This window comes from Peribacillus sp. NPDC101481 (genome assembly GCF_044767165.1).
In the GTDB taxonomy this organism is placed as follows: Bacteria; Bacillota; Bacilli; order Bacillales; family DSM-1321; genus Peribacillus.
Genome location: NZ_JBIWNJ010000001.1, coordinates 1,051,874 through 1,109,544 on the forward strand (window position 1 = coordinate 1,051,874; position 57,671 = coordinate 1,109,544).

The 57,671-nt window shown below is 42.2% G+C and carries 61 protein-coding genes and 1 other annotated feature (1 of these 62 cut by a window edge); of the genes, 8 read left to right on the plus strand and 53 right to left on the minus strand.

The window, feature by feature from the left end; translation table 11 throughout:
- The first annotated feature begins 501 nt into the window (after positions 1-501).
- Positions 502-1,188, plus strand: coding sequence for a VrrA/YqfQ family protein (gene vrrA / locus ACIROD_RS05060; protein ID WP_402938451.1), 687 nt, complete (start codon positions 502-504; stop codon positions 1,186-1,188).
- 126 nt (positions 1,189-1,314) lie between these two features.
- Positions 1,315-2,259: a 4-hydroxy-3-methylbut-2-enyl diphosphate reductase gene (locus ACIROD_RS05065; RefSeq protein WP_101222589.1), complete on the plus strand. Its 945-nt coding sequence runs from the start codon at positions 1,315-1,317 to the stop codon at positions 2,257-2,259.
- 48 nt (positions 2,260-2,307) lie between these two features.
- On the opposite strand, the gene ACIROD_RS05070 is transcribed toward ACIROD_RS05065, so the two are convergent.
- The 26 genes from ACIROD_RS05070 to rpsU all read right to left on the minus strand — a co-directional run bounded on the left by ACIROD_RS05070 (position 2,308) and on the right by rpsU (position 26,528).
- The gene (locus ACIROD_RS05070; RefSeq protein WP_260358098.1) at positions 2,308-3,426 is read right to left on the minus strand and encodes a Nif3-like dinuclear metal center hexameric protein; all 1,119 of its coding nucleotides are present in this window, start codon (positions 3,424-3,426) and stop codon (positions 2,308-2,310) included.
- Entirely contained in the window at positions 3,423-4,130 is a 708-nt protein-coding gene (locus tag ACIROD_RS05075; protein WP_402940114.1) for a tRNA (adenine(22)-N(1))-methyltransferase, read from the minus strand. The genes ACIROD_RS05070 and ACIROD_RS05075 overlap by 4 nt, the downstream gene beginning before the upstream one ends.
- Before the next feature lie 214 nt (positions 4,131-4,344).
- Positions 4,345-4,713: a cytochrome c550 gene (cccA, locus tag ACIROD_RS05080; RefSeq protein ID WP_101222591.1), complete on the minus strand. Its 369-nt coding sequence runs from the start codon at positions 4,711-4,713 to the stop codon at positions 4,345-4,347.
- A gap of 206 nt (positions 4,714-4,919) precedes the next feature.
- Positions 4,920-5,468: a hypothetical protein gene (locus tag ACIROD_RS05085; RefSeq protein WP_402938456.1), complete on the minus strand. Its 549-nt coding sequence runs from the start codon at positions 5,466-5,468 to the stop codon at positions 4,920-4,922.
- A 169-nt stretch (positions 5,469-5,637) separates the two neighbouring features.
- Positions 5,638-6,771 (minus strand): RNA polymerase sigma factor RpoD, encoded by a 1,134-nt coding sequence (rpoD, locus tag ACIROD_RS05090; protein ID WP_034308477.1) that lies wholly within the window; start codon positions 6,769-6,771, stop codon positions 5,638-5,640.
- Between the two features lie 35 nt (positions 6,772-6,806).
- Positions 6,807-8,612, minus strand: a complete 1,806-nt coding sequence (dnaG, locus tag ACIROD_RS05095; RefSeq protein ID WP_101223468.1) for a DNA primase — start codon at positions 8,610-8,612, stop codon at positions 6,807-6,809.
- 51 nt (positions 8,613-8,663) lie between these two features.
- A complete protein-coding gene (locus ACIROD_RS05100; protein WP_101223469.1) occupies positions 8,664-9,119 on the minus strand; it encodes a YaiI/YqxD family protein in 456 nt (151 codons plus the stop codon).
- 513 nt (positions 9,120-9,632) lie between these two features.
- Positions 9,633-10,442, minus strand: a complete 810-nt coding sequence (locus tag ACIROD_RS05105; RefSeq protein WP_101223470.1) for a pyruvate, water dikinase regulatory protein — start codon at positions 10,440-10,442, stop codon at positions 9,633-9,635.
- Between the two features lie 28 nt (positions 10,443-10,470).
- A complete protein-coding gene (gene ccpN / locus ACIROD_RS05110; protein WP_034308483.1) occupies positions 10,471-11,109 on the minus strand; it encodes a transcriptional regulator CcpN in 639 nt (212 codons plus the stop codon).
- A 160-nt stretch (positions 11,110-11,269) separates the two neighbouring features.
- Positions 11,270-13,339 (minus strand): glycine--tRNA ligase subunit beta, encoded by a 2,070-nt coding sequence (gene glyS, locus ACIROD_RS05115; RefSeq protein WP_402938459.1) that lies wholly within the window; start codon positions 13,337-13,339, stop codon positions 11,270-11,272.
- Positions 13,326-14,222, minus strand: a complete 897-nt coding sequence (gene glyQ, locus ACIROD_RS05120; RefSeq protein ID WP_402938461.1) for a glycine--tRNA ligase subunit alpha — start codon at positions 14,220-14,222, stop codon at positions 13,326-13,328. Before glyQ ends, glyS begins: the two co-directional genes overlap by 14 nt.
- Before the next feature lie 97 nt (positions 14,223-14,319).
- Positions 14,320-14,496 (minus strand) — a binding site (T-box leader).
- Between the two features lie 58 nt (positions 14,497-14,554).
- Positions 14,555-15,307 (minus strand): DNA repair protein RecO, encoded by a 753-nt coding sequence (recO, locus tag ACIROD_RS05125; protein WP_101222595.1) that lies wholly within the window; start codon positions 15,305-15,307, stop codon positions 14,555-14,557.
- Between the two features lie 33 nt (positions 15,308-15,340).
- Complete coding sequence (locus tag ACIROD_RS05130) at positions 15,341-15,484, minus strand: YqzL family protein (RefSeq protein ID WP_101222596.1); 144 nt, start codon at positions 15,482-15,484, stop codon at positions 15,341-15,343.
- A 99-nt stretch (positions 15,485-15,583) separates the two neighbouring features.
- The gene (era, locus tag ACIROD_RS05135) at positions 15,584-16,513 is read right to left on the minus strand and encodes a GTPase Era (protein WP_101222597.1); all 930 of its coding nucleotides are present in this window, start codon (positions 16,511-16,513) and stop codon (positions 15,584-15,586) included.
- A complete protein-coding gene (locus ACIROD_RS05140) occupies positions 16,506-16,904 on the minus strand; it encodes a cytidine deaminase (protein ID WP_101222598.1) in 399 nt (132 codons plus the stop codon). Before ACIROD_RS05140 ends, era begins: the two co-directional genes overlap by 8 nt.
- 39 nt (positions 16,905-16,943) lie before the next feature.
- Positions 16,944-17,321 carry a diacylglycerol kinase family protein gene (locus ACIROD_RS05145; RefSeq protein ID WP_137019114.1) on the minus strand — a complete coding sequence of 126 codons (378 nt, stop codon included), beginning with the start codon at positions 17,319-17,321 and terminating at the stop codon, positions 16,944-16,946.
- A complete protein-coding gene (gene ybeY / locus ACIROD_RS05150) occupies positions 17,299-17,775 on the minus strand; it encodes an rRNA maturation RNase YbeY (protein WP_101222600.1) in 477 nt (158 codons plus the stop codon). The genes ACIROD_RS05145 and ybeY overlap by 23 nt, the downstream gene beginning before the upstream one ends.
- Positions 17,772-19,946 carry an HD family phosphohydrolase gene (locus ACIROD_RS05155; RefSeq protein WP_402938468.1) on the minus strand — a complete coding sequence of 725 codons (2,175 nt, stop codon included), beginning with the start codon at positions 19,944-19,946 and terminating at the stop codon, positions 17,772-17,774. The genes ybeY and ACIROD_RS05155 overlap by 4 nt, the downstream gene beginning before the upstream one ends.
- Positions 19,947-20,136: 190 nt before the next feature.
- Positions 20,137-21,099, minus strand: coding sequence for a PhoH family protein (locus ACIROD_RS05160; protein WP_034308506.1), 963 nt, complete (start codon positions 21,097-21,099; stop codon positions 20,137-20,139).
- Between the two features lie 3 nt (positions 21,100-21,102).
- Positions 21,103-22,290: a sporulation protein YqfD gene (gene yqfD, locus ACIROD_RS05165; RefSeq protein ID WP_402938471.1), complete on the minus strand. Its 1,188-nt coding sequence runs from the start codon at positions 22,288-22,290 to the stop codon at positions 21,103-21,105.
- Positions 22,291-22,305: 15 nt separating this feature from the next.
- Positions 22,306-22,590: a sporulation protein YqfC gene (yqfC, locus tag ACIROD_RS05170; protein WP_034308511.1), complete on the minus strand. Its 285-nt coding sequence runs from the start codon at positions 22,588-22,590 to the stop codon at positions 22,306-22,308.
- A gap of 125 nt (positions 22,591-22,715) precedes the next feature.
- Positions 22,716-23,210, minus strand: coding sequence for a hypothetical protein (locus tag ACIROD_RS05175; RefSeq protein WP_260358109.1), 495 nt, complete (start codon positions 23,208-23,210; stop codon positions 22,716-22,718).
- Positions 23,211-23,232: 22 nt separating this feature from the next.
- A complete protein-coding gene (gene floA / locus ACIROD_RS05180) occupies positions 23,233-24,222 on the minus strand; it encodes a flotillin-like protein FloA (protein ID WP_402899859.1) in 990 nt (329 codons plus the stop codon).
- 50 nt (positions 24,223-24,272) lie between these two features.
- Positions 24,273-25,592 (minus strand): NfeD family protein, encoded by a 1,320-nt coding sequence (locus ACIROD_RS05185; RefSeq protein ID WP_397315433.1) that lies wholly within the window; start codon positions 25,590-25,592, stop codon positions 24,273-24,275.
- A 304-nt stretch (positions 25,593-25,896) separates the two neighbouring features.
- Complete coding sequence (locus ACIROD_RS05190; protein WP_101222605.1) at positions 25,897-26,340, minus strand: GatB/YqeY domain-containing protein; 444 nt, start codon at positions 26,338-26,340, stop codon at positions 25,897-25,899.
- A 14-nt stretch (positions 26,341-26,354) separates the two neighbouring features.
- Positions 26,355-26,528: a 30S ribosomal protein S21 gene (gene rpsU, locus ACIROD_RS05195; protein WP_028391853.1), complete on the minus strand. Its 174-nt coding sequence runs from the start codon at positions 26,526-26,528 to the stop codon at positions 26,355-26,357.
- 236 nt (positions 26,529-26,764) lie between these two features.
- Between rpsU and ACIROD_RS05200 the strand changes: the two genes are divergently transcribed.
- Complete coding sequence (locus ACIROD_RS05200) at positions 26,765-27,697, plus strand: Na/Pi symporter (RefSeq protein ID WP_402938476.1); 933 nt, start codon at positions 26,765-26,767, stop codon at positions 27,695-27,697.
- 570 nt (positions 27,698-28,267) lie between these two features.
- Here ACIROD_RS05200 and deoC read toward each other — a convergent pair.
- From deoC to gpr, 13 genes are all read right to left on the minus strand, one after another.
- On the minus strand, positions 28,268-28,939 hold the full coding sequence (gene deoC, locus ACIROD_RS05205; protein WP_230177031.1) for a deoxyribose-phosphate aldolase: 672 nt from the start codon (positions 28,937-28,939) through the stop codon (positions 28,268-28,270).
- Between the two features lie 162 nt (positions 28,940-29,101).
- Positions 29,102-30,439 (minus strand): tRNA (N(6)-L-threonylcarbamoyladenosine(37)-C(2))-methylthiotransferase MtaB, encoded by a 1,338-nt coding sequence (mtaB, locus tag ACIROD_RS05210; RefSeq protein ID WP_402938480.1) that lies wholly within the window; start codon positions 30,437-30,439, stop codon positions 29,102-29,104.
- A 6-nt stretch (positions 30,440-30,445) separates the two neighbouring features.
- Positions 30,446-31,198, minus strand: coding sequence for a 16S rRNA (uracil(1498)-N(3))-methyltransferase (locus ACIROD_RS05215; protein ID WP_402938483.1), 753 nt, complete (start codon positions 31,196-31,198; stop codon positions 30,446-30,448).
- A gap of 138 nt (positions 31,199-31,336) precedes the next feature.
- Positions 31,337-32,278, minus strand: a complete 942-nt coding sequence (gene prmA / locus ACIROD_RS05220; RefSeq protein WP_101222610.1) for a 50S ribosomal protein L11 methyltransferase — start codon at positions 32,276-32,278, stop codon at positions 31,337-31,339.
- A 36-nt stretch (positions 32,279-32,314) separates the two neighbouring features.
- Entirely contained in the window at positions 32,315-33,430 is a 1,116-nt protein-coding gene (gene dnaJ / locus ACIROD_RS05225) for a molecular chaperone DnaJ (RefSeq protein ID WP_101222611.1), read from the minus strand.
- A 302-nt stretch (positions 33,431-33,732) separates the two neighbouring features.
- The gene (gene dnaK / locus ACIROD_RS05230; protein ID WP_101222612.1) at positions 33,733-35,565 is read right to left on the minus strand and encodes a molecular chaperone DnaK; all 1,833 of its coding nucleotides are present in this window, start codon (positions 35,563-35,565) and stop codon (positions 33,733-33,735) included.
- A 36-nt stretch (positions 35,566-35,601) separates the two neighbouring features.
- On the minus strand, positions 35,602-36,192 hold the full coding sequence (grpE, locus tag ACIROD_RS05235) for a nucleotide exchange factor GrpE (protein WP_101222613.1): 591 nt from the start codon (positions 36,190-36,192) through the stop codon (positions 35,602-35,604).
- Between the two features lie 99 nt (positions 36,193-36,291).
- Entirely contained in the window at positions 36,292-37,320 is a 1,029-nt protein-coding gene (gene hrcA, locus ACIROD_RS05240; RefSeq protein ID WP_402938488.1) for a heat-inducible transcriptional repressor HrcA, read from the minus strand.
- A 124-nt stretch (positions 37,321-37,444) separates the two neighbouring features.
- Entirely contained in the window at positions 37,445-38,596 is a 1,152-nt protein-coding gene (gene hemW, locus ACIROD_RS05245) for a radical SAM family heme chaperone HemW (RefSeq protein WP_101222615.1), read from the minus strand.
- 89 nt (positions 38,597-38,685) lie between these two features.
- The gene (lepA, locus tag ACIROD_RS05250; RefSeq protein ID WP_095389815.1) at positions 38,686-40,521 is read right to left on the minus strand and encodes a translation elongation factor 4; all 1,836 of its coding nucleotides are present in this window, start codon (positions 40,519-40,521) and stop codon (positions 38,686-38,688) included.
- Between the two features lie 176 nt (positions 40,522-40,697).
- Positions 40,698-41,021 (minus strand): YqxA family protein, encoded by a 324-nt coding sequence (locus tag ACIROD_RS05255; RefSeq protein ID WP_053535740.1) that lies wholly within the window; start codon positions 41,019-41,021, stop codon positions 40,698-40,700.
- Between the two features lie 21 nt (positions 41,022-41,042).
- Positions 41,043-42,242, minus strand: coding sequence for a stage II sporulation protein P (gene spoIIP / locus ACIROD_RS05260; RefSeq protein ID WP_101222616.1), 1,200 nt, complete (start codon positions 42,240-42,242; stop codon positions 41,043-41,045).
- 86 nt (positions 42,243-42,328) lie between these two features.
- Complete coding sequence (gene gpr, locus ACIROD_RS05265; protein ID WP_230177034.1) at positions 42,329-43,447, minus strand: GPR endopeptidase; 1,119 nt, start codon at positions 43,445-43,447, stop codon at positions 42,329-42,331.
- A gap of 274 nt (positions 43,448-43,721) precedes the next feature.
- On the opposite strand from gpr, the gene rpsT reads away from it, so the two are divergent.
- On the plus strand, positions 43,722-43,988 hold the full coding sequence (rpsT, locus tag ACIROD_RS05270; RefSeq protein WP_034308554.1) for a 30S ribosomal protein S20: 267 nt from the start codon (positions 43,722-43,724) through the stop codon (positions 43,986-43,988).
- A gap of 88 nt (positions 43,989-44,076) precedes the next feature.
- Here rpsT and holA read toward each other — a convergent pair whose 3' ends face one another.
- On the minus strand, positions 44,077-45,090 hold the full coding sequence (holA, locus tag ACIROD_RS05275) for a DNA polymerase III subunit delta (RefSeq protein WP_230177035.1): 1,014 nt from the start codon (positions 45,088-45,090) through the stop codon (positions 44,077-44,079).
- A gap of 343 nt (positions 45,091-45,433) precedes the next feature.
- Between holA and ACIROD_RS05280 the strand changes: the two genes are divergently transcribed.
- Positions 45,434-45,568 (plus strand): YqzM family protein, encoded by a 135-nt coding sequence (locus tag ACIROD_RS05280; protein WP_081108861.1) that lies wholly within the window; start codon positions 45,434-45,436, stop codon positions 45,566-45,568.
- Between the two features lie 76 nt (positions 45,569-45,644).
- Here ACIROD_RS05280 and ACIROD_RS05285 read toward each other — a convergent pair whose 3' ends face one another.
- The 3 genes from ACIROD_RS05285 to ACIROD_RS05295 form a co-directional block, all read right to left on the minus strand.
- Entirely contained in the window at positions 45,645-47,951 is a 2,307-nt protein-coding gene (locus ACIROD_RS05285) for a DNA internalization-related competence protein ComEC/Rec2 (RefSeq protein WP_402938496.1), read from the minus strand.
- Positions 47,952-47,970: 19 nt separating this feature from the next.
- Positions 47,971-48,531: a ComE operon protein 2 gene (locus ACIROD_RS05290; RefSeq protein WP_402938498.1), complete on the minus strand. Its 561-nt coding sequence runs from the start codon at positions 48,529-48,531 to the stop codon at positions 47,971-47,973.
- 78 nt (positions 48,532-48,609) lie between these two features.
- Entirely contained in the window at positions 48,610-49,245 is a 636-nt protein-coding gene (locus tag ACIROD_RS05295; protein ID WP_402938501.1) for a helix-hairpin-helix domain-containing protein, read from the minus strand.
- 111 nt (positions 49,246-49,356) lie between these two features.
- Between ACIROD_RS05295 and comER the strand changes: the two genes are divergently transcribed.
- A complete protein-coding gene (comER, locus tag ACIROD_RS05300; RefSeq protein ID WP_402938504.1) occupies positions 49,357-50,187 on the plus strand; it encodes a late competence protein ComER in 831 nt (276 codons plus the stop codon).
- A 102-nt stretch (positions 50,188-50,289) separates the two neighbouring features.
- Here comER and ACIROD_RS05305 read toward each other — a convergent pair whose 3' ends face one another.
- Genes ACIROD_RS05305 through ACIROD_RS05340 form a run of 8 tightly spaced genes read right to left on the minus strand, consistent with a single transcriptional unit; the run spans position 50,290 to position 55,303 of the window.
- Positions 50,290-51,033, minus strand: a complete 744-nt coding sequence (locus ACIROD_RS05305) for a class I SAM-dependent DNA methyltransferase (protein WP_402938507.1) — start codon at positions 51,031-51,033, stop codon at positions 50,290-50,292.
- Positions 51,030-51,386, minus strand: a complete 357-nt coding sequence (gene rsfS, locus ACIROD_RS05310; RefSeq protein WP_101222622.1) for a ribosome silencing factor — start codon at positions 51,384-51,386, stop codon at positions 51,030-51,032. Before rsfS ends, ACIROD_RS05305 begins: the two co-directional genes overlap by 4 nt.
- A complete protein-coding gene (gene yqeK / locus ACIROD_RS05315) occupies positions 51,386-51,958 on the minus strand; it encodes a bis(5'-nucleosyl)-tetraphosphatase (symmetrical) YqeK (RefSeq protein WP_101222623.1) in 573 nt (190 codons plus the stop codon). Before yqeK ends, rsfS begins: the two co-directional genes overlap by 1 nt.
- A complete protein-coding gene (locus ACIROD_RS05320; RefSeq protein ID WP_101222624.1) occupies positions 51,948-52,517 on the minus strand; it encodes a nicotinate-nucleotide adenylyltransferase in 570 nt (189 codons plus the stop codon). The genes yqeK and ACIROD_RS05320 overlap by 11 nt, the downstream gene beginning before the upstream one ends.
- A gap of 11 nt (positions 52,518-52,528) precedes the next feature.
- The gene (gene yhbY, locus ACIROD_RS05325) at positions 52,529-52,819 is read right to left on the minus strand and encodes a ribosome assembly RNA-binding protein YhbY (RefSeq protein WP_230177040.1); all 291 of its coding nucleotides are present in this window, start codon (positions 52,817-52,819) and stop codon (positions 52,529-52,531) included.
- Positions 52,813-53,655, minus strand: coding sequence for a shikimate dehydrogenase (gene aroE / locus ACIROD_RS05330; protein WP_402938512.1), 843 nt, complete (start codon positions 53,653-53,655; stop codon positions 52,813-52,815). Before aroE ends, yhbY begins: the two co-directional genes overlap by 7 nt.
- A gap of 20 nt (positions 53,656-53,675) precedes the next feature.
- Positions 53,676-54,785, minus strand: coding sequence for a ribosome biogenesis GTPase YqeH (gene yqeH, locus ACIROD_RS05335; RefSeq protein ID WP_397315176.1), 1,110 nt, complete (start codon positions 54,783-54,785; stop codon positions 53,676-53,678).
- Positions 54,782-55,303 carry a YqeG family HAD IIIA-type phosphatase gene (locus ACIROD_RS05340; RefSeq protein WP_260358122.1) on the minus strand — a complete coding sequence of 174 codons (522 nt, stop codon included), beginning with the start codon at positions 55,301-55,303 and terminating at the stop codon, positions 54,782-54,784. The genes yqeH and ACIROD_RS05340 overlap by 4 nt, the downstream gene beginning before the upstream one ends.
- Positions 55,304-55,768: 465 nt before the next feature.
- Here ACIROD_RS05340 and ACIROD_RS05345 point away from each other — a divergent pair, with 465 nt between their 5' ends.
- On the plus strand, positions 55,769-55,909 hold the full coding sequence (locus tag ACIROD_RS05345; protein ID WP_034311351.1) for a sporulation histidine kinase inhibitor Sda: 141 nt from the start codon (positions 55,769-55,771) through the stop codon (positions 55,907-55,909).
- Between the two features lie 52 nt (positions 55,910-55,961).
- Here ACIROD_RS05345 and ACIROD_RS05350 read toward each other — a convergent pair whose 3' ends face one another.
- Positions 55,962-56,747, minus strand: coding sequence for a phosphatidylserine decarboxylase (locus ACIROD_RS05350; RefSeq protein ID WP_101222628.1), 786 nt, complete (start codon positions 56,745-56,747; stop codon positions 55,962-55,964).
- A gap of 136 nt (positions 56,748-56,883) precedes the next feature.
- Between ACIROD_RS05350 and pssA the strand changes: the two genes are divergently transcribed.
- Entirely contained in the window at positions 56,884-57,423 is a 540-nt protein-coding gene (gene pssA, locus ACIROD_RS05355) for a CDP-diacylglycerol--serine O-phosphatidyltransferase (RefSeq protein WP_101222629.1), read from the plus strand.
- Positions 57,424-57,490: 67 nt separating this feature from the next.
- On the opposite strand, the gene ACIROD_RS05360 is transcribed toward pssA, so the two are convergent.
- Positions 57,491-57,671, minus strand: the 3' portion of a protein-coding gene (locus ACIROD_RS05360; RefSeq protein ID WP_402938517.1) for a M3 family oligoendopeptidase. Its footprint extends 1,610 nt past the window's final position; only the last 181 of its 1,791 coding nucleotides appear in the window; its start codon lies beyond the right edge, outside the window; the stop codon is at positions 57,491-57,493.

A 57,671-nucleotide genomic window follows, 5' to 3' on the forward strand; every position in this document is an offset into this window, starting at 1 on the left:
CGATCATCTTTTTCACAACGAGCTAGGCGCTGAAGCTGGATTACACAAAAAGCGCAAGCGCCTGGGTTGCTCGTGAAGAAAATAGGGATTGACCCATAAGGCGCTTTTTGCCTTATGAGGGCAATCATCTTTTTCACAACGAGCTAGGCGCTGAAGCTGGATTACACAAAAAGCGCAAGCGCCTGGGTTGCTCGTGAAGAAAATAGGGATTGACCCATATTGGGGCAGGCCATCTACTTTTTTCAATGTGACCCATTTACTTAACAAAAGCGCAAGCGCTGAGGTTTTCTCTTAAAATGGACTCTTGCAAACGAAAAGCCCCTGTCCTGGTCATAGCGTATCCCCCGCAGACATGGAGCTAAAAGACTACCGTTACCATCTTACCTTCTTTCCGGTTACTTCACAACTGCCCAGTCACTCTTTCCTCAAACCTTTTTTGTCGAGTTGCATAATTTATATAGAAGATTACACCAGCATATAAAATCTGAGGAGGTGAAACCTATGTTCCCAAATAGAAATCGTCAACCCGGACCCGGTTTTCAGCCACCCAATGGCCGAAGGATGCAGCAGCACCCTGCTCCATTGAGACAGTCACCGCAAATCCCCCACCCTTATCAGCAGATGCAGCGGCCGATGGTACAAAACAGAGGGCAGATGCCACAGGGACCTCAAGGTTTCCGCGGTCCCTTCAACCAACCGCAGCGGCAGGAGATGCCGCCAGCAAAGAAAGAAGGGTTATTGTCAAAAATACTCGGTAAGTCAAAACAAAAAGCATCTGCGCCAAATTTGTTTGCGCCAGCCGGTACCTCTAATCAAAGTTCTTCAAGAAGCAGCGGAGGCGGTATACTAGAAACATTAAAAAACCCAGAGTCCCTTAATAACATGCTTTCCAACACGCAAAAAGTATTGCAAGCGGCGGAACAATTCACACCTATGGTGGAACAATACGGACCAGTGATTAAAAACCTGCCTTCCATGTGGAAAGTTTTCCGGAGCATTTCATCAGCCGGTGATAACGAGGATCAGGGAGTTTCCGTTGAAAGCGAGCCAAATGTTGAGGTACAAAAAAACAGTGTGGTACAAACGGATTCGAAGAAAAAAGAAAAAGCTAAAGAAGCTAACCCTATCGCCCAAGTCCATACCGAAACCAAAAGGGAGAGGTCATCCGGTCCAAAGCTTTATATCTAAAGGCTGCAAGAAATTTACCAATAACTGATTTTATGTAAATATGATGTTTTGTAATATCATCTATGGTCTTATATAATAGAAAGGTATAAAAAGTGAGAGTTTCTTGCCTTGAAGGAGGACACATAGATGAAAGTGATTAAAATTTCCCCGCGCGGCTATTGTTATGGCGTTGTCGATGCCATGGTCATCGCCCGTAATGCGGCTTTAGATAAAACCTTGCCACGTCCCATTTACATTTTAGGAATGATTGTGCATAACAAACATGTGACGGATGCGTTTGAAGAAGAAGGCATCATCACGCTGGACGGCAGCAACCGCAACGATATCATCGAACAGGTGGACAGCGGAACCGTCATCTTTACTGCTCACGGCGTTTCACCTGAGATCAGGAAGATCGCCGAGAAAAAAGGTCTTGTTACGCTTGATGCTACATGTCCCGATGTTACCGCAACACATGACTTAATTCGGGAAAAACAAGCGGAAGGCTATCAAATCATTTATATTGGCAAAAAAGGCCATCCGGAACCAGAGGGTGCTGTCGGAGTTGCTCCTGATGTAGTTCACCTGGTTCAAAAGGATGAAGATGTGGAAGCCTTGACTTTGAATAGTGATAAGATCATTGTTACCAATCAAACAACGATGAGCCAATGGGATGTATTGGATATCATGGATAAGGTCAAGGAAAAGTTTCCACATGCAGAAGTCCATAAGGAAATTTGTTTAGCGACACAGGTTCGCCAAGAAGCGGTTGCCGAGCAAGCTGGTGAAGCTGATGTTTTAATCGTAGTCGGAGACCCCAAGAGTAATAATTCAAACCGCCTTGCACAAGTTTCCCAAGAGATTGCCGGCACGAGCGCTTATCGGATCGCTGACATTTCCGAGCTGAATCTTGAATGGCTAAAAGATGCAGAAACGGTTGCCGTCACTTCAGGGGCTTCCACACCAACTCCGATCACGAAGGAAGTTATCGCATTTCTAGAGCAATATGAAGCAAGTGATGAATCGACTTGGAATACCGAAAAGAAAACGCCATTGCATAAAATTTTACCTAAAATTAAAGTGAAGAAATGATTTCACACAAAAAAAGGCAGCCACTAATGGCTGCCTTTTTCGTGTTATTTAAATGAATTGGAAAGGGTCTGTATTCAGCCGGGATGGAATGAATTCCACATCGTAGCTCTTTTCGCGGCACATTTTTTCAAGGATTCGTGCCACCCCTTTTTTCATCACCTTTTCAACATTGTGGCCTGGATCCACGATATTCAATCCAAGCATCATCGCGTCATGCGCTGTATGGTAATACATGTCACCCGTAACGTATACATCAGCTCCCTTGAACTTCGCTGTTGTAAAGTATTTATTGCCGTCTCCGCCCAACACTGCCACTTTTTTGATTGGGCTTTGCAAATCTCCAACGACACGCACCTTTTCAACATCAAGTGTCCGCTTCACATGTTCGGAAAATTGTTCAAGTGTCATTTCTTCAGGAAGTACACCGATCTTCCCTAAGCCAAGAGACTCCCCTTTATTCTCCAGTTTATATATATCATGAGCAACTTCCTCATATGGATGGGCTTTGATCATCGCAGATAGTACTTTCTTTTCGATATTTTCCGGGAATATCGTTTCGACTCGCATTTCAGCTACTTCTTCAAGCTTTCCTTGGGAGCCAATTACCGGCTCACTGCCATCACCTGGCAAGAAGCGTCCGGTACCTTCCCCGGAAAACGAACAATTGCTGTAATTCCCGATCGCTCCGGCCCCTGCCTTACCTAGGGCTTCCCTCACCTTTTGTGCATCGGTCTTTGGAACATATACGACCAATTTCTTTAGAGTTGTCTCGGTAGTTGGAATCAATACTTCTGTGTCCTGCAATTGCAGCGCTTCGGCAAGTAAATCATTTACTCCGCCCCTAGCGACATCCAAATTGGTATGCGCAGCATAAACAGCGATATCATGTTTGATCAGCTTTTCGATGATGCGGCCTCCAGCAGTGTTTGTATCGATCCTTTTCAATGGTCGGTAAATAAGCGGATGATGGGCGATGATCAATTCCGCGCCATGTTCTATCGCTTCGTCTACAACCTCTTCCAGCACATCAAGGGCAATCAGCACTTTAGTAACCGGCTTATTGAGCTGACCGACATGCAGCCCGATCGGATCTCCCTCCATCGCATAATGCTTTGGGGAGAATTGTTCAAACGTTTCAATGATTTTGTGACCATTCACTGTCTTCACCCTTTAAGCACCTCCTCAATTACGGAAATTTGGGATTTTAATTCATTGCGCTTCGTTTCCAGTCCGCTTCTTCCGCTTTCATCCAATTGTTCGATGATTCTCTCCAAATGTTTTTTCTCTAGCTGCCATTTTTTTATGAAAATGTCACTGAATTGCTCTCTTAAGTATGGACCGAACGTGAGGCCTGCTTGCTTGTTTATCAGATAAGGGCGGAGCGGGTCCCCTTTTCCGGCAATTAAGATTTCATAGATTTTCCCATCTTCTTCAAGGATTTCCTCTTCAATAAGTTCCCAGCCGTTTTCCATTAGCCAGCTGCGAACATTCGCTGCACCGACATTTGGCTGAAGGATAAGCCTTTCTGCCCTGCCCAGTTTCCCTTTTCCGCTTTCCAATATACTTGATATTAAAGTCCCTCCCATGCCTGCAATCGTAATGCAAGTCGCTTCATCAGGTTTCAATACTTCAAGCCCGTCTCCTTTACGGACCTCTATCTTGTCCCCAAGCCCCGTCATTGCAACTTGCTTGCGTGCTGACTGATATGGCCCTTCTACAACTTCGCCGGCTATTGCACTGTCACACAAGCCGTTAGTCACAGCATAGCACGGCAAATAAGCATGATCGGAACCTATATCTGCAAGGATGCTTCCTTTTGGTATATGTATGGCAACACGTTCTAATCTCATCGATAGTTTTTCATGATTCATATTTATCAACTCTCTTAATTCAAATAATTTCTTACTATAATTAGTTTCCCATTCGATTATACCAAGTTCAATCGAAAAATTACAGAAAGGAGAAAGGACTCTTTCTATCAGTGGGCAGAAGAAACTTTCCATCTGGAATCTTCCTTTTCTGAATAAATGAAAAACTGACTCAAAAAGTTCGCTTTCCAACGATTTCTTGAGTCAGTTTCATGAATTATTTCAGTCCATGAATATATTCGGCCATGGCGTCAATGTTCTGTTCTTCGACTAAACCTGGTGGCATTGCACCTCGTCCATTCGTGATCACTTCTTTGACCTCGTCCACCGATAGACGATCGCCAACACCTTTTAGGGCAGGCCCGACGCCGCCTTGATAGGCGTCACCATGACATGAGATACAGTTTTGCTTATAGATGTCCTCAGGTGATGCTGAGGCACTTTCTGTTTCTTCTGTCTTTTCGCCGCCCTCTTTTTCCTTAGCAAGATCTTTGGCATCACCCAAACCTTTAAACGAAAGTAAAAACATAAGTCCAATACCAAAAACCATGATAATAATAAAAGGCATTACTGGATTGCGATTCATAGTATTTCCTCCCCTATGTAGAACCTAAACTTACCATATTTAATATTATATACAAACAGCTATATATTATTTTACTTGAAAAGAGTTTCAAGTAAAAGCCCAAAAATAGAAGATATTATATAATTTCTTAAAATTGTCAAAAACTTATGTATATTTCCAAACAGTTTTACTTTTTCTTACATATATTTCATAATACCCTAAAATCACTAATTAAAACCGCTAGAATGTCCTAAAAAAAAGTAAAGAGTGACCATTGCTCCCAGGCCTCCCCCTATGGAAAAATGGAGCAGCTTCAGTTTTTTGCCCATTAGAATCCAAAGTCCGCAATTAATGAACAGGAAAATATAAAGGATACTCACTTGACCAGGTGCCATGAATTCGGCAAAACTGACTGTTAATAACAGCAAAGATAGCGCCATTCCCATCAAGGCCATTTGAAAAATGATTTTCCTGCCGGCAAAGTGGCGGGCCGCCAGCCCAAAGACAAGAATTGAAATTGTTGTCATAAGCATTTGCATTCTTATGGGTATTTCAGTAAAATAATTCAAAAATACAATAAATGCAAAAAGGGCCCCAATCAACAACCCGGAAAAGATGTCGTTTTTTACGCTCCCGGATTTAGCCGAATTGGGTGGCGGCAGTTCGCCTTGACAGTATAATGCAAGCAGATAATTACAATATTGCTCCGGAAGCATACGACTTTCCTTCCAGGAGTTTATTTCTTGAATGATGATTTTCTTTCTCATCTCATCCATGAATCTCACATCCTCATGATGATCATTTCTTTTTATGACTTAGCTTTCAAATTTTTTACAGTGTATTGGTAATTATTGTTTTTATAGGATATTTTTACATCAAAACTAAAAAAAAGAGCCGCTCCCGAACGCTGGGCATTCAAAGAGGGCTCTGTGAAGGGCATATATTCTATTCCAGGAAATCTTTCAAGCGTTTGCTGCGGCTTGGATGTCTCAGTTTACGAAGCGCCTTCGCTTCGATTTGACGGATACGCTCGCGGGTGACCCCAAATACTTTCCCTACCTCTTCAAGAGTGCGGGTGCGGCCGTCATCAAGTCCAAAGCGGAGTCTCAAGACGTTCTCTTCACGGTCAGTAAGAGTATCCAATACATCTTCAAGCTGTTCTTTCAATAGTTCATATGCTGCATGCTCAGATGGAGAAGTTGCATCCTGATCTTCAATGAAATCACCTAAATGTGAATCGTCTTCTTCTCCTATTGGCGTTTCCAATGAAACCGGTTCCTGAGCTATTTTCAAGATTTCACGAACTTTTTCAGGTGTTAAGTCCATATCCTCCGCAATTTCTTCCGGAGAAGGTTCACGTCCTAAATCCTGAAGAAGCTGTCTTTGGACACGGATCAATTTATTGATGGTTTCCACCATATGCACCGGTATCCGGATCGTCCTTGCTTGGTCGGCAATCGCACGGGTTATCGCTTGGCGAATCCACCATGTTGCATACGTACTGAATTTGAATCCCTTGCGGTAATCAAATTTCTCGACTGCTTTGATAAGTCCCATATTACCTTCCTGAATCAAATCAAGGAAAAGCATTCCGCGTCCGACATAGCGCTTGGCGATACTGACAACAAGACGAAGGTTAGCTTCTGCCAAACGGCGTTTCGCTTCTTCATCCCCATCTTCGATTCTCGTCGCCAGAGAGATTTCCTCTTCTGCCGATAAAAGGTCTACCCGACCAATTTCCTTTAAGTACATGCGTACTGGGTCATTGATTTTAACGCCAGGAGGAACACTTAAATCATTTAAGTCAAACTCTTCTTCTTTTGCAAGCTTCTTCTCATCCGGATCATCTTCATCCTCGTCCTCCTCACCATCAGTGAGTATTTCGACGCCGTTTTCTGCTAACACCTCATAGAACTCATCCATTTGATCGGAATCCAATTCAAAACCGCCAATCATTTCAGCGATTTTTTCTAAAGTCAAAGAGCCTCGTTTTTTACCTAGCTCTAGTAATTTTTCTTTCACCTGTTCAAGGCTAAATTCATTATCAACTTGTTTGGAACGTGCTGGTTTTTCAGCCATTAGTTCCCCTCCTTCCAGGACTTACACCTAAACGACTACAACATTTTACGCAATTTAATGATTTCCATGGCAATTTTTGCAGCAGTGACATAATCACTTCGCCTAACTGCATCTTTTTCTTCAACTTGTTTTTCTTTTATCTTTAACAATTTTTCATATTTCAACACTTGATTTATGCAATCGGTCAGTTCTTTATCGGTAACTTCCTCATTCACTGACATCATTTCTATTTCCGAAACGATCCTTCTCAAGTTTGGATCCGGTAAATAAGTAAGGAAAAAGCTTGTATCCGGTTCGTGTCCATCTTCATAGAACGCATATAAATAGGTGATGATTGCCTGATGTTCATCTACATGAAAAACCGTTTGTCCAAGCAATTGCTGAATTTTGAAGGTCATATCCCTGCTTTTTAGCATATGGGCGATCAACTTCATTTCAGCATTATGGTGAGCAGGCTTTAACTTATGCTCATATTGCAGGGACATTTGCTTTTGGGCTGCTGGCTGCGGCAGTGTCCCCTTCTTGCGTTCCGTAAAGAACACCTGACGCTGCTGCTGTTCCAGCGCATCCAATGATAGGGAAAATTCAGAGGATAGCTGCCGAAGATAATGATCCCTCTCCACTGCATTGGGCAATCGTGAAATTTCTTTAAGGACTTCTTCGATATATTGAATTCGATCTCCTTCATTATTTACATTTTTCCCTCGACGCAAATAATGCATTTTGAATGCCATGTAGGTTAAACTGGCCCCTATTACTTCAGAAACAAAGCTTTTTTCACCGAATTCCTTTATGTAGTCATCGGGGTCCAAGTTATCAGGCATGAGAGCGACTTTCACGGAAAACTCATGGTCCTGTAGCATATTAACTGCACGATTGGCAGCGTTTAATCCCGCTGAGTCCGAATCGTAGCATATAAGTATCTGGTCAGTATTTCTTTTTAAAAGCTGGATATGCTGGTCCGTCAGGGCAGTACCCATTGTAGCGACCGCATTCTCCACACCTGCGCCAACAGCTGAAATGCAATCGGCAAAGCCTTCAAAAATGACTGCTTGTTCTTTCTTTCGTATGTGTGGTCTTGCATGATGGAAATTATATAAAGTTTTACTTTTATTAAAGATTGGCGTTTCAGGACTATTCAAATATTTGGGCTCATCGTCCCCCATCGCTCTTCCTGAAAATGCAATCGTATTTCCTTGATGATCCATAATTGGAAACATGACTCTATTTCTGAAACGGTCAAAATATGACTCGTCTTTTTCCCTGTAAATAATAAGCCCTGCCTGCTCCATGTATTCCGCTGGAAACCCGCGTTTTAAAAGAAACTTAGACACGAAATCCCATGAATCCAAAGAGTAGCCAATTTGGAACTTTTCTATAGTCTCTTCAGTAAACCCGCGTTTAAGTAAATATTCGAGAGCATCCTGCCCCTCTTTCGTATTAACGAGGAGATGATGATAAAACTTCCTCAGCAGGTCATGTGCCTCGACCATTTGCTGCGAGCCTGCCGGCATGTTAGAACGCTTGGAATCCTTATTGATTTCAACATCCAAAGGAACATTTCCTTTTTCGGCTAAAACTTTTGCAGATTCCACAAAGCTGTAGCCTTCTATATCCATTAAGAAGGTAAAGATATTTCCCCCTGCCCCGCAACCAAAACAGTGAAAGATTTGTTTTTCCGTTGAAACGGAAAACGAGGGCGAGTTTTCACCATGAAAAGGACATAGGCCAAAGTAATTGCGCCCCTGCTTCTTTAACTGGACATACTCCCCAATTAAATCAACAATGTCAACAGCTTCGCGAATTTGATTAATTTTCTCATCTTCTATACGGCCATTTATCATTTTTCCACCTTGCAATATTGGTGATAGTTTTTAATTCGATACTGTTTTCTAATTCCCTGCAAAGTTCGACAATGTTTTCAAAAGTTTATTTGTGAAACATGCACGATCTTCCTTCGTGAATGCTTTCGGCCCTTTTGTATGCTTACCCTGCCTGCGGAGTTTCGCCGACTGATAGCGCATATCCAAGAGCATGAAAATATTCTCGTCAGTGTATTCTTTTCCCCTTGGCGAAAGGACATAAACGTTTTTAGGAAGCAGGGTCCCAGCTAAACCAATATCTGCAGTAACGACAATATCACCCTTTTTTACTGAGTTTACTATATAAAGATCTGCCGCTTCTTTGTCTGCATCGACATATACCCATTTACCTTCAGGGTTATTCATCATATTTTTATATGATGCAACAAAACAGACTTCAACATCGTGCAAACTTGCACAATGAAGGATTTCGTCTTTCACCGGGCATGCATCGGCATCGACGTGTATCGTGGGTTTATTATTCATACCTTCTAATTCTACATCTTTCTGCATAATCCTTTTTCTCCCCTAAACTTTATGAAGATATGGTGAATTTTCAGCATTGATCCAGAGGGTTTCCTCTAAAAGAGCACACATAATTCTTCAAGGAATACCTGTTCATTTAAGTGAAAGCGGATCTTTTTTCCTTGGAAAAGACCAGCCCCTCCTGAATTATACGGAACATGTCGAATTATTTTTATGATAAAAACCTTGACATCTCATTAACCTTTAGTTTATTCCTTATTAATTAAGTCTAAACCTTAAGATTACTTTTTTCTCACAATTTTTTATTATAGTCTATTTGATTAGAAGATGCCAACATTTAAATTCCGAATTTGTTTTCATGCAAATCAAAGGATTTACAGTTGGAAACAAGGAGAAATTTTATGTAATTATTTTGAACTTATTCTTTTTATTCCCTATTGAACCTTGGCATTAAAATGTGAGCTGACACATAAAGTGCCTAGCTCACATTTTGATTTGCCTTAATTATAAGGATTAACGGTTTTTGTTTTGAAGGATATTGATTATCAAATTGGCTGTTTCTTCAACAGCTTTATTGGTTACATCAATAATAGGACAGTTCAACCTTGATATGATTGTATCAAAGTATGTCAATTCTTCTTTTATACGCTCCACATTTGCATAAATCGCATGATCATTAAGCCCAAGCGACTTTAATCGTTCTTTACGAATATGGTTCAGCTTTTCCGGACTGATTTTTAATCCAATGCATTTTTCAGGAGGTACCAGGAACAGCTCTTCTGGAGGTTCCACTTCAGGCACTAAAGGTACGTTAGCCACCTTATAGCGTTTGTGGGCTAAATACTGTGATAACGGCGTTTTTGAAGTGCGTGAAACACCGACAAGGACGATATCAGCACGTAATATGCCCCGAGGGTCACGTCCATCATCATATTTTACAGCAAATTCAATGGCTTCCACACGCTTGAAATAGTCATCATCCAGCTTTCTTACAAGACCAGGTTCATTAAGCGGCCCTTTTGGCGCCCTTTCCTCAAGGATGTCCATGAGCGGCCCTAAAATGTCATAAGCAGACAGGTTTTCTTTCTCGACCTGTGCTTTCATATACGCTCTAATAGCTGGCTTCACAAGAGTATAAGCAATGATTGCCCCATCCAACTTAGCCAGTGATATCACTTCATCCACGTTTTGTTCATCTTCAATATACGGAATTCTCTTTATGGAAAATGCAGATCCCGAGAACTGGCTTGCAGCGGCTTTTGTAACCAATTCCGCTGTTTCCCCTACCGAATCCGATACAACATATATAATAGAACCGTTCATATTCTCCGTCATTCCTTTTGCAAGCCCCCTAATAGCCTTCATCAGCCAAAGCTACGAATGCTTTCGTAATATTGGTTTTTGTAATTCTTCCAATTACTTCATAGCCTTTTTCTGTGTCTTTGACGACCGGTAATGAGTCGATTTGTTTATCAATCAATTTCTTGGCCACATCAATCAAAAGGTCTTCTTTTGAACACATTGTAATATTGGGCATCCTAGTCATGATGATATTGACTGGAATGGAGTTAAGCTCTTGTTTCCCAATACTCGCACGCAACAAGTCTTTCCTTGATAAGACACCAACAAGCAATGCATGCTTATCGACCACGAACATTGTTCCGACATCTTCCAAAAACATCATGACGATTGCATCATATACGGAAATGCCCTCGTCAACAACAACGGGTATCGATTGGTAGTCTCGTACATAAAGATGGTTAAGGCTATCGGTCAAAAGCTGTGTACCTGACCTGCCTGTATAAAAATACCCCACTCGCGGCCTGGCATCAAGAAAACCTGCCATCGTTAAAATGGCTAAATCTGGACGAAGTGTCGCCCTGGTAAGGTTCAATCTATCCGCAATATGTTCTCCAGTAATCGGTCCGTTTTCTTTTACAATTTGTAAAATTTGCTCCTGACGCTTATTCAATTGGATTATAATCACCACCCCACTGCTTTCGCAGAGTAAAGTAACAAAAGTTATTCATTTAATAATTATATACTAAATTATTTAATAAGGGCATTTTTGTCCTATTTATTGACCATTATCTTTTTAAGAAATCGGAAACCCTATTTAAAGTGTTTCCGATTTCCATACATCCCTTCGATCATGTAAGGATGATTTTATTCATGGCAGCAAAACCAGCAACCAAATCACTGATTTCCTTCATTAAGGATAAACGGTTATTACGGATTGCTTCATCATCTGCCATGACCATTGTATTCTCGAAATACGACTCTATTTCCGATTGAAGCGAAACAAGCTGTTCAAACCGCTCATTCTCATCTCTAGATTCCATATAACGGATTGCCACTTTTTTATATTTTACATATAACGCATTTTCTTGATCATTTTCAAAGGCAGAAGGATCAACTGTCACCTTATTGTCACATTTAACGGCAATGTTCATGACCCGACTTAATGCTTCCAGGCTTTCTTTAAACCCTGCTTCGTCCTTTTTAGCATCCAAGACATGTGCACGTTCCACGATAGAGTGGATATAACCGATCTCATTGAACAGAACTGCATCAATCAAATCGTAACGGATTTGCTGTTCTTGAAGCAGGTGTTTGACACGCGCTTTAAAGAATGTGAACATATCCGCTTTAACTTCTTCAAGATCACGATTTAAGATGCCTTTTGATTCCAGTCCTTTAAGGCCTAAAACAATAAGCTCCTCTAGTGAAATATTCCATTTCTTCTCCGCTAGGATTTGGACGACACCGCTCGCCTGCCTTCTTAATGCGTAAGGATCCTGGGAACCGGTCGGAATGACGCCAATAGCGAAGAATGAAGACAAAGTATCAATTTTTTCAGCTAAACTCACAACCGCACCAATGACTGAAGGCGGTACATTGTCATCCGCATGTCTTGGCATATAATGTTCATTGATAGCCGCGGCCACTTCTTTGGCTTCACCTTTTAAGAGCGCATATTTTTCACCCATATACCCTTGCAATTCAGGGAATTCATAAACCATTTGACTCACCAAATCGAACTTGGCAATTGCCGCTGTCCGAAGCGCCATTTCTTTTTCCGCCTTTAAATTCAAAGCATCCGCAAGGTCACCCGTCAGGGCAGTTACCCGGGCAGTTTTCTCAGCTAATGTACCGATTTCTTCATGATAAACGATGCTGTCAAGCTTTTTCAAAGCATCCGAAATCTCTTTTTTCTGATCCTCTTTATAGAAGAATGCTGCATCAGATAAGCGGGCACGCAATACTTTTTCATTACCTTTAGAAACCTTATCCAAATGGCGGTCATCGCCGTTACGCACGGTTACAAAGTGAGCAAGCAGTTTCCCGTCCTGATCTTTAACAGGGAAATAACGTTGATGTTCCTTCATCGATGTGATAAGCACCTCAGCTGGGAGCTCAAGGAATTCTTCTTCAAAATTTCCAAATAACACCGTTGGATACTCCACCAAATTATTGACTTCTTCCAGCAAATCTTCATCGACTGGGATGATCCAGCCTTTCTCCTGCGCAAGCTCTTTAATCTGATCCAATATAACTTGCCGGCGTTTATCTGGATTCGCCATAACAAATTGTTCTTTTAGCGTATCTTCGTACAGTTCCGGCAGTTCGATGCTAGCGCTATCGCCCAAGAAACGGTGTCCTTTTGTTTCACGGCCCGTTTCCACATCAGCAATGCTGAATGGCACAATGTCATTGCCGAATAAGGCAATCAGCCATTTAATCGGACGGACGAAGCGGAGCTCCTGATTGGCCCAACGCATATTTTTCGGAAACGTCATGCCGCTGATGATTTCAGCAAGCTCAGATAAAAGCTGAACGGTCTGCTGTCCTTTTATGAATTTATTCACATGGACATATTCCACACCCTTGAGTTCTTTAAAATAAATGTCCTCTGAAGTCATTCCTTGACCCCTGACGAATCCCAATGCCGCTTTAGACCAGTTGCCTTCGCTGTCCAAAGCGATTTTCTTAGCCGGGCCTTTTGCTTCTTCTTCGATATCCTTTTGGGACTCTTCCACGTCTTTCACCAGTACGGCCAAACGTCTTGGTGTGGAAAAAGCTTCAACCGTTCCGAATTCAATCGCTTTTTCCTTTAGCCATTGCTGCACCTTATCTGACAACTGTTTCATTGATGCTGTCACAAAACGGGCAGGCAGCTCTTCCAATCCAATCTCCAATAACAAATCACACTTGCTCATTTGTATTCTCCCCTTTCACTTTCAGAATCGGGAAGCCTAATTTTTCCCGCTCTTCATAGAAGGTCTTGGCAACCTTGCGCGCTAGGTTACGGCACCGGGCAATATAACCCGTTCTTTCCGTCACCGAGATGGCACCTTTGGCATCCAAAAGGTTAAATGTATGTGAACATTTCAAAACATAATCATATGCGGGATGTACAAGACCTTCTTCCATTTGGCGATGCGCTTCCTTTTCATACATCGTGAAAAGCTGAAACAGCATATCAAGGTCGGAGGTTTCGAACGTATATTTCGAATGTTCGTATTCCGGCTGTCCAAATATATCCCGAACTGTGAATCCATCTGTCCATTCCAGGTCAAATACGTTTTCCTTATCTTGAATGTATGAAGCGAGACGTTCGATCCCGTATGTAATTTCCACGGAAACCGGCTTGCACTCAAGACCGCCCACTTGTTGGAAATATGTAAATTGCGTTATTTCCATTCCATCAAGCCACACTTCCCAACCGAGACCGGCACACCCTAGTGATGGGTTTTCCCAGTTGTCCTCCACAAAGCGAATATCATGCTCAAGCGGATTTATCCCTAAAGCGCGTAAAGAATCCAAATATAATTCTTGGATATTGTCAGGCGACGGCTTCATGATCACTTGGAACTGATGGTGCTGATACAGTCGGTTAGGGTTCTCACCATAACGACCGTCAGCAGGACGGCGTGATGGCTCCACGTAAGCAACGCTCCAAGGCTCCGGTCCTATGGCTCTCAGGAACGTGTATGGGCTCATCGTTCCTGCCCCTTTCTCGACATCATAAGCATTCATCAATATGCAGCCTTGTTCAGACCAATGCTTTTGTAACGTTAAAATCATATTTTGAATATTCATCGTACACCTCCAGGTTATTTAAAACGGCTCTTTTTAAAATCAGGTCGGAACCCATCACATTTGGGCAAACAAAAAACTCCCGTCCCTATGCGAAATGCATAGGGACGAGAGTATACCCGCGGTTCCACCCTAATTGCCGTTTATAAAACGGCCTCTTTTCAAAGCAACATGCTCCGGAAACGCCCTTCCCTGTAAATCCATATCCCGGCTTCCACCGTCCCGGGTTCGCTTTTTATGGAGAATGACAGATACTCTTTTCCATCAACGCAATCTTCTTATTTTGATGTTTAGAATTTTATACAAACTAACAAGGAATGTCAATAGGTCAGATCCTAAAACATATCTTTCATCGTATCAATCTGATTCAGGAACTTTTTTGATTTCAAGTTCAGACCAGAATATTCCTCATAATAAGCATCGATGATCTTTCGCAGTTCTTTTTTCGTTTCAGGCTTGACGGAAATGTTTCCGAGCCTTGATAAATCGAAATAATAAAAGATTCGCAGCAATTTGACGGCTGCAGCTGAAATTTTATAATGATAAGGGTCTTTCCCCAGGCAGCGGTGACAGATAAAGCCCGCTTCCCGAAGCGAGAAGGAGAATTCCCCTTCCGTTTCACCACATACAGCACATTGATTCAGCACTGGGTTAATCCCATTGACGGGCAGCATCTTCATTTCAAAAATGAATTTCAATACCTCTGCGTCATATTCTTCGTTTATGTAATGCAAGGTTTGCGAAAGCAACTCATACAAATATGGATTCGGTTTCTTATCCTCGACACTTTTATCAAGCAATTCAACAATATAAGAAGCATAAGCAGTGGCAAAAAGATCCTCCCTTATGAAACGGAGTGAATCGACCATTTCGCCTTGCTGAAGACTTCCGAGTCCGGTTGATGTAGTTACAAGAAAATACCCGGAGCAAAAAAGCTGTGTGACGGCAGAAAGCCTGCTGTTAGGTTTACTGGCTCCTCTAGCCATAACGCCGATTTTTCCTAGCTCACGGGTATATATAGTAATGATTTTGTTATTTTCTCCATATGCAGTTCGCCTTATGACAATGCCCTCACATTTTTGGAGCATACCAAGACACCACCCATGCTCGCCAAGGCTAACCTATGAAACGGGAAAATCAATTTCTGCTAGCTCATCGTTCAATACCAAGTGTCTTTCCTGTCTTTCGACTTCTATCTCCTTAAACAGCAAATAGGTGTCCACATTACCTGTTTCAGAGAATAATTCCCAGGTAAAATCCAACATATAAAGCCCACCTTTCATTTTTAACTAGCAATATGAATATCCGACCATATGATTAGCTTGACCGTTTTCCGAACTTTCATGACGCGTAAATTTTGTTAATTAATACTCGCTCTCATTGAAGCCATAATCACGAAGCTGGCTTGCTTTGTTACGCCAATCTTTCTGCACCTTCACCCACAGTTCCAGGAAAACCTTTGAGCCCAATAAGTTTTCGATATCCACTCTGGCACGGCTACCGACTTCTTTAAGCATTTTCCCTTGCTTTCCGATGACAATGCCTTTTTGTGAATCACGTTCGACAACGATCGTCGCCATGACATTAATGGTGTCGCTGTTATCCATTTTTTTAATCGAATCGATGACAACAGCCACCGAATGCGGAATTTCTTCCCGTGTAAGGTGCAGAACCTTCTCGCGGACCAATTCGGAAATGATAAAACGTTCCGGGTGGTCGGTCACTTGGTCAGCAGGATAAAACTGGGGACCTTCAGGCAGATGTTCCTTGATTTGCTCAAGCAGTGTATCAACGTTATTTCCTTCAAGCGCAGAAATCGGAACGACTGCCGCAAAAGGGTAAAGCTGTTGGTATTTTTCAATGATCGGAAGTAAATCATCCGGATGCATCGCATCGATTTTGTTTACAACCAGGAAAACAGGCGTTTTTACGGATTGAAGTTTTTCAATGATAAACTCGTCACCGCGTCCGTATCCTTCAGTCGCATTGATCATGAAGAGAATCAAATCGACTTCCTTCAATGTATTCGTGGCCACTTTCATCATGAAATCACCAAGCTTATGCTTTGGTTTATGAATGCCGGGTGTATCGATGAAAATCATTTGTGAATCGTTTTGCGTAAGTACACCTTGGACCTTATTTCTTGTAGTTTGCGGTTTATCGCTCATAATGGCGATCTTTTGGCCGATGACCCGATTCAGAAATGTACTCTTCCCAACATTAGGTCGTCCAATAATCGAAATGAAACCTGATTTGTAATCTTTTACTTGTGTATCATTAAATAATTTATCCATTCAAATCCTCCGGTGAAAAAGCTCCTGGAAGCAATTCCTGTACTGTTAATTCTTTTATATCCCCATTTAAGTTGGTCAAAACAACCGGCATATCCTTTTCGCACAGTTCTGAAATAACCTGCCTGCATGCCCCGCATGGAGCAACGGGACCGTCGGTATCTGCCACGACTGCAAGTTTAACGAACTTTTTATCGTCATGGGCATAAGCACTGAATAAAGCTGTCCTTTCGGCGCAATTACACATGCTGTATGCTGCATTTTCTATATTACAACCATGATAGACCTTTCCATCAGCGGTTAAAAGGGCTGCCCCCACCTTAAATTTGGAGTAAGGCACATAAGCTTTATCCCTTGCTTTTTTAGCTTCCTCAATCAATTCCTTTGTATTCAATTCACATCTTCCTTTCAAATTGAGTACCATTTCGGCAACCTACAGGCCAAACTTGGGCAAAAATATAATCAATCCAACTATTATAGAAAATATAGCATATATGAATACAGCTCCGGCTGCAATATCTTTTGCCTGCTTGGCAAGCGGATGGATTTGATCCGTTACCAGGTCCACTACCCTTTCAATCGCTGAATTAACGAGCTCCAAGGTAATCGTGCCGGCTATGGCCGCTAAAATGAAAAGCCACTCCATCCCATTCAATGAGAAGTACCAACCAAAGAATACGACGATGACCGTTAACACGAAATGAATCTTGATATTGCGTTCAGTCCGAACAGCCTCCAAAATTCCCTGACAGGCAAAAGAGAAACTTTTTAATAAAGGATACCTTTTTTTACCCTTCTCTTGAAAGTCCATATTCTTCCAAGATCTCCTTTTGTTTTGTGAACATCACTTTTTCATCTTCTTCATTCATATGGTCAAATCCTAATAAGTGAAGAAAACCATGCAGAGCTAAAAATCCAAGTTCCCGGTCAAATGAATGACCATATTCTTCAGCCTGTTCCTTCGTGCGTTCAATGGAAATGATGATATCCCCTAACATGCGGGGCATTTCGGCCCCGACAATTTCCACTTCATCTTCTCCCATTTCTTCAAGTGCAAAAGAAATGACATCTGTAGCTGAATCTTTATTACGATATTCTTTATTGATTTCCCGAATCCTATCATTGTCAACAAATGTAACAGACAGCTCGGTGTCTTTTTCAATGTTTTCTTTTCTTGCCGCAAATTGCAGAATGCTTTCAACAAGGTGCTGAGCTTCCTCCGTTACTTCGTTCGTTTCATCCATTAAATCGATAGCTAAAATCATTCTTTCACCTTCTGTCCTAATTTATCCGACTCCGGATATTCAATCCTGGAGTGGAAGATACCATTAAGCGATTCACATAAGGAATGCTTCACGATACTCAATTCTCTCATAGTAATGTCACATTCATCAAATTGACCATCAGAAATCCTGTCCTGAATGATGAAACTTACCAGTTCTTCAATCTTCTCCGGCGTTGGGTGCTTCATCGATCTCACTGCAGCTTCCACACTATCGGCTATGCCGATGACGGCTACTTCCTTCATTACCGCCCTCGGCCCGGGATACCGGTAGTCCGCTTCGAGTGTGGACTCATCCTGTTTTTTTGCCTTATGGTAGAAAAATTTCAATAAAGTGGTCCCATGATGCTGCTCTGCAATATCCACAATCTCTTTCGGGAATTTGTGACTGCGAAGCATCTCCCCGCCGTCTACGGCATGGGCAATGATGATATCCCTGCTCGTTTCCGGCTGCAGCCGATCATGCGGGTTCTCTTCATTCATCTGATTTTCGATGAAGAAATGCGGCCGCTTCGTTTTACCGATATCATGATAATAACTGCCGACCCTTGCCAGCAATCCATTCGACCCGATGGCTTCACAAGCCGATTCCGCCAAATTGGCGACCATCACGCTATGATGATATGTCCCTGGAGCCTCTATCAAGATCCTTCGAAGTAATGGATGATTGGGATTCGCTAGCTCGATAAGCTTAATCGATGATAAAATCCCGAAACCAGCCTCGAAAAACGGCAACAGGCCCATTGTCAAAACGGCTGCACCCACTCCAGAACCCATCGCAGCAGCAGCATAATACAAGTACTCCATTCTAGTATATTGGCTGTCCATAATGAAGATGAGCGAAAAAACAAATGCCATATTGATTAAAGCCAATAGCAGCCCTGCTACCAGCACCTTTGATTTGAAATTTGGCCTGGATAAAATGATGATTGCCGTCAATCCCCCGAAAATGATATAAAGCCCCATCGAGAAATCCAGATTTCCAGGTGTATCACCATTGAATATAATCGTACCATACGAACCTAATAATATGATCATCGCTACCGCTAACCTATCATTCAATAATATCTTGATGAGCATCGCCGCCATGGCACCCGGGAAAATGTATTCCAAGTTCGAGTTTTTCAGGTCTGCGAGAATGCTGACTGTTTTCATGGTAGCCATTGAAAGGATGAAGACAAGACTGAAGATCAATAACTGATTGTACTTGTTATCCTTTTTGGAAATGGAATAGTAGAAAAAGTAATAAAAAGCGGCAAAAGTCAGGACTATGAATAACAGCAGGCCGATATACGGGTAAATGGTAGACTCCGTATTTAAGAAGCCCGCCAATTCAAGCTGCCTATAAACATCCCTGTCCACTAATTGATTTTCTTCAACGATGATCTGACCTTGAAGGATCCTGATCGGCTCTACGCTTTCAACCGCTTTCCTACGCTGTTCCTCGGTTTTGTCCTTATCGAAAAATACATTCTGAATGATTGCCGTACGCGCAAGGGAAGTGGAGGCTTTTTTCATATCGCCGCTGATGCTCATATAGCCCAATTCCTCTACAACCTTTTTCTTGGCATTTTCGACGTCACTTGCTGCGATTCGGGAGCTCATCACATTATTCACGGCTGTAATGGTTGAATCCTTCGCTATTTTCAACTCATCTTCATCAGCCTGCACTAATGCAAGGAAAACGGATTCCTCGATATTTTTATTCACTTCATCGGTCAATTTTTCTTTTAATATGGAAACTTTTTGAGCATCCGTCTTTATTGTCTCTTTTTTATCCTCTTTTTCCTCATCTTCTTTATGATCTTCATCGGTTTGCGTTTCTTTATTCACCTCTATCGCTGAATCGAAAATGGATGAAATCAGATCGACTTTATTTTTTGCATATTCTTTTTTTAGAGAATAAACATCCGCCACCTGTTTTGAAATCTCTTCTTTTTCCTGTTCCGTCTTATAGGTATCTTCCACAGTCTTGGTTGAACGGATCGTTTGTTCAGCAGGCTTAAACAGCTCTACCTGGACCCTTTCCGGCTTAACATTGGAGAACATTAACACATAAGCAAACAAACCAAGAATGATGAACAATAGCACTTGAAAAAAGCGATGGACCAACAGCCCTTTTATTTGAGTGAAAAATTTCTGGATACGATTCAAGGAAGGTCCTCCTAATAAAAATGATGTTTATTATTCTAGATATGTAAAATCATAACAGTTTTTATGTGAATTTTCACCTTCGTATTGATAAATGTAAAGCTTCCTTCATTCCATATCCACTTTTTTACCATAAAGTTTGTAATTTAGACACATCAAGAAAAATCCGCCGATTGAAATGGCGGATTTCTTCTTATGACTTCGCCTGCTCGTAAGCAGTAATGATTTTGGCGACAAGCGGATGTCTTACAACATCACTTTGTTCAAAATAAACAAAGGAAAGGCCTTTAACATTCTTCAAGATCTCTTCTACCCTGACAAGACCTGACTTCATGCCTTTTGGAAGGTCAATTTGGGTCCGATCTCCCGTAATGACCATTTTCGATCCGAAACCAAGCCTGGTCAAGAACATCTTCATTTGGGCTTCCGTCGTATTCTGGGCTTCATCCAATATGACAAAGGCATCTTCAAGCGTACGGCCCCTCATATAAGCCAGAGGAGCTATTTCGATCGTTCCGCGCTCTATCATCCTCTGCGTCTGTTCCATCCCTAGAAGGTCATGGAGAGCGTCATACAGCGGACGTAGATAAGGATCTACCTTTTCCTTCAGATCACCAGGCAGAAAACCAAGGCTTTCCCCCGCTTCGACGGCAGGCCGTGTCAGGATGATCCGTTTAACATGTCCATTTTTCAATGCATTGATGGCCATCACTACAGCTAGATAGGTCTTCCCGGTTCCGGCAGGCCCAATTCCAAATACAAGGTCTTGTTTCTTTATTGCCTGGATATAGTATCTCTGCCCGATTGTTTTGACTTTAATGGATTTCCCCTTAGCCGTTTTTGCGATTTCCTCATCATATAATTCGCCGAAATACTCCAATGTGCCTTTTCTTGCCAATTCAATTGCATAAAGCACATCTCTGGAACTGATTGCAATTCCTTTTCTGACCACTGTCAATAATGCCTTGAGGATTTCCTCCCCCATCGTTACCCGCTCGATATCCCCGGCAACACTCACCGCTTCACCTCGGGTTATGACGGAAATGCCCAGCTCCTCTTCGAGCACTTTTACATTTGAATCTCCATTGCCCAATAAAGCGATCGCTTCATTAGGTGATTCTATTTCTAGCTTAATTACTTTCACATCATCTGCCATTCGTTAGTCTCCTTGAATGATTGGCTGTCCAATCGCTATATCTTCAATAACTTGGTAATGTATAGATAATTTTACTTTACCATTCTCCATGCTTTCGTGCAAAATTTTTTCTTCGACGATTTCATCTTCCTCTTCCAAATGCTTTTTCAATTCAGCTTTAGCCATTTTCCTGCCTTCCTCCACGGCTTCTTTCTCCGTATAACTTCGTACAATATCTTCCTTGCTCCTAAAGGTCACTTGTTTATAGGAAATGGGCAGTTCCCATTGAAGAAAGTGAAACGGCCTCATTGTCGTTTCTTTTTCCTGTTTTTCATATTTCGGATCCTTGAAGCCCCATACCGGAAGGGAAAAGCCCCCCATTTTTAAAAAGTGCCTGCTTGCTTCATCTCCGTTAAAAACAGAAAACTTGGTTTTTAACGGTACTTCCACTTTCGCTTTATACCACGTTTTCCCTTTTATTACTCCTTGTGCGGATACAATTTCCTGTTTATCCTCTTTTCCAATCCATCCTGAAACAAGAAGCTGTCCCTTTCCTACATAATCATTCACATTAACAATAGATTGTCCTTTTTCAACGAACATATCAGTGATGATCGCTTTTTTAGAAGCTACCAAATTCTGCGGAGATGTTTTCTCGACCTCTTTAGGCTGCCGTTTTTCTACAACCCGAAAATGGTATGTCGTTCCCTTCAGCTCTACCCCTACCCATGTCAATGCACCGATCCGGTCCGACAGCTTACGCTGAATCGTATCCACATCATCAACAAAGAATTGCACTTTACCGATCTTCACGCCCATCTTGTCCAATTCTTTCCGGATGGCATGCTCGGTTGCCGGTTTGGCATCTTGAACCTCGATGCCCCATACCATATTGGAAAGTACGAATATGCATAGCAGGAAAGCGATCATCCCCGCTAAAAACCCGCTGTTTTTCATGACTCTCTTCAATAGGAAAGGGAAACCCTTTCCCTGCATGAACTTTACTTTACAATCGCTCTTACGCATGACCTGACGGAGTTTTGGGATATCCCTGATATCCATATGGAAAATCAGGGATTCACTTCCGATACGCTTCACTTCCCAGATATGAAGCCCCCTTCTCGTCAGCATATTGATCAGCCGTTCTGCACCTTTGCCATAAGCCTTCACCTTTACATAGCCTGTATAATAGTTTGTCCATTGGTTTTTCATGGAGACCTCCCGGGATCATTCATTGATAAAATAAACCTTATCAATTTTGCCTTCGAGCATGATTTCTTCCGGCAAAATCGTCTTTATGACAAAGGCATTTCCCTTTATCAGCAACTGCCCATTTTTCAGCATCAATCGCACTTCGCTGTCTGTAAAAGCCAATAAGCCACGATGGTTTTCAATATAAATATGTAATTGTCCGATCATTGTAATTCGCGGCAGGTCCATCATGACATCTTGCGGAAGGTCCATTGTTTTGGTCATAAGCTGTTTCACTTTTTTTCCCCAATTGCGTGCCATAAAAAAGAACCCCCTTTCATCTCAATGTATGAAATGAAAGAGGGTTCTAGCACAAAATTATAAGGGAATAAAAGTCTATTTTTTCAGGCTTTTAATGACAGGCTTAAAAAAGCCCAGTCTCCGAATCACCTTCTGGATCTATGAAGACTTCTCTTCGCCCTTGGCGGTCCCAGCACTTCTGACATGATGATGCCATCAATCAGCTGTTTTTTGCCAAAAGACGGTCCTTTGCGATAGACCGGACTGTTTTTATCAGAAATCGTTGATGTAAGTTGATCTGCTTTCGCTTTTTGATATAAACGCTCTTGATCGTACTTCTGCTGAAGCCGTCTAAGCTCGGTAATCCTTTTGTTCGCTTCGTTCTTCGTCTCATCGATCACTTCAACAGCCTGTGCTGCCTGCTGTTCGACTTTCCTTACGGGAGGAGGTGCATGCTTTTGCTGCTGATTTCCTTGCGGCATTTCACCTTGAAGCTCCCGCATGACCTCCTGCCATTTCTTTTTCGGAGGCGTGCCAGGATCTTGAGTCTGCTTTTTCTTTCCTAACATGGACGTTAAAACACCGATCAAGACAATGATAAGGAATGGGTTCTCGAGAAAGAAATCAATAAAACCTCCCATTTAAAGACCTTCCTTCCCTGACCTAATTATTATTATGGTTATTGTTGTTATCTTTTGGATTTTCGGATATTTTACTGATGGAATCGCGCATATCAGTGTCAGCCGTGATATTTTGGATATTCATATAATCCATCACTCCAAGGTTTCCGCTTTTCAGTGCATCAGCCATGGCCAACGGAACTTCGGCTTCGGATTGAACAACCTTCGCTCTCATTTCCTGAACACGGGCAACCATTTCCTGTTCAAGTGCAACAGCCATCGCACGGCGTTCCTCGGCCTTTGCCTGGGCTATCTTTTTATCGGCTTCGGCTTGGTCAGTCTGTAATATGGCCCCGATATTTTTACCGATATCCACTTCAGCGATATCAATGGAAAGAATTTCGAAAGCCGTTCCTGAATCCAACCCTTTTGATAAAACCGTTCGTGAAATCAAATCGGGGTGTTCCAGTACATCCGTATGCATTTTCGAAGCACCGATCGTCGATACGATCCCTTCGCCTACACGGGCAATGATCGTCTCTTCACCGGCACCACCGACCAAGCGTTCAATATTGGCTCGCACCGTAATCCTTGCCTTCGCTTTCACTTCAATACCATTCATCGCCACACCAGAGATGAACGGGGTTTCAATCACTTTCGGGTTAACACTCATTTGAACGGCTTCCAATACATCACGGCCGGCAAGGTCAATAGCTGCACCCCGTTCGAAAGGTAACGTGATATTGGCTCGCTCTGCAGCAATTAATGCATTCACCACTCGATCGACATTACCGCCTGCAAGGTAATGGCTCTCCAATTGATTCGTTGAAACATTGATTCCAGCCTTATGGGCCTTGATAAGTGGATTGACGACCCTGCTTGGTATAACACGGCGAAGCCTCATTCCAACTAATGTAAATATGCTGATTTTGACTCCTGCCGCTAAAGCGGAAATCCATAGCATTACTGGTACGAATGTGAAAAATACTGCCAATACGATGATAGCAGCAATCACTGCCAGTACAATAAATATCGTTCCTGAAGTTATCACTTAATGATTCATCCTTCCTGTATCTTTTAATTTTAATTTGAATCCGGTATTTCCCGGACGACTACCCTTGATCCTTCTACTTTCACGATAACGATTGATGAACCTTTGGAAATAAAGCTTCCTTCGGTCACGACATCCACTCTTTCTTCTTTGACCAAAGCAGTTCCTGAAGGCCTCAAATCTGTAAGGGCCTTCCCTTCAACACCTAATAAATCCAAACGATTCGGATTGCTGACATACCCTTGTTCCGTTTTTGTTGCATCGGTTAATATCATTTTCCTGAAAAATTTCATCTGTTTTCCAAACACCTTTACAAGTAGGATGAATACCAAAATGGATACGGTGACCGCAATTAGCAAGGATATCGTCATATGGACCGGATCTCCTGTCGCGAGGAATAGACTCCCCACTATCGCTGTAAATCCGAGCAGCCCGATAATCCCCCCTGGGATAAAAAATTCAATGAGTACGAGAATGACCCCAATGATGAACATCGCTAACGATTCGTATCCGGTGATACCGGCGACAAGATGACCATAGAAGAATAAAACAAGACTGGTGATTCCAATGACCCCCGGAATTCCAAAACCGGGTGAAAACAATTCCATCACAATCCCGATTCCCGCTATCGTTAATAAAATGGGTACGACGATCGGGTTGGTCAAAAAGCGGGCAAGTTTCTCAGGAAAGCTTTCTTCGATTGACCGAATATCAGCATCCTCAACTCCAAGTATACTATACAGCTCCGCTTTCCCAGAGACGGTGCCTTCACTATATCCAGCCTTTTTTGCCTGTTCGGCTGTAAATGTCAGCAACTTTCCTTTTTCCGCTCCATATTCGGGTAGATCGATGTCAACATCCGCCATCGCCTGGGCGTAAATGGGATCACGTCCATTTTGTTCTGCAGCAGTCTTCATGGCTGCTAACCAATAAGATTGCGCTTTCTTACCTGCAGCGTTCCCTGTAGAATCAATTACAGCGGCAGATCCCATGGTGGCACTCGGAACCATATAGATCTCATCTGCACTTAGAGAAATGTATGCCCCTGCAGATAAGGCCCTGTTATTGACGTAGGCAACTGTCTTGATTGGTGAATCGGACAGTAACTTTGCAATTTCCCCTGCTGCATCCACAGCACCTCCAGGAGTATTCACCTCGAAAACGACAAGGTCTGCATCAGCTGCTTCAGCAGTGGTAAGCGCGCGTTCCAAAAATGCCGAGAGTCCCTTTTCCACCGTTTCTTCTATTGGTACATGGTAAACGATCTTCTCGTTTGCAGATACCGTCGATCCCCCAAAAGAAGACATGGTGAACAGCAATCCAAATAAGAGTACAGATAAATAACGCCAAATTTTCAACGGAACGCCCCCTTTCCCGCATTAAACGCGGTAAGTGCCTCCAATATTCAGGAGGAAAACCTACCAGTAAATTCAGCACTCAACTAAATTCGAATAAGGAGCAAATGAAGCAACCCTTTACTCTGTTCTTTAGTTATTACGTATGTATATGAAAAAGGTTTCAAAAAAAGCAAATAAAATTAAAAATGCCCCTATTATCTTGGGCATCGTTTCAATAATATACGCATAAAATTCATGAAATACACAAAAACCACAGGCAAATTGCCTGCGGTTAGGTTTCGAGTTTTAAGTTTAGAGTTTAAGATAGATGTTGTTGTACTAATTTGTTTACTAGAGAACCATCCGCTTTACCTTTAACTTTAGGCATTAAAGCTCCCATAACTCGCCCCATATCTGCTTTGGATGTTGCATTGACTTCTTCAATCGTTTGTTTAACGATATTAGAAATGTCTTCTTCTGAAAGTTGCTCAGGCATATATGCCTCTACGTATACTAGTTCGGTGCGGACTTTATCCACGAGATCTGAACGACCTGCGTTTTCAAACTCCTGGAGGGAGTCTTTGCGTTGTTTTAATTCGCGAGAGAGCACTGTCAATTCTTCATCATCTGTTAAATCTTGCCTCTGCTTCAATGCTTCGTTTTGAATGGAAGCCTTCAGCATCCGAATAACAGATAGTTTGTCCTTTTCCTTGTTCTTCATCGCTTGTTTCATATCATTATTTAAACGCTCGAGAAGACTCATCTTTCCACCCTCTCTTAGAATTTACGTTTTCTTGCAGCTTCAGACTTTTTCTTACGTTTTACGCTTGGTTTTTCATAAAATTCACGCTTCCTAGCTTCCTGAAGCGATCCTGCTTTAGATACAGTACGTTTGAAACGACGAAGAGCATCTTCAAGCGATTCGTTTTTACGAACGACGGTTTTAGACATCTCTTTCCCTCCCTCCGAAAACAACACACTAACTCAAGTTGTCAACATGTTATACATGTACTAAACAATTATAATATATCATCTTTAGCAGGTCAACCAATAAAATCAAACTTATTTTGAATATCATCATGTTATTATCATAACTTTTCACTAAACAATCATTCAACTTGCATGAAAATCCAATTTATAGCATGTCTCCCCTTAATGGGCCATAAGCTTACTAAGAGGTGACAGTCATGCATGAGCTATTTTTATTCTTATTATTCATCGCGATATTTTTGGCGGGTATGTCAGTTTTACGCATCGGACTGTTCAATATGTCCGGTGCTGCATTAAAAAATTTTCTCTCGAAGGTAACGGATAAGCCATGGAAAGGCTTCATGGCCGGAACCATCTTTACGGGGATCCTGCAGAGCAGCTCGGCGGTCATGGTCATGACGGTCGGCCTCGTTTCCGCAGGAAGCTTAACGTTCCCGCAAACAATCGGGATTATTCTTGGAACGAATATCGGATCCACCTTTACAGCAGAGTTCATGACCTTTTCCTTGGATCGTTGGATCATTCCCGGTGTCGTAAGCGGCGCTTTTCTTTGCTTCATGCCAAAAGCATTACCGAGAAGCATAGGGATGTCCCTGATTGGTATCTCGGCCATCTTCGCGGCGATGAGCGGTTTTAAAATGCTTTCGACACCGATTGCAGCTTATTCTTCGATACAAACGCTCATCCATTACATAGAGGGCCATATGAGTTATGCCCTATTAGCCGGGATATTATTGACCGCACTCATTCACTCCAGTTCGGCAACCATCGGGATAGCCATGAGCTTTTTGATGAACGGGGAGTTATCCGTCTCCTCCGCAATCATCATCATGCTCGGATCGAATATTGGCACTTGCATCACCGGATACATGGCCAGCATCGGTTCTGGCAAACAAGCTGCCTTCACAGCTTATGCACATATTTGGCTAAACGTCATCGGGGTTGCCGCATTCCTGCCTTTTGTGGACATTCTGGAAAGCGCCGCTGCCTTTTTCACCGAAAACAAGGGGACACAGCTCGCCCATGCCAGTGTGATTTTCAATATCTTGACTTCTTTGGCCGTCTTGCCATGCTCACGGCAATTCTCCAACCTCATTCTTTTGGTGCATCGGCAACACTTAAAGAAATAAGGAGCTGTCCAAAACTCATTAGAGACTTTCTTATGGGCAGCTTCAGGGGAAGATGGACATAATGTGTAGCTGTAACAGATATAAAATGATAAATGATTACCGGGAGGTTTTTAGCTAATCTTTTTATAATTAACTTTATGGTTTATTAAGCTCAAACCACTCAATATAACAGCAGCTAATATCTAAATCCACAAACCTATATTAGGTAGATGAAAAACGTTACTGCCATTATATATAAAAGAAAGTAAATCCCTTTTTTTCATTTCCCCCCCCTGTTCATGCATTTAATATAAGTCTGTTTACTCCCTGATTGATACCCCTAATATCCATTGAATCCACAATAAACTTTTTCCTGAATTTATAGGTTCCAAAAATGACAAGTAAAAGTCCAAAATTGAAACGTTTCTACTTTTTCAAGGAAATAAGCGCAATGCAATGCACTGCACAAAGGCATAGGCACTCGATTTATAATCCGTTTTATGGAAGTAATAAAAAACAGGCGGAGAAAAATAATTCATTTTTTCTCCGCCTGTTTTATTTTAAGGACTTATTATACGGTCCCTTACAAAATCAATAATCGGAATCAGCCGTTAAGCCCTTTACGATGGAAACACCTGCACTCGCACCAATTCTTGTTGCACCAGCTTCAATCACTTTCTGGGCATCGCTCGTGTTGCGGACTCCGCCTGAAGCTTTGACACCGATATCCGGGCCAACTGTTTTTCTCATAAGCGTGATATCTTCAACAGTCGCTCCGCCGGTCGAGAAACCAGTTGATGTTTTCACAAAATCCGATCCGGCTTTTACGGCCAATTCACATGCACGGACTTTTTCTTCATCAGTCAATAAAGAAGTTTCAATGATCACTTTTGACAGAGCCTTACCAGTGGATGCCGCTACAACAGCACGAATATCCCGCTCTACCAACTCATCATCCTTGTCCTTCAATGCGCCGATATTGATCACCATATCGACTTCGTGAGCGCCATTAGAGATGGCGTCTTTCGTTTCAAAAGCTTTGGTTTCCGGTGTGGTTGCACCTAGAGGGAAGCCGATAACGGTACAAACTTTCACTTCTGAACCTTCCAAAAGTTCGCTTGCATATTTCACCCAAGTTGGGTTCACGCATACGGAAGCAAAGTTATACTCTCTAGCTTCTTCGCATAATACCTTTATTTGCTCTTTGGTTGCATCTGCTTTTAATAACGTGTGGTCAATTAAACCTGCTACATTTTGTGACATTAATAAATCCTCCTCAAAAACAATTTATACCTAGTTGTACGTACCTCTCATAATACCATAGTTTATCCACTTTGACGATATATATAGTCTTTACCCGAAAGTGCCAAGATAACACATCTAAAAGAGGATAAAAAAAAGACAGCGATTTACCGCTGTCTTAGATTAAATATTGGATACTTGTTGCAACGGAAAATCCTTCACGACCGTCACGAACTGACCTTCACTAAATGGATAGCCAGACTTTGTAATCTTCACCTTGACGATTTCACCGACCATTTCTTCCGAAGCCGGGAAGACGACTTTCATGTAATTATCGGAATAGCCCTCATAAAGGCCATTTTCCAACTTCGTTTCAGGAATGACTTCAAGAACTTCCCCCTCGAATCGGGAGGCATACTCTTTTGCCAGCTGATCCGACAACGTGATAAGGCGATGTACGCGCTCATTCTTGACATCTTCATCGACTTGATCTTCCATACGGGCAGCCGGAGTCCCTGTCCTTTTTGAATAAGGGAAAACATGAAGTTCGGAGAATTTATATTTTTCTATAAAGTTATATGTCTCCATGAATTCTTCTTCTGTTTCACCTGGGAAACCTACGATGACATCAGAGGTAACAGCAAGACCCGGAAGCGCAATTTTCAACTTCTCGATCCGATCCCCGAAGAAATCCATCGTATATTTACGTCTCATCCGTTTTAGAACTGTATCGGAACCCGATTGGATTGGTATATGCAAATGACGTACAACTTTTTTCGAATTCGTCAGCACTTCAATGATCTCATCTGTAATCTGGCTGGCTTCGATGGATGAAATACGGATACGCTTCAATCCATCGACTTTTTCCAAGTCACGCAGCAGCATCGCCAAATTATAGTCTTTCAAATCGTCTCCGTAGCCGCCAGTATGAATTCCGGTGAGGACTAGCTCTTTATAGCCTGCCTCGACAAGCTGTTCAGCTTGGTTAACGACTTCCTTTGGATCGCGGGAACGCATCAAGCCACGGGCCCAAGGGATGATGCAGAAAGTGCAGAAATTATTGCAACCTTCCTGAATCTTAAGTGAAGCTCGTGTACGGTCTGTAAAAGCAGGTACATCCAATTCTTCGTAGACACGGTTTTTCATGATATTCCCTACGGCATTGATTGGCTCACGCTCAACCTTGAATTGCTCGATGTAATCAAGAAGTTTAACCCTGTCCTGTGTTCCTACAACAATATCCACACCTGGTATGGCCATGATTTCTGCCGGTGAAGTCTGTGCGTAACATCCCGTTACCGCTATGACGGCATTCGGATTTTTACGAATGGCACGACGGATGACCTGACGGCTCTTCTTATCGCCAGTGTTTGTCACCGTGCATGTGTTGATGACATATACATCGGATGTATTTTCAAACTCAACACGATCATATCCTCCAGTTTTGAATAATTGCCATATGGCCTCTGTTTCATAATGATTCACTTTACAGCCTAATGTATGGAAAGCGACCGTTGCCATTTTTCATCACCTCAAAAGTTCTACATGATAAGAAACAGCGGAAAGTGCATATAAAGGTGCTGTTTCAGTTCTTAATATTCTTGGTCCAAGACCGCAAGCCATAAAACCGGCATCAGTCAGTTTTTCAATTTCCTTATCTGCTAAACCACCTTCAGGCCCAAAAACGAATAAGATGGATTGCCCAGCGGTGATATCTTTCAGGACAGAAGCGAGTACAGAAGTTTCCCCCTGTTTTGCCACTTCTTCAAAAGCGATTAATTTATGATCGAAACCTGAAGCATAACCAGCTAGCTGATCTGCCGTCATCGGTTCCTTGATGGCAGGGATAACCGTGCGGTGAGATTGCTCAGCCGCCTCTTTTGAAATCTTCTGGAGCCTCTCCAATTTCTTACCTACCTTTTTGTGGTCCCATTTTACCACCGAACGAGCAGCAATAAAAGGGATAAATTCAACGGCACCCAGTTCAGTACCCTTTTGAACGATATATTCCAACTTATCCCCTTTAGGCAGACCGCTCGCTATCACAACCCTTACAGGAAGTTCCTTTTCTTCATTCTTCCATTCGGAAACGGTCCCTATAACAGCATCATCAGTAATTTCCGAAATTTCCGCGACAGCTGTCATACCATTACTTTTTACCGTAATGATCCGCTCCCCTGGTCCCATCCTCATCACCCTGGCGATATGGTGAAAATCATCGCCTGATATCGTCACCGTGTTTCCATTGATGTCTACATCGTTAAGAAAATACCGTTGCACACTGCCACCCACTTCGTCTAGTCTAAAAAACTCACAGGCCAACAGTCAGGAATCCAGAATGCAAGCCATGCAAAAATTCAAGCTAAAAAAAGGTACTCTGACTATCAAAATACCCGATAATCAGAGTAACTTTTTCAATTAATCATTTCTTTTCGCGATTATTGCCACCCAATCTTCCATCAAGATCGTTTCCTCAATGGTGAAACCAGATGCAATAATCGCATCCTTCACATCTTGTTTCTTAGTTTGAATGATTCCGGAAGCGATGAAATGTCCGCCAGGTTTAACGACTTTCGCTACATCATCCGTAAAACGCATGATCACCTCGGCAAGAATATTAGCCACGACGATATCCGCTTGTTCATTCACACCATCCAGCAAATTGCCTTGTGAAACGGACACTTTATCCTGCACGTTATTTATTTCCACGTTTTGTATGGCTGACTGTACTGCCACTTCATCCAAATCAAGGGACTGGATCCGTTTTGCGTCCAATAATGCAGCTGCAATGCTTAGAACACCAGAACCCGTTCCTACATCAACGACTAAATCCCCAGGCTGTACTGTACGCTCCAGCGCTTGGATGCACATGACCGTCGTCGGGTGTGTACCCGTTCCGAAAGCCATGCCTGGATCAAGTTCAATGATCAATTCGTCACTGCTAACTGGAGTGTAGTCTTCCCATGTTGGCACGATGGTAAAACGTTCGGATATCTTGACGGGGTTATAATATTTTTTCCAAGCCGTCGCCCACTCTTCCTCATTCACTTCACTAATTGAAACAACATTTTTCCCAAGGTCTATATCAAAAAGAAGGAGATTATTTATTGATTCCTTAATAGCATCAACGGTATCGTTAAGAAAGCTGTTAACGGGCAGATAAGCCTTAATGACTACACCTTCATCCGGATAATCATCTGGGTTTAAGTGGTAGATTTCGCCAAAAACATTTTCACGTTCCTTGACTAATTCTAGAGGATCCTCAATGACAACACCGCTCGCACCTGCCTCATGAAGAATATTCGAAACAGGTTCAACCGCTTCATTCGTTGTTTGGATTGCAAATTCAGACCACTTCATAATCTACCAACTCCCAATTTGTTCTTTTACTTTTATTCACCTATCTTTAAAAGCACGCTTTACTTTTGAGAAAAAGCCATCATCTTGTTCATCTACGCCTTGTCCGCTGATATCACTGAACTCACGAAGCAAGTCCTTTTGTTTTTCCGTTAATTTCTTAGGGGTGACCACTAATACGACCACATGCTGATCTCCTTGGCCATACCCTCTTACATTCGGAACACCTTTGCCTTTTAAACGGAAACGAGTGCTTGTTTGTGTACCTGCTGGAATCTTCAGCTTCACTTTTCCATGCAGCGTCGGAACTTCTATTTCATCACCCAATGCTGCCTGGGCAAACGTAACCGGCATTTCACAATAAATATCATCGCCATCCCGCTCAAAGAATTCATGGCTGCGTACATGGAAGACTACATACAGGTCTCCCGCCGGACCGCCATTTATTCCTGGCTCTCCTTGGCCGGTTACACGCAACTGCTGGCCATCATCAATTCCTGCTGGCACCTTGACTTGGATCTTTTTACGTTTTTGGACTTTTCCGTCGCCGCCGCATGTTGAACATTTATTAGGAATGATTTTTCCTGTACCTTGACAATGGTGACATGCTCTCCGGTTCACAATCCTTCCGAACGCTGTGTTTTGTTCAACATTCAATTGACCGGTTCCATGACAATGTGAACAGTTTTCCACTTTTGTACCAGGTTTGGCACCGGATCCTTTACATGTATCACAATTCTCTTCACGCGGAATTTCAATCTCAGTTTCTTTTCCGAATGCAGCCTCTTCAAAAGAAAGCGTCATCGTATACTGTAAATCCGCCCCTTGACGCGGTGCATTAGGATCTCTCCTGCGACCGCCGCCGCCAAAGAAGCTACTGAAAATATCTTCAAAACCGCCGAAACCGCCAAAGTCCTGACCGCCAAAGCCTTGATTGGGATCTGTATGTCCGAATTGGTCATAATGGGCCTTTTTCTGTTCGTCACTCAATACTTCGTAAGCTTCCTTGATTTCCTTGAATTTATCCGCAGCATCGTCCGCTTTATTAATATCAGGGTGATATTGTTTGGAGAGCTTTCGATACGCTTTTTTGATTTCATCCTTCGAAGCACTTTTCGAAAGGCCTAACACCTCATAATAATCGCGTTTACTCATATCTAAAATCCACTCCCGATTCGATTCACATAAAGGTAATATTATCACTGAACGAAGATAATAATCAACTAGAAAAGTACAAACGGCGTTGACACATTTTTGTAATTGGTACTGCCAGCCCCGATTTGCACATCTTTTTCTCTAAAATCCCATGATTCCCCACCAGCGATTGAAACACTTCCTGACAATGATTCCATCCATTGTAAAAAAAGCCAAAGTCAAGATAACCTGACTTTGACTTTTTTACAATGGCAGGCAGAAACTAACTGCCCAATATTTCAGTGCCCCGATTGGGCCACTTTTTATTTTTTCTCTTCTTCGTTAACTTCAGTGTATTCAGCATCAACCACATTATCGTCTTGAGCTGATTCGCCAGCACCGGCTTCTCCAGCTTGCTGAGCTTTTGCCGCTTCTTCATAAAGCTTCATTGTCAAAGCTTGAACGATTTCGTTAAGCGCATCTTTTTTCACGCGGATTTCTTCAAGCTCATTTTTCTCGATTGCAGCTTTCAGTTCATCCTTCGCTTCATTCGCTTTTGTTACTTCCGCTTCGTCCACTTTACCTTCTAGATCTTTCAGCGTTTTTTCCGTTTGGAAAACTAATTGATCAGCTTCGTTACGAAGTTCAACTTCTTCTTTACGTTGTTTATCGCTATCGGCATTTTCTTCTGCTTCACGTACCATGCGTTCGATCTCTTCATCAGAAAGTCCTGAAGATGATTTGATAGTGATCGCTTGTTCTTTGTTCGTGCCAAGATCTTTCGCACGAACGTTCACGATACCGTTTTTATCAATATCGAATGTCACTTCAACTTGCGGAACTCCACGCGGTGCCGGTGGAATGTCACTCAATTGGAAACGGCCAAGAGTTTTGTTATCCGCAGACATTGGACGCTCACCTTGAAGGACATGGATATCAACTGCCGTTTGATTATCAGCCGCTGTCGAGAACACTTGTGATTTACTTGTCGGAATCGTAGTATTACGGTCAATCAGTTTCGTGAATACTCCGCCCATCGTTTCAATTCCAAGTGAAAGTGGAGTTACATCAAGAAGGACAACGTCTTTAACATCCCCTGTTAATACGCCACCTTGAATTGCTGCACCCATTGCCACCACTTCATCAGGGTTTACACCTTTGCTTGGTTCTTGACCGATTTCCTTTTTGATTGCTTCAACAACCGCAGGAATACGTGTAGATCCACCAACAAGGATTACTTTGTCGATTTCAGATGCTGAAAGACCAGCATCTTTCAATGCTTGACGAGTTGGTCCCATAGTGCGTTCCACAAGACCTGTAGAAAGCTCATCGAATTTAGCTCTAGTCATTGTTACGTCCAAGTGAAGCGGGCCAGCTTCTCCAGCAGTGATGAATGGTAAAGAAATTTGAGTTGACGTTACGCCGGAAAGATCTTTTTTCGCTTTTTCAGCTGCATCTTTCAAACGTTGAACCGCCATTTTATCTTTTGAAAGGTCGATTCCGTTTTCTTTCTTGAATGCTTCAACCAGGTAATCAATGATGACTTGGTCGAAATCATCCCCACCTAGACGGTTGTCACCAGCTGTGGACTTAACTTCGAAAACGCCATCTCCAAGTTCCATGATCGACACGTCAAATGTACCGCCGCCTAGGTCGAATACAAGGATCGTTTGATCTTCTTCCGTTTTATCCAAACCGTATGCAAGTGCTGCAGCTGTCGGTTCGTTGATGATACGTTCCACTTCAAGGCCTGCAATTTGCCCAGCATCCTTAGTTGCTTGGCGTTCTGCATCATTGAAGTAAGCAGGTACAGTGATAACCGCTTTAGTCACTTTTTCGCCAAGATACTCTTCAGCGTATGATTTCAAGTATTGAAGGATGATTGCAGAAACTTCTTGAGGTGAGTATTCTTTTCCTTCAATTACTTCTTTATGGTCAGTACCCATATGGCGTTTAATGGAGATGATCGTATTAGGGTTTGTAATCGCTTGGCGTTTTGCCACTTCCCCTACTTGCCTTTCTCCATTTTTGAATGCCACTACGGATGGAGTTGTACGGTTTCCTTCTGGATTCGGGATTACTTTTGGTTCCCCGCCTTCAAGTACAGATACACAAGAGTTTGTTGTACCTAAGTCAATACCAATAATCTTGCTCATAGTTTCACTACCTCCCAATTATTTATATGTAAAAATCTATTCGTTCACTTTTACCATTGCAGGTCGAATCACACGGTCTTTAAGAAGGTATCCTTTTTGGAATTCCTCGACGACGATGTTCGAACCGAAGTTTTCATCCTGAACTTGCATGACCGCTTGATGCAAACGCGGATCGAACTCTTCGCCAACCGAACTGATCGGTTCGATGCCTTCTTTAGACAATGCATCAGTAATCGCTTTATAGACCATTTCCATGCCTGATAGCAAGGATTTCGTCTGTTCATTTTCCGCTTCGATTTTTGTAGCTCTTTCAAAATTATCAAGAGCCTCCACTAAATCACTAGCAATGCTTTGAACTCTATATTTTTGAGCCGCCTCCATATCAAGCTTGGCACGGCGTCTTGAATTATCAAAATCGGCCTGCAGACGAAGATAACGGTTATCCATTTCCTCGATTTTCGCCTCAAGTTCAGCAATCTTTTCATGAGCCAATTGAAGTTCATCTTTTTCAACCGGACCTTGGTTTTCTTCCGCTGGAATTTCTTCTTCAGCGAAAACTGCTTCTGCAGAACTTTCCTCGATTGTTTCATTTTCCAATGTTTGTTCTTCGTTTTTATTTTCTGTCACAATCTCACCTCCCTAAAAGGGTTATACAATTTATGCTAAAGTAATATGCCAGGCCGCGGAATATGCTTCTCCGCCACCTTAACAATATTACCTTTGCTACTATTTTTGATACAGTTTTGTCATCAGGGCCGTTAAATCTTTCGAGAAGAACGAAAGCAAACTGATCACTCTCGAATATTCCATTCTCGTTGGACCCAATATGGCCAATGTGCCAACTTGCTCCTGCCCGATTGAGTAGGTCGCCGTAATCAAACTGCAGTCATCGAGCACTGTGTTTTGATTTTCACGGCCGATCTTGACGTGGATGCCCGATGGATTTTGAGTAATTAGTTCATAAAATCCCTGTTCCTGCTCAATCATCGATAAAAGCGTACTTACTTTAGCAATATCATGGAACTCCGGCTGCCTCAGCATATTCGTTTTCCCGCCAAAAAATATTTTTTCGGGCTTTGTGTCCGTCAGGGTCTCCGCAAGGGTCGAGACCATCGATCCATAGTTATGAATGTGGCGGCTCAATAGAACTGCCACTTCCTTATAGATCTTATCCTTTAGATCAACTAGCGGAACATCGACCAAACGGGAATTCAATATGTTCACCATCTTCTCGATTTCGTTTATATCAAAAGAAGGCGGTAAGGAAATCATTCGATTTTCCACATGACCTGTATCTGTAATGATGATGGCTATTGCCGTTTCAGGACTTAAAGGAATGATCTGGATTTTTTTCAGCTTATGCTCATTCACTTTTGGCCCCAGTACAATCGCCGTATAATTCGTCAGTTCCGAAAGTATTTTCGCTGACTTCTGTACGATCTTTTCCAATTCATAAATTCGTTCTACAAAAACGGATTTTAATATCTTCACTTCATTCTTTTTCGGAGCTTGAGGAGAAAGTAAATGATCCACATAATATCTATACCCTTTTTCAGAAGGGACCCTACCGGAAGAGGTATGGGTTTTTTCTAAAAATCCCATTTCTTCAAGATCGGACATTTCGTTGCGAATTGTGGCAGAGCTGAACGTAATTTCATCTTTCTTCGACAAGCTTCGTGACCCGACTGGCTGGGCAGAATGGATGAAATCCTCGATTATCACTTGTAGAATCAATAATTGACGATCAGTTAGCATGTATGATCACCTCTGTTAGCACTCTGTCTCATCGAGTGCTAATATACTAATAAATTATCAAATGAAGCTTATGATGTCAACAATGAAAACCGCTAATTCACCGTTAAAATAACTTGAGTTTCCTTCAGTCGGAATCAATAACGCCCAAAAATGATTGGAACACTTCATTTCCAAGCAGTTTGCCCTGCTCAGTCAAGCGCACGAACCCGCCTTCCACCTTAAGCAGACCCTTTGCCGATCCTTCTTCGAGCGGTTTCCTGAAAATCTCCGTCATTTCAACAAAAAATTTATTCTTGAAGATTTCCAATGAAACTCCTTCCGTTTTCCGGAGCCCCAAAAACATCTCCTCTTCCATCCGTTCATGAAGCGGTACTGGGTGCTCTTCCAATACAGGCAGCTCGTTTGCCAGCAATGGCGTGATATATTTCTTCACAGGTCCATGATTGGCAACCCTTTTACCTCCAGTATAGCCATGTGCACCGGCACCAATCCCATAATACTCCACATTATCCCAATATGTCAGGTTGTGCCTGCTTTCAAACCCAGTTCGGGCAAAATTACTGATTTCATATTGATGCAGACCATGCTTCTCCATCTCTTCCATCAGTTTCTCATACATCGAAGCCTCGAGCTCCTGAGGCGGCAGGTTCAATTTACCCCTTCGCATCTGGTTATAAAAAACAGTCTTCGGCTCAACGATCAATGAGTAGCTGGAATAGTGCGGCAATTGAAGGGCAATCGCTTTATCCAGCGTATCCTTGAAATCTTCCATCGTTTGGCCCGGCAATCCATATATCAAGTCGATGCTGATATTCGTAAAGCCAACCTCTTGAGCCAAATGAATCGTTTCATATACTTCTAGAGCCCGGTGAGTCCGGCCGATTCGTTTTAACAATTCATCATTGAAGCTTTGCACTCCAAAGCTAAGTCTATTGACCCCTGAGTCATAAAGTATCTTCAGTTTTTCCCTCGAAAGGTCCCCTGGATTGGCTTCGAATGTATATTCAGCCTTTTTGGGATCAAAGGGAAGGGTTTCATTGATCGCTTCACATAAGAATGCAAGCTGCTTTTCATCAAGAGAGGTCGGTGTCCCTCCACCGACGAAAACCGTATCCAAACCGGCAGTCGGGTATTTGGAAAGCTGCATCACCATTTCCCTTTTCATCATCTGTAAATATTCTTCGACCGGCTGTCCCTGCAAAAATACTTTATTGAAATCACAATAGTGACAAATATGTTCACAAAATGGTATATGGAGGTAGGCGCTTTTAATCATTGTGTTCACAACCTTTTAATCGAATGAGTCGATAGAAAAAGAGGCTAGATTTCCTCTACCCTCTTTTTACTATCTATCGTTTATTTTATTTATTTCTTTGGTGTCGTATCATCCATTTTCAAAACAGCCATGAAAGCTTCTTGCGGCACTTCAACGGAACCTACCTGTTTCATCCGCTTTTTACCTTCTTTCTGTTTTTCGAGCAACTTACGTTTACGGGAAATATCGCCGCCGTAACATTTAGCCAATACGTTTTTGCGCATTGCACTAATTGAGGAACGGGCGATGATTTTTTGCCCGATTGCTGCTTGGATCGGCACTTCAAATTGTTGTCTTGGAATCAATTTCTTCAATTTTTCAACGATGACTTTACCGCGCTCATAAGCAAAGTCCTTATGAACGATGAAACTTAAAGCATCGACAGTTTCAGCATTCAGCAAGATATCCATTTTCACAAGCTTGGACGGTTTATAGCCGATCAGCTCATAATCGAATGAAGCATAGCCTCTTGTATTGGATTTCAATTGATCGAAGAAATCATACACGATTTCCGATAATGGTATTTCGTAGTGAATGCTTACACGGGTCTCATCGATATATTCCATATCAATGAAGTTTCCGCGTTTATTTTGACAAATTTCCATGATCGCCCCGACAAACTCCGTCGGCGCCATCATCGTCGCTTTGACATATGGCTCCTCGACCCGTTCGATCTTTTGGGCATCAGGCATATTAGACGGGTTATCCACTTTCAGGACCGTTCCGTCCGTTTGGACCACATCATAAATAACACTCGGTGCAGTGGTGATCAGGTCGATTTTGAATTCACGTTCAATCCGTTCCTGGATAATTTCCATATGAAGGAGCCCAAGGAATCCGCAACGGAAACCGAAGCCCAATGCTTGCGATGATTCCGCCTCGAACTGCAGCGCTGAATCGTTCAATTCCAATTTCTCCAATGCATCCCTTAAATCATTGAATTTCGATGCGTCAATTGGGTATAGGCCGCAATATACCATCGGGTTCATCTTCCGGTAACCCGGCAATGGTTCTGTCGCACTGTTCACGGCACTTGTAATCGTGTCACCAACAGTCGTATCACCAACGTTTTTAATGGCTGCCGTAAGGAAACCTACATCACCTACGTTCAGTTCATCCAACAGCTGGGTTTTAGGGTTGAAGACACCCAATTCGGTAACATCGAATTCCTTGCCAGTGGACATCATTTTGATTTTATCGCCCACTTTAATGGAACCCTCAACAACACGGATATAGGCAACTACACCTCGGTACGCATCAAATAGTGAATCGAAAATAAGCGCCTTGAAAGGAGCATCCGGATCACCTTGTGGAGCTGGAACCAATTCAACGACCTGTTCCAGAATCTCCTCGATTCCGATTCCCGCCTTAGCAGAAGCCAAGACTGCATCGGAAGCATCCAACCCGATCACTTCCTCGATTTCTCCACGCACACGTTCCGGATCTGCACTCGGCAAATCGATTTTATTGATGACCGGAATGATTTCCAGGTTGTTGTCCAATGCTAAATAAACGTTTGCAAGCGTTTGGGCCTCAATACCCTGTGCCGCATCGACAACAAGGACAGCTCCTTCACAAGCTGCAAGGCTTCGTGACACTTCATACGTAAAATCGACATGTCCCGGTGTATCAATAAGATGGAAGATATATTCTTCTCCATCTTTCGCGTTATATTTCAATTGAATCGCATTCAATTTAATCGTAATTCCACGCTCACGCTCTAAATCCATGGAATCCAACAGCTGACTCTTCATTTCACGCTGAGTCATGGCGTTCGTTTTTTCAATGATACGATCCGCCAATGTAGATTTACCATGATCAATATGAGCGATGATGGAAAAGTTACGAATTTTTGATTGTCTTTTTAATTTTTCTTCTCTATTCATGACGTTCACTCCCACTTGTCGACACAATACACTATTTTTTATTATATCAATAGAAAATGCAAGATTCAACAGAATAGTTACAAAAGAAGCCTCATTGCAGGGCATCGGATAAAAAAAGGCTGCATTCCGGATTCGGATGCAGCCTTTTGGCAGGGCACACTCAACTTACTTCATACCTAAATCATATCAATAAGTGCTTGAAAGGCCCCTGATATGGTCTCTCCAAGCGTTTTGCCGATCGATGAGAAAAAGTTGAAGGCCTTCATTTCTTCAAGCTTTTCTTTTTTCGTCTCCAAATCATGACTGGTTACTTTTTCGCCAAGGATATCCGCTTCCATCTCCCCTTGGTCCGATTGGTTAATAATGAATGCACTATTCAAAGAGGGATCTTCATACCCCTTCATTTTTTTCATCCCGTCGTTCGCTTGCTGCATCCCGATTAGAACACCTAAAAATAATACGAGCACAATCCCTGTACATTTCAACCAAAATCGAACCATGATAGGAGAACTCCTTTCAAATTACTGCGCTTCCGAATCCCCGGTCGGGTTATCCACTGCTTTGGCATCCCAGTAAAATTCACTGAAAACCTCGGTAAAGGCATCAACGGTCAAGTACATTTCCTCGAAAGTATTATCAACGCCGCCAATTTCCAAGAGCATGGCATTGCCTGACAAATCCTGATTGTATACTCCATTATGTCCCGCTCCGCCTTGTTTCATAACCCCTCGTGAAATGCCAGGGTATTTTTTCTCCAAAGCTTTATGAAGCTTATTGGCAAGCGCTGCATTTTTTTCGAAGTTCGGATTATTGCCCCCGACCACGAAGGCAATCTTGGCATAATCTTTACCGTTAATGTTAATGGTCGTATGTTTTTTTCGTTTAGAATCACGATGGATATCAATGATATATTCTAAATCCTTGTTATTGGCCAATGCCGTCTGGACGGATTTTCGTGATTCTTGATAGGATCTGGCATAATTCAATCCTTTATTATTCAGATTTCCCATGATATCCGTTTTATCGAGCGAGGAGCCTATCCCCTTATCAGCCATATCTTCAACCATCCGCTCCCCGAGTTTCGTAATATTGATTTTCGAATGATAGGCTAGATCCGGGTTAGTCACTCCTTTTAAATATGGAAGATATGACTCCCGGTTATGGCTATGGTATATCTCGACCACTTTCCGTCCATTTGTCGTTTGTTTCGGCTGATCGGCCACTCCTTTTTCCGGTTCTTCAATCTCATCCAGGTTTTGCAGGGATGCATCCCTTTCTTCATTCAGGACGTCCACTGGCGGCGAGGATTCGTATGGCATATTCGTATAATTCGTTCCTTCCCCGGCAACGAGGATCTCATTATCAAAAATCGAAAAGCCAGGAAGTTCCCTGCCAAGTAAGCTCCGCGGGTCCTCCAGCGAAATGTTGGTCGAAACTTTTATCAATTGATTCGTGATCATCGATTCCTGCTTACCTTCCGGCAGGGCATTAAAAAGATAATGGTTTTCATTGGCCAGCATCGAGAACAGCATTTTCCCCGAGAATTGGTTGGCTACAGTATGTACGGAATTAGAAGATATCCGATACTCCGGTCTTAGGGAAGTCATGACCCCACTGACTGAAAAAACAAAAAGAAGCAAGGCGAGAATACCTAGAAAAGTTTTTATTATTGTTGATCCGTGAACGGCTGTTATGATTCCTGGGGAATTTCTTCTTTTCATCCTTCCACCCTCTCTATAGCTTGTCTATTAATACCTATGACTTTGCTAGAAAGGGTAGAACACCATTTTTGGGCACTAAAAATGATTTAACGGGTGTAGTAGCCGGTATTATCTTGATTTATTGAATGATGCAAGGCTGCATTTAACCCATTGGCTATTAAATTGGCCATATCCTCAATGAAAACATCGACTTCTTTCGGTGTAACCATTAAATTTTGACCAAGCGGTGACAGTACCTCATAAATCAATTTCCGTTTCTCTTCATCAGGGAGGACACCTATCATTCCCAAGAAGGTTTGGCGCTCCTTTTCACCTGGCATATCCTCTTCTGTCAGCTTTGTGCGCTTTCCAAAACTGAATCCAGCGGGCGCCAGCGAACGTGATGGTCTGTCCCCTTCATTCAGTTCCTTGCCAAAGTGCTTCAAAATATAATCTATCGTATCGCTGGCAATTGATACGGCATCCACGACGGTAGGTATACCAATCGCTATAACAGGAACACCCAATGTAGCCTGGCTCAATTCTTTTCGTTTATTCCCAACACCAGACCCAGGATGGATGCCTGTATCCGTTATTTGAATCGTCGAATTCACTCGATCGATCGAACGGGCAGCCAATGCGTCTACGACGATCAGGAAATCAGGATTACTTTTTTCGATGACTCCTTTTATGATGTCACTCGTCTCGATTCCCGTAATCCCCATCACCCCGGGGGAAATCGCACTTACCGGCCGATAGCCTTCCTTGACGGACTCCGGCTGCAATTCGAACAAATGTCTTGTGACCACAAGGTTCTCAACGACTGCAGGCCCAAGAGCATCGGGAGTAACATTCCAATTACCAAGACCGACAACCAAGCAACTGCTTTCTTTGGTGATTTTATTCCGTTTCAAAAAGGAAGCCAGTTCGTTGGCGAACACCTTTTCCACCCGTTGCTGCGTATCCGTATCCTGCTGGCGGATCCCCTGCACTTCGATGGTCAAATAGCTGCCCTGCTTCTTCCCGATTTCTTTTTCACCCTCAGCCGTGACCTCGACTAAGGATACCTTCAGATCATCCACATCTTTTTCTTTAATAATGACCCCTTCGATACGGGATACATCCACTTCCTCTACAACACCTTTATGTTCAAGGGCAATTTCCTTTGCTTCAATCGCCAAATCTGTACGAATTCCGTATTCACTAAGGTCCAAATTATTTTCCATAACGGCCTCCTGATGTTTGAATTGAATCTAATCTAGTATTTTCAATAGTCTCTCTTAAACATTCTGTCGTTTTTGCTTTTTTATTATTCATTTTTTTGGTACAATGAGTGATGACGAGATGAATTTATTCCCGAAATTATAATTCCTTTTCGATTCTCAATCTGAAGTATTGCATATTTATGGGCAGTCTGATAGAATATCACTTGTGCTATTTGATATGGATTTGAAAAGTCGAGTTCATATAATCTCGATTTCTTTGTAGGAGGTGAACGGAATGCCAAACATTAAATCTGCTATTAAACGTGTAAAAATCAACGACAAAAAACGCGTTCATAACATTACTGTTAGATCAACTATGCGTACTACAGTGAAAAACGCTGAAGTTGCATTAGCTGGTGAAAACGTTGAAGCTGCTAAAGAAGCTCTTTTAACAGCTGCTGTGAAATTAGACAAAGCTGCATCTAAAGGATTAATCCATAAAAATGCGGCAGCCCGTAAAAAATCTCGTTTAGCGAAAAGACTTAACGCTCTTAACGCATAATGACAAAAAATTAAACGATCCAACCGGATCGTTTTTTTTGTGCCGTTTTTTGCATAAAAAAGGTGACAGGATATCTGCCACCTTTTTATCATCTAATTTTTAAAAGCAGCAGCTCAAGCGTGATTGCCTTATCGGCTTGGCCGGTCTTCATTTTATAATCCGCTTCCGCTAAGTCGTTAATGATACTCAACAGCTCGCGTTCCTGGAATCTCCCCGTCTTTTCAAGTGCCAGCTTTACCCTGTAAGGGTGCACCTTCAATTGACCTGCAATTTTTTGCTGGCTATAGCCTTGGCGGGAAAGCTCCTTCACTTGATACATGAGCCTTACCTGACCCGCCATGACGCTCAAGATTTTGATCGGCTCTTCATTCTGCCTGAGTAGATCGTGCAGTATCGTCATCGCACTCTCCATCTTTCGCTGTAACACATGATCGACAAGCGTAAAGATATTCTGTTCAAGGGATTTAGCAACCAGCTTTTCCACTACCTCGACCGTAATGTGTTTATCAGCTTCTGCATAAAGCACCATTTTATCCAATTCATTCGTAAGCATCATCAGATTCGTTCCTGCAAGTTCAAGTAAAAGCTCTGTAGCCTGCTCATCTATTTGGACTGAAGAAGCTTCGACCCTCTCCTTCACCCATCCTTTTAACTCATGATCACCAAGCTTCTTCGCTTCAACAAGAACCGCCTTACGCTTCAGTTCCTTGGTGATTTTTTTCCGTTCATCCAGTTTCTCATAAGGTGCGGTCAATACGACAATAGAATAAGGAACCGGGTCAGCTAAATACGCTTCCAGTCTTTTCACATTATGTTCAACTCTTGATTTCGTTTTTTCAGCTGTCAAAAAAAATGGGTTTTGCATGAAAACAAGGCGCCTTTCCCCAATAAACGGGAGGGTTTCAACATCTTCAAGTGCAGTTTCAACAGGCGTCTCTTCTAAATCAAATTGAGAAAAGTTAAAATCCATCTCATCCTCGTGAAGGACATTCTCGATCAATAGCTGCTTCGTTTCATTAATTAGATAGGCTTCCGACCCATATAACAAGTATACCGGCGCGAATTGCCCTTTTTTTATACTTTTCCAAACATCTAATACCAATAGAATCCGCCTCTTTACTATGTATTCTTCTCTAATGGTATAGGTGGATGGACCATTTGACAAGCTATAAAGGGAACTAGCCCTATAAAAGGGCTAATTCCGGATCTATATGAACACTTTCAAGAAAGGCCCGGGTAATCTCCCTTGAAAGCGGGTAGAGTATTCATGTAGAACAAAAATTGAGCTTTTCTTTTTCGCTTGCTTTGTTTGTACTGTTATTTTGACCTCAAAATCCCAAACTATTTGTGACAACTCTTGTCAGTAAAGGAAATGAAGGAATGAAGCCTGTAGATTTTTTTTTGGTAATGTTTTATACTATTAGCAGAAATAGGAGGGGTAAACAATGAACGAATTCGAAAAGAATGTTCAATCAAAGACAGATGACGTCGCTGATTCCGCTATGGGATTCATCGGTTCTTTTGTATTTTTCGCTGCCATGTTCACCATAGCTGTCGTCATTAAAGCTGTCGGATCCTGATTTCATTTACTACATGCACTTATTTTTCCTGATGGAGGCTGCTGCTGCAGTCTCTTTCTTTTTGATTTTCTACATACTATGGGAGAGTCTTCCGAAAGGTTCCACTGCTTTTGTAATACTTGTAAATAATAGAACCATCCTCGTCGGTCCTGAACACCTTTATGCCATTTCTTTCCAGATTCCCAATTACGTCTCGATGAGGGTGACCGTAGCCATTATCTTTTCCAACTGAAATAAGCGCCGCTTTCGGCTGCAGCTGTTCAAGGAAGGGCGTGGAAGAAGAAGTTTTACTGCCATGGTGACCGACCTTCAAGATATCCGCCTGCAACTGCGGAAATGTTCTCAAAAGTTCACTTTCCCCTTCTTCTCCCATATCGCCGGTCAATAACCATGACAATCCCCCAAGCTCCGTGAATAGAACTATGGATGAATCATTCTTATTTTCTTCTTTCTCATATGGACTTAGCACAGCAAACGGCACTCCTCCCGCCACCCAATGGTCCCCCCTTTTCAGGACAGTCATTTCCATTTGTTTATCTCTTGCCACAGTCACAAAATCCATATCCCTGTATTGCTCTTCACTCCAGCCTCCAATGATGATCTCCCCAACTTTAAAATTTTCTATTAATTCTTTTGCACTTCCCATATGATCTACATCCGGATGAGTTAAAATCAGCTTGTCCAATTGGTGGATTCCCTTACTTTTCAATAATGGAATTATGATATCATCCGCGGTGTTGAACTTCTTTCGCTTTTTTGCCCACATGTCGATTGGAAATGTAATTTGCCCTCCCGTATCAATCAAATAGTTACCGCGATTGAAAGGCAGGCTAATTAAAATGGAGTCACCTTGCCCAACGTCGATGATCTGCACTTCACCAAAAGGCGAGAACCTTTGTAAGTTATATTGCAAAAGTAAAAGGACAATTATTATTACGCACCATATTTTACTTTTTTCAAAGGACACTTCCCAAGTCAGGTATAATCCTAAAAGTGAAATAACAAGTAATAACATCATGATGAAAGGTGGTTTTCCAAACGGAATGGAGGCAAGCGGCAAATCCGATGCACCCTCCGCAGCTTTATTGCAGAGTATGAAGGTATAATTCAATAATGAGATGAGGGGTTGCCCCAAGGAAGGCAGTAATAGATGAATGAAGAGGGAAATCAGTGAAAATGGCAGCAATATGATGGAATAAAGCGGAACATACAATACGTTCAGAAACACACCAAGAATGGATGCTTCATAAAAGTGAAAAAGCAAAATCGGAAGGGCTGCCAATTGGCAGATGGAACTGACGATGAATAGCTGCGTTGTTTTCTTCGGGTATTGCAAGAAAATGCTTGAAGACATGATAATGGAGAAAGTGACCGCGAATGAAAGCTGAAAACCTATATCATAGAGCATATTAGGCCGAATAAACAAAAGTGCCATATAAGCCGATCCGATTGCGGCACCCGCCGAAATCCGCTTCTTGAATAGCAGAAGTAGAAAGAAAAGCATAGCCATCAAACAGGATCTCACCACTGATGGACTGGCACCTGAAAGTAACATGTAAACCGGAAGGAAGATCAAGATTGCCATCATCATTCTTTCCCGTGTAATCCCCACCCTGATGCCGAAGTAAAATAACAGCCCCGTTAAAAAACTGACATGAAGACCGGAAATAGCCAGTAAATGAACCAGACCTAGCCGCTGATAATTAGTAAGGTCGCCTTCATCTATATATGTCTGGTCGCCGAATATGAGGGCAGTGACAAAACCGCTAGATTCTTCCGGAAAGTGTTCTCTAATATACGTAATCCCCTTTAGGCGCAAATTACGTATCGAAACAAGAATCGGATTTCCAACGACTTTACATTCCTGAAATGAAATGGAATCCGCTTTGAAAATCCAATGGGTGCCTTGACGCAAAAGATAACGCTGATAATCGAAACTGTTTTCATTTCTGTTTTTGTCGGGAATTTGCAATGTCCCTTCGGCCGGACAAGATAAACCGATCCGCAGAAACCGACCCAGCTTTTCCTGTTCCAGTTCAGTGGTGATTTTATAACGAAGCACTAACCGTTCGCCTTTCTCACTGGAAACGAATCCTTTTAAAGAATTTCCATCTATATTCGGTTGATCCGTAAATGTAATGATAAATTGGCTTTCCGTTCCATGATAGGCAGTTTTGTTGCGGTGATCGGTGAAGGAGGCGGCCCCTAAAAACATCCCCATGATAACCAAATGAAAACTAAGGGCCTTCAAACTTAATCCCACCAAAAAGTAAAGTAAACAGAGAAAAATAAGGATGATGATCAGCAGCCTTACATAAAAAAAAGAATGGGCCGTAACACCAAATGTGGCCGAAACGGCTAATAAGATAAGGTGTCGAGCCATGCCTGCCCCCCCGTCCTATTTAATTTCCAAATATCTGATTGGCCTGCTTTTCCAGCTCCGATACAGCTTCTTTTTCCATGCCTGTTCGTTCAAGTTGAGCTAACAATGAGAATACAAAGTCCTTTTTTTGTTTTCCATTAACATCGATGGCCCCTTTTGCTTCAACCTTCTCGGTCTTGACACCAGCCTGTTTAAATAATTCCAGGGCATATGGATGATTTTTGTAATCTTCCGCATAATAAACAGCCTTGATGCCAGCTTGGATGAGTGATTTACAGCACTGAAGACACGGAAAATGCGTCACATATATTTCCGCCCCATCAGTAGGCACCCCAAATTTCGCACATTGTAAAAGTGCATTCATTTCTGCATGTATCGTTCTGACACAATGATTATCAATTACATAGCAGCCGTCATCAATACAATGCGTCCCTCCCGCAATGGACCCATTATATCCCCCCGCAATGATTCTGTTGTCCCTTACGATGGTCGCCCCTACAGTGAGGCGTGTACATGTGCTTCTTAAGGCTAATAAATGGCTTTGCGCCATGAAATATTGATCCCAACTAATTCTGTTCATGTTGTATCCCCTTACCACTAGAATGCTTTTCTTCAATTTTACCCTCTTCCTGTCCATTTGTGTAGCATATTCAATCATTCATTTCACCGAAATGGAATCCCGTAACCTTTCAAACGTTTTATCGCCGATTCCCGTTACCTTCTTCAATTCATCGACCTTATTGAATTTCCCAACCGTTTCCCTGTATTCCAGGATCGCATTCGCTTTGGATGGTCCAATACCCGTCAAGGTTTCCAAATCTTCCTGTGTAGCTGTATTCAAGTTCACCAGTCCTCCTGACGCCCCCTTAGTGGCGGCATCACCAGACGACCCGACTTGTATATTCTCCAAGTCCCCCGTGACTTCTTCACCTATTTCCGGAACATAAATGACCATTTGGTCTTCGACGATTTGGGCAAAATTCACTTTATTTTTATCGGCCTTGTCCGTAAAGCTGCCTGCAGCCGAAATTAAATCAATCACCCGTTCACCTGCCTGTGCAGTAAAAATGCCTGGGGACTTGACCGCTCCTTTAACGTCCACTTTAATGATTACAGGTTCGGCAGCCGTTTCATTTTCACTTTGTTCGATTTCAGCTTCCTTTTCAGAAATGGAAAATATATCTTCCGTATTCGCCGAATCCGCCCCTTGTTGCAAAAAAAAGTAAATGCCCGCTGCAACAAATGCCACCGCAACGGTAATCTTGGTCATTTTCCTTTTTAAAATTTCATCCATTTTCTTTGCCTCCTTATTGGATTTCGCACGATACATTGTCATAGGACAGATTAAAAATACATAGTGTTTTTAGGAGAATCAATCGCTTTAAGTGAGAGGAGTTGATCGGAATTGAAGAAAATCGGTGTTATCGGAACCGGAAATATGGGTACCATTTTAATCGAGGCATGGCTGGAGGCAAAAATATTGAATCCGCCAGATCTAGTCATTACAAATCGCACGCTTTCCAAGGCATTGGTGCTGAAAGATAAACACCCTGGCATCAAGGTTGCGGAAACCGCAGCCGAAATCGCCCAACAAGCCGACTTTATCTTTCTCTGTGTAAAACCATTACAAATTAACAGCCTATTACAAGGCATCAAACATCATATAAAAAGGGATCAGCTGGTCATTTCCATCACAAGCCCGCTTTCAGTCTCCCAGCTGGAATCGGCAGTGAATGCCCCCTGTGCCCGTTTTATACCGAGCATAACGAACCGTGTCGGTTCAGGGGTATCGTTACTGAGTTTCAGCAAGAGCTGCAGCAAGGAGAAAGTATCAGCTTTATATGATTTGGCCTCTGCCATATCGGCACCGGTCATAATTGAAAATGATATCACCCGGGTAGCTTCCGATATCGTCAGCTGCGGACCTGCCTTCTTCAGCTATTTAGCACAAGCTTTTATTGATGCGGCCTGCCAAACGACGAAGATAGATAAAGAAACGGCTACGACTTTGACTGAGAATATGCTGGTTGGCTTAGGGGAATTGCTTGGTAAAGGGGTTTATACATTGCCGACCTTGCAGGAAAAGGTTTGTGTAAAGGGTGGAATAACGGGTGAGGGGATCAAGGTTTTAGAAGCTGAAACAGGGGAAATGTTCCATCATCTTTTTCAAGCGACTCATGAAAAGTTTGCAGAGGACCTTCACGAAGTTGAAAAGCAGTTCGGCCATCCTTATTAATATTCGTAATTTATATCTCAATTCCTTCTTAAAATAAAAAAAGAAGAGGTCAGACCCCCGCTGGTACAGGATGATGTACGAACGGGGATTCTTACCTCTTTATTATTTACTGGCTACAAACAAGATTCTTTCGGTTTCCGTTACAAGCGGTGCTTCTTCAAGATCTGCCAGAATTTCAGAAACCGTAAAACCTGCTTGCTCCAACCACTTTTTATATTGTTCAACCGGATAGGTCCGTTGATAATGCAACTCATCAAAACGGTCATACAGTCCGCTTTCATCGTCCCTTACGAAAAAACTTAAATCATGCTCAACACTGTATGGTTCTTCACCCGGGAAGCAGTCCCATATATAGGATACTTCTTCACCGTTGACAGCAAACGTATTATCGCTAAAGATTTCTTCCATTTTATAAATGGAATGGATATCAAAAAAGAATAATCCGCCATCCTTCAAATGCTCATGAACCCGGCTGAACGTCTTGACTATATCCTCCTCATCGCGAAGGTAGTTCAGCGAATCACAAAAAATCGTGACACAATCAAATTGGCCAAGTCCCTCGAGTTCTGCCATGTTCTGCTGGAAAAGCGGAATAGATAATCCAAGCTTAACCGCCTTTTCATTGGCAACAAGAAGCATTTCATCAGATAAATCCACGCCGGTGACTTCGAATCCGTGTTGCGCCAATTCAACGGTCATTTCCCCGGTTCCACACGCTAGATCCAGGACTTTCCTTCCACCAATTCCATACTGTTCCAGCTTCGCCGTAAGGATCATCAGCCATTTTTCATAAGGTGCGTCCTTCATCAATTCATCGTATACATAGGCAAAGCGTTCATAAGTCATGTAGTCAGTTCACTCTCTAGATCTTCAAAAGGTGCATCTCCCCATAAACGTTCAAGATTATAGTAGTTTCTTTCATCTTTATGGAAAATATGGGCCACTACATCGCCAAGATCCACAAGCACCCATTTCGCCTCGTCAAAACCTTCAAGACGTTTTACATTGATTCCTGATTCATCAGCTTTGCTCTTCATTTCACGAGCTATTGCTTGTACTTGTTTTTCAGAATTACCGTGGCAGATCAAAAAGTAATCCGCTACAAGGGAAATACCTTGCATGTTCAATGCCACGATATCCTCCGCTCTTTTATCATCCGCCGCTTTTGCTGCAATTACAAGTAGTTCACGTTCAGTCATTACATCTTCTCCTTCAAATTCATGATCAAGTCATTATATGTCTTAAATGTGTCAGGGTAAATTGCCTGATTTCTTTTCATTAAAAAAACAACTGTATTCCTTAACGCCTGGATGACAGCATGATCCAAATTTTGCTTTGCTGTCTGCCTGACTTCGTCGACACCGGGAAAAGAACGTCCCGGCTCAATATAGTCGGCAAGGTATACGACTTTATCCAAAAGGCTCATGCCAACCCTGCCAGACGTGTGATAGGCAATCGCATCCAAGATTTCAGCGTCCTGAATGCCAGCTTCCTTTTTCACCAGATAAGCCCCGACAGGAGCGTGCCATAGCTCCATATTGTATTCAAGTAACGCCGGGTCCATTTTTTCAGCGATTATAATTTGCTCCATTTCCTCTTTTGGACGGAATTTTGCATAATCATGGAAAATGGCTGCCAGTTCCGCTTTTTTGACGTCGGCACCATACCGTTCAGCAAGTTCAACCGCTGACTCGACCACACCCAAGGTATGAATGTACCTGCGCTCAGTGATTTGTTCTTTGACCAGTGCCAATGCTTCCTCACGATTCATATAAACCATTCCCTTTAATATACTTCACCACTGGATCTGCTATTAAATATTTCACGGTTTTCCCCGTTCTTAACTTCCTTCTTATCATGGAAGACGAAATGAACATCTGGGGGACTTTCACCATCGTTATTGGGTATACGGTCTTTTCATCATATCCAGGGCGCTTCACCCCGACGAAATTGACCATATGCACCAGCTCGTCGATACGGTGCCAATTCGGTAAGTACTCAATCATATCTGCGCCAATTATGAAATAGAACTCATTGGTTGGCTCAAGCTCTTTCAGCAATTTTATCGTGTCATACGTATAAGATGTGCCTTTTCTTTCTATTTCAATACCCTCAATATAAAAAGATGGGTTTCCGGCTATCGCGTTTTCCAACATAGCCAGCCTGTCCATATCGGTTACTTCCTCCGATTTTTCCTTATGTGGAGGAACGTGATTTGGCATGAACCTGATTTCATCTAGCTCAAGGGCATCAAGCACTTCATTCGCTATAATCAAATGCCCGATATGCGGAGGATTGAATGTACCGCCAAGAATTCCAATTTTTTTCATAGATAGGTTCCTTAAGGTAATTTAAGTTGTTTGTTTTCTTTTGATTCTTTATACAGCACAATTGTGTTGCCGATAATCTGAACCAATTCCGCCCGTGCACCCTTTGATAAAGAACGACCCACATCATCACGGTCCTCTTCACAGTTTTGCAGGATGCTGACCTTGATTAATTCACGTACTTCAAGCGCCTCACCAATTTGCTTGATGAGATTATCATTGACGCCGCCTTTACCAACTTGAAAAATTGGATTGAGGTGGTGGGCCTTTGATCGTAAAAATCTTTTCTGTTTACCTGTTAACATGTGTTACCTCCTAGTTTGTTCAAGACAATATCTGTCATTCTTGCTGTATCCGGCATAATGCCTGTCCATATCTCAAAAGCGAGCGCGGCCTGGTTGATGAACATCCCTAGCCCATTTTGTGTTTCCGCCCCTTTTTCCCCCGCTTCACGCAGCAGCTTGGTTTGCAGAGGGTTATAAATGATATCACTGACAATGGCACCGGTTTTAAGCTGGTCGACCTTTAACGGTGAATGATCCAATTCAGGACTCATTCCAGAAGAAGTCGTTTGGATGATTAAATCATATTGTGATAAGCTTTCTTCCGCTTCGATAATCGAGAGTGCCTTCGATAATTTATCATATGGGCAATCAGAAACAAGCTGGGCCGCCCTTTCCTTTGTCCGGTTTGCAATATCAACTTGCTTTACCCCTTCTTTCACGAGGGTAAAATAAATCGCACGCGCAGCACCGCCCGCTCCGATCACTAACGTTTTTTTAGCCTTGATGTCACCTGATATTTCATCGCATAAAGATTTGAAAAATCCATTTCCGTCTGTATTATACCCTATAAACCGACCATTTTTGTTAACAACCGTATTTACAGCCCCGATTGCAAGGGCCAGTTCATCCACTTCATCAAGGAAAGGGATGATTGAAGTCTTATGAGGAATCGTGATGTTAAACCCTTCTATACCAAGGGCCTTCATGCCTTTTACGGCATCGTTCAAACGCTCAGGTGTCACATGAAAATGATGATAAACCGCTTCTATATTTTCTTTTTCAAATGCATCATTATGAATGTCCGGTGACATCGAATGTGCAATTGGATCTCCCATTACCCCATATATCTTTTTCATAGACTAGACGACCCCTATATTTAGATTAATGATTTGCGAACGATCACATTGACGCCCTTTGGAACATGTGCAACGATTTTCGCTCCTGGCTCATTGACCGTCACCCAGCCAAGACCAGAAAACACAATATCCATTTTACCATCTTTCAAGGAGAATTCATGTGGAATCAGCTTCGGAAACTCCTCGATTTGTTCAGGCCGTGGGGGCGTCAATAATTCCCCGGCATGGTTTTTATACAATTCATCGGCATTTTCCAATTTCGTACGGTGAATATTCAATTCATTCGAAAGGTAGCAAGTCAGTGAACGCCTTCCTCCTGAGACATAGTCCAGTCGGGCCAACCCTCCGAAAAATAGCGTCTGTCCTTCATTCAGTTGGTAAACTCTCGGCTTGATTTCCTTTTTCGGCATGATCACCTTGAAGTCCCGTTTGTCCACATAGTGAGCCATTTGATGATGATTAATGATTCCTGGTGTATCGATCAATGCCTGTTCATCATCCAAAGGAATTTCGATCATATCCAAGGTAGTCCCTGGGAAGTGGGAAGTCGTGATGATATCGTCTTCACCGCTCAATTCTTTTATAAGTCGGTTGATGAAAGTGGATTTACCTACATTCGTACAGCCCACCACATAGACATCTTTACCTTTGCGGTACCGCTCAATCGCATCAGCAGCTTCCAGTATGTGCTTTCCCTTTTCCGCACTGACAAGCAGGACATCAACCGGGTTAAGACCCAATTCCTTGGACGATTGCTTCATCCAATTGATCAACTTGTTCGTTTTTACTGATTTAGGCAATAAATCGACCTTATTTCCGATCAAAAGAACATCATTTCTTCCTACAAATCGATGAAGGCCAGGCAGCCAGCTTCCATTGAAATCAAAAATATCGACGATTTTGACGATTAAAGAGTCGGTTTCGCCTACTTTATTCAAGATTTTCAAGAAGTCATCGTCTGTTAAGGATACATCCTGAACTTCGTTATAATGTTTCAATTTAAAGCAGCGCTGACAGACGATCGTTTCTTTTTCCAGGGCTGATTTAGGGGCATAGCCCAACTCTTTCGGATCTTCAGTCTGGACCTTCACACCGCATCCGATGCACACTAGTTCTTGATGATTGTTCAATTGTGATCCTCCCATTCTAGCATTCCTTTTCGTTTAAAAAACGCCATGATCTTTCTTTCAAAATAACGATTGATCCTTGTTCTGAATTCGTCGGTTTGTGCTACAGGGAGCACTAAGATCGTATGAAACCCGCCTCTGTTCCCTCCCAATACATCCGTCAATAGCTGATCGCCGATTACCACCGTTTCTTCCAATTTCAATCCCATTGACTTACGGGCTTTATTGAAAGCTCTTACCATCGGTTTTCTCGCCTGGAAGATAAACGGAATGTGAAGCGGATCGGAAAAAGCTCGAACTCGATTTTCATTATTATTGGACACGATCGTCACTAAAATCCCATGATCCCGCAAATTGTCGAACCATTTGATTAAATCGGGGGTGGCAGTTGGCCTGTCCCATTCAACGAGAGTATTATCCAAATCGGTAATGACTCCCTTGATCCCTCTTTTTTTCAATTCTTGAGGATCTATATTAAAAATGCTTTTAACATGTTCACTCGGCAAAAATAATTTAAGCATATTGACACCTCTATATTTTCATTAAAATTTACCGTTTCCATCATATCGAATTTTTAGCTCACTTTCAAAAAAAATTAGGAAAGAAGGGCTGACGGTAAAGAAACATCATAATGGATGTTTTCAGATATGGAAAGGCATTTTTTATTAAATAATGGGAAATTTGCTGGCAGACCATAACCAAAGAACTAATTATTCATAAAAGATTTCGACAAAAATTTCATTTGTTCAACCTGTGGATAACTTTACTAACATTTTCCATACTGATGTGCACCATTTCGTTCACCTTGTAAACAACTTAACCACAGGTTATCCACTTTCAACTGTGGATAACAGAACGATTGTTCTCCACGTTTATTTCTGATACAGTAGGGGTACATCAAGGAAGACTTATCAATATATGCAAGTAAATACCAAATTATTCCTCGCAATCCCAACTGGAGGTGAGCAGCCGTATATGGCGTTCTGATGCAAAAACTATCTGATGACCTGTTGCTTGAATCCTATTTTAAAGCACAGAATTTAAAGTTGAGTACCGATTTCATCCGCCTCATAGAAACGGAAATTCATCGAAGATCCCTAACGCATAAAATCCGATCAATATTTTAATATGGAATACATAGGCTGACATCAATTGTCAGCCTCTTATTTTCAATTGAAGTTAGACGGCCCTCATGAAACCGATCGTTTCACCTACACGGACATCTGCGGGAATGGATATGTTTCCTTCAAGTTCAAAATTTCCTTTTTCAAAAAGAAGCACCACTGTTGAACCAAAGCTGAAATAAGAAAATTCCTGCCCTTTTTCCAATTCCTGAGATTCATCAGTAATGACGATCGAATTTATGAACATGGCCCCGACTTTCACCATCGCCAAACTTCCCGCTTCATTTTGCAATTCAGTTACTGTCCGATAATTTTTTGATAAAGGCTCTTTTCCATATTTCATCCCCCATTTATTAACGGGGTACGATTTCCTTCCAAGGGTCCAGCGTTTGACTACAGAACCCTTGATTGGCGAATGGATCCTATGGTAATGACTCGGGCTTAAGTATAACACGAGATATTTGCCGCCTAAGTACTTTTCCAACCGAAGTTCATCCCCGAGCATTTCCTCCATTGAATATATCTTTCCCTTAACGACGATCTTTTTATCAGCCCGTATCTCCCCTGAATCCTCAAGAACACCGTCAACAGGACAAGCCACCGCAGAAGGAACTGCCGTAATTGGCCTGGCGTCCGCCTTTAACTGCCTTGTAAATAGTTCGTGCAGATTGGTATAAGCTTTTAACTCCTTACCAAATTCTTGTTGATTAAGGTTAAATGTTTTTACATAAAGTAAAATTAAGGGCCTGCTCCAACGAGATTGGCTAAAATGCTTTAATAATCCTGATGAATACTGACCATTCGTCAGTTCAATAAGAATGCGATATAAAGACTGAAACAAATAAAACCACTCCAAATTGTAAAATTATTCTAAAAATCCCTTGCATAAATTGTGTTAAGTAAAATATTATTATATAATAAATACTTATGTTTACTATATTTTGTTTTAATTTGTTTCATTTGAAAGGAGTGAAAAGATGTTTTTATTACACGCCCTCGATCAAACCATTAAAAAAGTGAAAGCACAAACAGCAAATATACTTACTTTAATGAATTTATCCCTTGGTGGATTTGCAATAATTGCCGTGATGCACGGCCAATTGAATTTAAGCCTGCTTTTAATCTTCCTGGCTGCCCTTGCAGATCGCTTTGACGGTATGGTTGCACGGAAGTTCAACATTGAATCGGAATTGGGTAAGCAGCTTGATTCCATGTGTGACATCATATCTTTTGGCGTCGCACCAGCTCTATTATTATACCAAGGAATATTGATAGAATTTGGAGCACCCGGCACACTCTTCACCGTTTTCTATATTGGCTGTGGCGCATTTCGTCTCGCCCGCTTCAATATAAGTGAAAGCAATGGATATTTTACAGGAGTGCCAATTACGGTTGCGGGCTGCATCGCCACTTTAAGTTATCTCGCCGTCCCGTATTTCCATCCGGTCTTTTTCTTATCCCTCATGATTATATTATCATTACTTATGGTCAGTCCATTTAAACTGAAGAAAGTTTAAATAAGAAAGCGGATGTCCTAAACCGGACATCCGCCTTTTTTCGTTCATATTCAGCCTAAAACCCATCTTATGCTTTTCGGACTAATGGGTCGGTCAAACGCATGAATTCTTCAACATCCTCCATACAGGCATTGACCGCTTCTTCCCAAAAATCCCGGGTCTCCAAATCGACGCCTAAATGTTTCTCCGCCAGATCCTCGACCTTCATGGAACCTGTATCCTTTAATAGAGCGATATATTTTTCTTCG

What these genes read in the sequence shown, in the direction of transcription:
- vrrA (WP_402938451.1), top strand. Translation starts at nt 502, where the DNA reads ATGTTCCCAAATAGAAATCGTCAACCCGGACCCGGTTTTCAGCCACCC.
- ACIROD_RS05065 (WP_101222589.1), top strand. Translation starts at nt 1,315, where the DNA reads ATGAAAGTGATTAAAATTTCCCCGCGCGGCTATTGTTATGGCGTTGTC.
- ACIROD_RS05075 (WP_402940114.1), bottom strand. Translation starts at nt 4,130, where the DNA reads ATGAATCATGAAAAACTATCGATGAGATTAGAACGTGTTGCCATACAT.
- cccA (WP_101222591.1), bottom strand. Translation starts at nt 4,713, where the DNA reads ATGAATCGCAATCCAGTAATGCCTTTTATTATTATCATGGTTTTTGGT.
- ACIROD_RS05085 (WP_402938456.1), bottom strand. Translation starts at nt 5,468, where the DNA reads ATGGATGAGATGAGAAAGAAAATCATCATTCAAGAAATAAACTCCTGG.
- rpoD (WP_034308477.1), bottom strand. Translation starts at nt 6,771, where the DNA reads ATGGCTGAAAAACCAGCACGTTCCAAACAAGTTGATAATGAATTTAGC.
- ACIROD_RS05100 (WP_101223469.1), bottom strand. Translation starts at nt 9,119, where the DNA reads ATGAATAATAAACCCACGATACACGTCGATGCCGATGCATGCCCGGTG.
- ACIROD_RS05105 (WP_101223470.1), bottom strand. Translation starts at nt 10,442, where the DNA reads ATGAACGGTTCTATTATATATGTTGTATCGGATTCGGTAGGGGAAACA.
- glyS (WP_402938459.1), bottom strand. Translation starts at nt 13,339, where the DNA reads ATGAGCAAGTGTGATTTGTTATTGGAGATTGGATTGGAAGAGCTGCCT.
- glyQ (WP_402938461.1), bottom strand. Translation starts at nt 14,222, where the DNA reads ATGAATATTCAAAATATGATTTTAACGTTACAAAAGCATTGGTCTGAA.
- recO (WP_101222595.1), bottom strand. Translation starts at nt 15,307, where the DNA reads ATGCTCCAAAAATGTGAGGGCATTGTCATAAGGCGAACTGCATATGGA.
- ACIROD_RS05130 (WP_101222596.1), bottom strand. Translation starts at nt 15,484, where the DNA reads ATGTTGGATTTTACCTGGGAATTATTCTCTGAAACAGGTAATGTGGAC.
- era (WP_101222597.1), bottom strand. Translation starts at nt 16,513, where the DNA reads ATGGATAAATTATTTAATGATACACAAGTAAAAGATTACAAATCAGGT.
- ACIROD_RS05145 (WP_137019114.1), bottom strand. Translation starts at nt 17,321, where the DNA reads ATGGACTTTCAAGAGAAGGGTAAAAAAAGGTATCCTTTATTAAAAAGT.
- ybeY (WP_101222600.1), bottom strand. Translation starts at nt 17,775, where the DNA reads ATGATTTTAGCTATCGATTTAATGGATGAAACGAACGAAGTAACGGAG.
- ACIROD_RS05160 (WP_034308506.1), bottom strand. Translation starts at nt 21,099, where the DNA reads ATGGCAGATGATGTGAAAGTAATTAAGCTAGAAATAGAATCACCTAAT.
- yqfD (WP_402938471.1), bottom strand. Translation starts at nt 22,290, where the DNA reads ATGAAAAACCAATGGACAAACTATTATACAGGCTATGTAAAGGTGAAG.
- yqfC (WP_034308511.1), bottom strand. Translation starts at nt 22,590, where the DNA reads ATGGCACGCAATTGGGGAAAAAAAGTGAAACAGCTTATGACCAAAACA.
- ACIROD_RS05175 (WP_260358109.1), bottom strand. Translation starts at nt 23,210, where the DNA reads ATGGGAGGTTTTATTGATTTCTTTCTCGAGAACCCATTCCTTATCATT.
- ACIROD_RS05190 (WP_101222605.1), bottom strand. Translation starts at nt 26,340, where the DNA reads ATGAGTCTTCTCGAGCGTTTAAATAATGATATGAAACAAGCGATGAAG.
- rpsU (WP_028391853.1), bottom strand. Translation starts at nt 26,528, where the DNA reads ATGTCTAAAACCGTCGTTCGTAAAAACGAATCGCTTGAAGATGCTCTT.
- ACIROD_RS05200 (WP_402938476.1), top strand. Translation starts at nt 26,765, where the DNA reads ATGCATGAGCTATTTTTATTCTTATTATTCATCGCGATATTTTTGGCG.
- deoC (WP_230177031.1), bottom strand. Translation starts at nt 28,939, where the DNA reads ATGTCACAAAATGTAGCAGGTTTAATTGACCACACGTTATTAAAAGCA.
- mtaB (WP_402938480.1), bottom strand. Translation starts at nt 30,439, where the DNA reads ATGGCAACGGTCGCTTTCCATACATTAGGCTGTAAAGTGAATCATTAT.
- prmA (WP_101222610.1), bottom strand. Translation starts at nt 32,278, where the DNA reads ATGAAGTGGTCTGAATTTGCAATCCAAACAACGAATGAAGCGGTTGAA.
- dnaJ (WP_101222611.1), bottom strand. Translation starts at nt 33,430, where the DNA reads ATGAGTAAACGCGATTATTATGAGGTGTTAGGCCTTTCGAAAAGTGCT.
- dnaK (WP_101222612.1), bottom strand. Translation starts at nt 35,565, where the DNA reads ATGAGCAAGATTATTGGTATTGACTTAGGTACAACAAACTCTTGTGTA.
- hrcA (WP_402938488.1), bottom strand. Translation starts at nt 37,320, where the DNA reads ATGCTAACTGATCGTCAATTATTGATTCTACAAGTGATAATCGAGGAT.
- hemW (WP_101222615.1), bottom strand. Translation starts at nt 38,596, where the DNA reads ATGATTAAAAGCGCCTACCTCCATATACCATTTTGTGAACATATTTGT.
- lepA (WP_095389815.1), bottom strand. Translation starts at nt 40,521, where the DNA reads ATGAATAGAGAAGAAAAATTAAAAAGACAATCAAAAATTCGTAACTTT.
- ACIROD_RS05255 (WP_053535740.1), bottom strand. Translation starts at nt 41,021, where the DNA reads ATGGTTCGATTTTGGTTGAAATGTACAGGGATTGTGCTCGTATTATTT.
- spoIIP (WP_101222616.1), bottom strand. Translation starts at nt 42,242, where the DNA reads ATGAAAAGAAGAAATTCCCCAGGAATCATAACAGCCGTTCACGGATCA.
- gpr (WP_230177034.1), bottom strand. Translation starts at nt 43,447, where the DNA reads ATGGAAAATAATTTGGACCTTAGTGAATACGGAATTCGTACAGATTTG.
- rpsT (WP_034308554.1), top strand. Translation starts at nt 43,722, where the DNA reads ATGCCAAACATTAAATCTGCTATTAAACGTGTAAAAATCAACGACAAA.
- ACIROD_RS05280 (WP_081108861.1), top strand. Translation starts at nt 45,434, where the DNA reads ATGAACGAATTCGAAAAGAATGTTCAATCAAAGACAGATGACGTCGCT.
- ACIROD_RS05285 (WP_402938496.1), bottom strand. Translation starts at nt 47,951, where the DNA reads ATGGCTCGACACCTTATCTTATTAGCCGTTTCGGCCACATTTGGTGTT.
- ACIROD_RS05290 (WP_402938498.1), bottom strand. Translation starts at nt 48,531, where the DNA reads ATGAACAGAATTAGTTGGGATCAATATTTCATGGCGCAAAGCCATTTA.
- ACIROD_RS05295 (WP_402938501.1), bottom strand. Translation starts at nt 49,245, where the DNA reads ATGGATGAAATTTTAAAAAGGAAAATGACCAAGATTACCGTTGCGGTG.
- ACIROD_RS05305 (WP_402938507.1), bottom strand. Translation starts at nt 51,033, where the DNA reads ATGACTTATGAACGCTTTGCCTATGTATACGATGAATTGATGAAGGAC.
- rsfS (WP_101222622.1), bottom strand. Translation starts at nt 51,386, where the DNA reads ATGACTGAACGTGAACTACTTGTAATTGCAGCAAAAGCGGCGGATGAT.
- yqeK (WP_101222623.1), bottom strand. Translation starts at nt 51,958, where the DNA reads ATGAATCGTGAGGAAGCATTGGCACTGGTCAAAGAACAAATCACTGAG.
- ACIROD_RS05320 (WP_101222624.1), bottom strand. Translation starts at nt 52,517, where the DNA reads ATGAAAAAAATTGGAATTCTTGGCGGTACATTCAATCCTCCGCATATC.
- yhbY (WP_230177040.1), bottom strand. Translation starts at nt 52,819, where the DNA reads ATGTTAACAGGTAAACAGAAAAGATTTTTACGATCAAAGGCCCACCAC.
- aroE (WP_402938512.1), bottom strand. Translation starts at nt 53,655, where the DNA reads ATGAAAAAGATATATGGGGTAATGGGAGATCCAATTGCACATTCGATG.
- ACIROD_RS05340 (WP_260358122.1), bottom strand. Translation starts at nt 55,303, where the DNA reads ATGCTTAAATTATTTTTGCCGAGTGAACATGTTAAAAGCATTTTTAAT.
- ACIROD_RS05345 (WP_034311351.1), top strand. Translation starts at nt 55,769, where the DNA reads ATGCAAAAACTATCTGATGACCTGTTGCTTGAATCCTATTTTAAAGCA.
- pssA (WP_101222629.1), top strand. Translation starts at nt 56,884, where the DNA reads ATGTTTTTATTACACGCCCTCGATCAAACCATTAAAAAAGTGAAAGCA.